General features: G+C 72.6%; 51 protein-coding genes and 5 tRNA genes (2 of these 56 cut by a window edge). 20 read left to right on the top strand and 36 right to left on the bottom strand.

The annotated features are described in order from the left end of the window. Nucleotides 1–546, top strand: the final stretch of a protein-coding gene (locus ACGFZL_RS19215; RefSeq protein ID WP_393693107.1) for a cytosine permease. The gene continues 909 nt to the left of window position 1, outside the view; only the last 546 of its 1,455 coding nucleotides appear in the window; the start codon falls outside the window, past its left edge; its stop codon occupies nt 544–546. Between the two features lie 40 nt (nt 547–586). Here ACGFZL_RS19215 and ACGFZL_RS19220 read toward each other — a convergent pair whose 3' ends face one another. Next, nucleotides 587–1,558, bottom strand: a complete 972-nt coding sequence (locus ACGFZL_RS19220) for an alpha/beta hydrolase (protein WP_393693109.1) — start codon at nt 1,556–1,558, stop codon at nt 587–589. Between the two features lie 74 nt (nt 1,559–1,632). On the opposite strand from ACGFZL_RS19220, the gene ACGFZL_RS19225 reads away from it, so the two are divergent. Further along, entirely contained in the window at nt 1,633–2,286 is a 654-nt protein-coding gene (locus tag ACGFZL_RS19225; protein WP_393693111.1) for a TetR/AcrR family transcriptional regulator, read from the top strand. A 129-nt stretch (nt 2,287–2,415) separates the two neighbouring features. On the opposite strand, the gene ACGFZL_RS19230 is transcribed toward ACGFZL_RS19225, so the two are convergent. The 4 genes from ACGFZL_RS19230 to ACGFZL_RS19245 all read right to left on the bottom strand — a co-directional run bounded on the left by ACGFZL_RS19230 (nt 2,416) and on the right by ACGFZL_RS19245 (nt 8,653). Further along, the gene (locus ACGFZL_RS19230; RefSeq protein WP_393693113.1) at nt 2,416–3,834 is read right to left on the bottom strand and encodes a sugar porter family MFS transporter; all 1,419 of its coding nucleotides are present in this window, start codon (nt 3,832–3,834) and stop codon (nt 2,416–2,418) included. Nucleotides 3,835–4,022: 188 nt separating this feature from the next. Beyond that, nucleotides 4,023–7,580 carry a chromosome segregation protein SMC gene (gene smc, locus ACGFZL_RS19235; protein ID WP_393693115.1) on the bottom strand — a complete coding sequence of 1,186 codons (3,558 nt, stop codon included), beginning with the start codon at nt 7,578–7,580 and terminating at the stop codon, nt 4,023–4,025. A gap of 174 nt (nt 7,581–7,754) precedes the next feature. Next, nucleotides 7,755–7,970, bottom strand: coding sequence for a hypothetical protein (locus ACGFZL_RS19240; protein WP_355175267.1), 216 nt, complete (start codon nt 7,968–7,970; stop codon nt 7,755–7,757). 401 nt (nt 7,971–8,371) lie between these two features. After that, nucleotides 8,372–8,653 (bottom strand): acylphosphatase, encoded by a 282-nt coding sequence (locus tag ACGFZL_RS19245; RefSeq protein WP_355175269.1) that lies wholly within the window; start codon nt 8,651–8,653, stop codon nt 8,372–8,374. Between the two features lie 175 nt (nt 8,654–8,828). Between ACGFZL_RS19245 and ACGFZL_RS19250 the strand changes: the two genes are divergently transcribed. Continuing rightward, on the top strand, nt 8,829–9,995 hold the full coding sequence (locus tag ACGFZL_RS19250) for a CAP domain-containing protein (protein WP_393693118.1): 1,167 nt from the start codon (nt 8,829–8,831) through the stop codon (nt 9,993–9,995). 26 nt (nt 9,996–10,021) lie between these two features. Further along, entirely contained in the window at nt 10,022–10,417 is a 396-nt protein-coding gene (locus ACGFZL_RS19255) for a winged helix-turn-helix transcriptional regulator (RefSeq protein ID WP_393693120.1), read from the top strand. Here the strand turns inward: ACGFZL_RS19255 and ACGFZL_RS19260 are convergent. Beyond that, on the bottom strand, nt 10,414–11,262 hold the full coding sequence (locus tag ACGFZL_RS19260; RefSeq protein WP_393693122.1) for a helix-turn-helix transcriptional regulator: 849 nt from the start codon (nt 11,260–11,262) through the stop codon (nt 10,414–10,416). The genes ACGFZL_RS19255 and ACGFZL_RS19260 overlap by 4 nt on opposite strands. A gap of 174 nt (nt 11,263–11,436) precedes the next feature. On the opposite strand from ACGFZL_RS19260, the gene ACGFZL_RS19265 reads away from it, so the two are divergent. Next, nucleotides 11,437–12,216, top strand: coding sequence for an NAD(P)H-dependent oxidoreductase (locus ACGFZL_RS19265; protein WP_393693124.1), 780 nt, complete (start codon nt 11,437–11,439; stop codon nt 12,214–12,216). Between the two features lie 25 nt (nt 12,217–12,241). On the opposite strand, the gene mutM is transcribed toward ACGFZL_RS19265, so the two are convergent. The 9 genes from mutM to ACGFZL_RS19310 all read right to left on the bottom strand — a co-directional run bounded on the left by mutM (nt 12,242) and on the right by ACGFZL_RS19310 (nt 21,281). Continuing rightward, entirely contained in the window at nt 12,242–13,105 is an 864-nt protein-coding gene (gene mutM / locus ACGFZL_RS19270) for a bifunctional DNA-formamidopyrimidine glycosylase/DNA-(apurinic or apyrimidinic site) lyase (protein WP_393693126.1), read from the bottom strand. A gap of 80 nt (nt 13,106–13,185) precedes the next feature. Beyond that, nucleotides 13,186–13,986, bottom strand: a complete 801-nt coding sequence (rnc, locus tag ACGFZL_RS19275; RefSeq protein ID WP_355175281.1) for a ribonuclease III — start codon at nt 13,984–13,986, stop codon at nt 13,186–13,188. Between the two features lie 19 nt (nt 13,987–14,005). After that, a complete protein-coding gene (rpmF, locus tag ACGFZL_RS19280; RefSeq protein ID WP_003951102.1) occupies nt 14,006–14,179 on the bottom strand; it encodes a 50S ribosomal protein L32 in 174 nt (57 codons plus the stop codon). A gap of 2 nt (nt 14,180–14,181) precedes the next feature. Then, entirely contained in the window at nt 14,182–14,826 is a 645-nt protein-coding gene (locus tag ACGFZL_RS19285) for a YceD family protein (RefSeq protein ID WP_355175359.1), read from the bottom strand. Nucleotides 14,827–14,970: 144 nt separating this feature from the next. Then, nucleotides 14,971–16,116 (bottom strand): ATP synthase F0 subunit B, encoded by a 1,146-nt coding sequence (locus ACGFZL_RS19290; protein WP_393693128.1) that lies wholly within the window; start codon nt 16,114–16,116, stop codon nt 14,971–14,973. A gap of 79 nt (nt 16,117–16,195) precedes the next feature. Then, nucleotides 16,196–16,675: a pantetheine-phosphate adenylyltransferase gene (gene coaD, locus ACGFZL_RS19295; protein WP_355175361.1), complete on the bottom strand. Its 480-nt coding sequence runs from the start codon at nt 16,673–16,675 to the stop codon at nt 16,196–16,198. A 26-nt stretch (nt 16,676–16,701) separates the two neighbouring features. After that, the gene (gene rsmD / locus ACGFZL_RS19300) at nt 16,702–17,289 is read right to left on the bottom strand and encodes a 16S rRNA (guanine(966)-N(2))-methyltransferase RsmD (protein WP_355175285.1); all 588 of its coding nucleotides are present in this window, start codon (nt 17,287–17,289) and stop codon (nt 16,702–16,704) included. A 52-nt stretch (nt 17,290–17,341) separates the two neighbouring features. Then, complete coding sequence (recG, locus tag ACGFZL_RS19305) at nt 17,342–19,549, bottom strand: ATP-dependent DNA helicase RecG (RefSeq protein WP_393693130.1); 2,208 nt, start codon at nt 19,547–19,549, stop codon at nt 17,342–17,344. 58 nt (nt 19,550–19,607) lie between these two features. Continuing rightward, entirely contained in the window at nt 19,608–21,281 is a 1,674-nt protein-coding gene (locus ACGFZL_RS19310; protein ID WP_393693132.1) for a DAK2 domain-containing protein, read from the bottom strand. A gap of 222 nt (nt 21,282–21,503) precedes the next feature. Here ACGFZL_RS19310 and rpmB point away from each other — a divergent pair, with 222 nt between their 5' ends. Beyond that, nucleotides 21,504–21,689, top strand: a complete 186-nt coding sequence (rpmB, locus tag ACGFZL_RS19315; RefSeq protein ID WP_003993230.1) for a 50S ribosomal protein L28 — start codon at nt 21,504–21,506, stop codon at nt 21,687–21,689. A 100-nt stretch (nt 21,690–21,789) separates the two neighbouring features. Here the strand turns inward: rpmB and thiD are convergent, their stop codons facing one another. Further along, on the bottom strand, nt 21,790–22,587 hold the full coding sequence (gene thiD / locus ACGFZL_RS19320) for a bifunctional hydroxymethylpyrimidine kinase/phosphomethylpyrimidine kinase (RefSeq protein ID WP_393693134.1): 798 nt from the start codon (nt 22,585–22,587) through the stop codon (nt 21,790–21,792). Next, nucleotides 22,584–23,552: a thiamine-phosphate kinase gene (locus tag ACGFZL_RS19325; protein WP_355175293.1), complete on the bottom strand. Its 969-nt coding sequence runs from the start codon at nt 23,550–23,552 to the stop codon at nt 22,584–22,586. The genes thiD and ACGFZL_RS19325 overlap by 4 nt, the downstream gene beginning before the upstream one ends. Before the next feature lie 166 nt (nt 23,553–23,718). Between ACGFZL_RS19325 and ACGFZL_RS19330 the strand changes: the two genes are divergently transcribed. Beyond that, complete coding sequence (locus ACGFZL_RS19330) at nt 23,719–23,952, top strand: Lrp/AsnC family transcriptional regulator (protein ID WP_003973433.1); 234 nt, start codon at nt 23,719–23,721, stop codon at nt 23,950–23,952. Nucleotides 23,953–24,090: 138 nt separating this feature from the next. Here ACGFZL_RS19330 and ACGFZL_RS19335 read toward each other — a convergent pair whose 3' ends face one another. The 3 genes from ACGFZL_RS19335 to ACGFZL_RS19345 form a co-directional block, all read right to left on the bottom strand. After that, complete coding sequence (locus tag ACGFZL_RS19335) at nt 24,091–25,248, bottom strand: D-alanine--D-alanine ligase family protein (protein ID WP_393693136.1); 1,158 nt, start codon at nt 25,246–25,248, stop codon at nt 24,091–24,093. A gap of 91 nt (nt 25,249–25,339) precedes the next feature. Further along, nucleotides 25,340–26,350, bottom strand: coding sequence for an NAD(P)H-dependent glycerol-3-phosphate dehydrogenase (locus ACGFZL_RS19340; protein ID WP_393693138.1), 1,011 nt, complete (start codon nt 26,348–26,350; stop codon nt 25,340–25,342). Then, a complete protein-coding gene (locus ACGFZL_RS19345; RefSeq protein WP_393693140.1) occupies nt 26,347–27,141 on the bottom strand; it encodes a lysophospholipid acyltransferase family protein in 795 nt (264 codons plus the stop codon). The genes ACGFZL_RS19340 and ACGFZL_RS19345 overlap by 4 nt, the downstream gene beginning before the upstream one ends. Nucleotides 27,142–27,284: 143 nt before the next feature. On the opposite strand from ACGFZL_RS19345, the gene cofC reads away from it, so the two are divergent. Next, the gene (gene cofC, locus ACGFZL_RS19350; protein WP_393693142.1) at nt 27,285–27,923 is read left to right on the top strand and encodes a 2-phospho-L-lactate guanylyltransferase; all 639 of its coding nucleotides are present in this window, start codon (nt 27,285–27,287) and stop codon (nt 27,921–27,923) included. A 9-nt stretch (nt 27,924–27,932) separates the two neighbouring features. After that, the gene (locus ACGFZL_RS19355) at nt 27,933–28,136 is read left to right on the top strand and encodes a hypothetical protein (RefSeq protein WP_355175303.1); all 204 of its coding nucleotides are present in this window, start codon (nt 27,933–27,935) and stop codon (nt 28,134–28,136) included. Between the two features lie 69 nt (nt 28,137–28,205). Here ACGFZL_RS19355 and ACGFZL_RS19360 read toward each other — a convergent pair whose 3' ends face one another. The 4 genes from ACGFZL_RS19360 to leuC all read right to left on the bottom strand — a co-directional run bounded on the left by ACGFZL_RS19360 (nt 28,206) and on the right by leuC (nt 31,546). After that, nucleotides 28,206–28,871 carry an HU family DNA-binding protein gene (locus ACGFZL_RS19360; RefSeq protein WP_393693144.1) on the bottom strand — a complete coding sequence of 222 codons (666 nt, stop codon included), beginning with the start codon at nt 28,869–28,871 and terminating at the stop codon, nt 28,206–28,208. Nucleotides 28,872–29,008: 137 nt separating this feature from the next. Beyond that, the gene (locus ACGFZL_RS19365; protein ID WP_355175307.1) at nt 29,009–29,239 is read right to left on the bottom strand and encodes a hypothetical protein; all 231 of its coding nucleotides are present in this window, start codon (nt 29,237–29,239) and stop codon (nt 29,009–29,011) included. 276 nt (nt 29,240–29,515) lie between these two features. Next, nucleotides 29,516–30,109 carry a 3-isopropylmalate dehydratase small subunit gene (leuD, locus tag ACGFZL_RS19370; protein ID WP_393693147.1) on the bottom strand — a complete coding sequence of 198 codons (594 nt, stop codon included), beginning with the start codon at nt 30,107–30,109 and terminating at the stop codon, nt 29,516–29,518. Between the two features lie 6 nt (nt 30,110–30,115). Continuing rightward, complete coding sequence (gene leuC / locus ACGFZL_RS19375) at nt 30,116–31,546, bottom strand: 3-isopropylmalate dehydratase large subunit (protein WP_355175311.1); 1,431 nt, start codon at nt 31,544–31,546, stop codon at nt 30,116–30,118. Nucleotides 31,547–31,673: 127 nt separating this feature from the next. Between leuC and ndgR the strand changes: the two genes are divergently transcribed. Beyond that, entirely contained in the window at nt 31,674–32,390 is a 717-nt protein-coding gene (gene ndgR, locus ACGFZL_RS19380; RefSeq protein ID WP_355175313.1) for an IclR family transcriptional regulator NdgR, read from the top strand. Nucleotides 32,391–32,517: 127 nt separating this feature from the next. On the opposite strand, the gene ACGFZL_RS19385 is transcribed toward ndgR, so the two are convergent. The 9 genes from ACGFZL_RS19385 to ACGFZL_RS19425 all read right to left on the bottom strand — a co-directional run bounded on the left by ACGFZL_RS19385 (nt 32,518) and on the right by ACGFZL_RS19425 (nt 36,461). Continuing rightward, nucleotides 32,518–32,590, bottom strand: a tRNA-Glu gene (locus ACGFZL_RS19385). A gap of 28 nt (nt 32,591–32,618) precedes the next feature. After that, nucleotides 32,619–32,690, bottom strand: a tRNA-Gln gene (locus ACGFZL_RS19390). Between the two features lie 20 nt (nt 32,691–32,710). After that, nucleotides 32,711–32,783, bottom strand: a tRNA-Glu gene (locus tag ACGFZL_RS19395). A 29-nt stretch (nt 32,784–32,812) separates the two neighbouring features. Then, nucleotides 32,813–32,885, bottom strand: a tRNA-Glu gene (locus tag ACGFZL_RS19400). Nucleotides 32,886–32,906: 21 nt separating this feature from the next. Beyond that, nucleotides 32,907–32,978: transfer RNA gene (locus ACGFZL_RS19405), tRNA-Gln, on the bottom strand. Between the two features lie 92 nt (nt 32,979–33,070). Further along, nucleotides 33,071–33,802 carry an HAD family hydrolase gene (locus ACGFZL_RS19410; RefSeq protein WP_355175315.1) on the bottom strand — a complete coding sequence of 244 codons (732 nt, stop codon included), beginning with the start codon at nt 33,800–33,802 and terminating at the stop codon, nt 33,071–33,073. 97 nt (nt 33,803–33,899) lie between these two features. Beyond that, entirely contained in the window at nt 33,900–35,378 is a 1,479-nt protein-coding gene (gene gltX, locus ACGFZL_RS19415; RefSeq protein WP_393693150.1) for a glutamate--tRNA ligase, read from the bottom strand. After that, nucleotides 35,371–36,156: a fumarylacetoacetate hydrolase family protein gene (locus ACGFZL_RS19420; protein WP_393693152.1), complete on the bottom strand. Its 786-nt coding sequence runs from the start codon at nt 36,154–36,156 to the stop codon at nt 35,371–35,373. The genes gltX and ACGFZL_RS19420 overlap by 8 nt, the downstream gene beginning before the upstream one ends. A gap of 119 nt (nt 36,157–36,275) precedes the next feature. After that, a complete protein-coding gene (locus ACGFZL_RS19425) occupies nt 36,276–36,461 on the bottom strand; it encodes a hypothetical protein (RefSeq protein WP_355175321.1) in 186 nt (61 codons plus the stop codon). 508 nt (nt 36,462–36,969) lie between these two features. On the opposite strand from ACGFZL_RS19425, the gene ACGFZL_RS19430 reads away from it, so the two are divergent. The 8 genes from ACGFZL_RS19430 to ACGFZL_RS19465 all read left to right on the top strand — a co-directional run bounded on the left by ACGFZL_RS19430 (nt 36,970) and on the right by ACGFZL_RS19465 (nt 47,606). Further along, nucleotides 36,970–40,833, top strand: a complete 3,864-nt coding sequence (locus ACGFZL_RS19430; RefSeq protein ID WP_393693154.1) for a nitrate- and nitrite sensing domain-containing protein — start codon at nt 36,970–36,972, stop codon at nt 40,831–40,833. A gap of 9 nt (nt 40,834–40,842) precedes the next feature. Then, entirely contained in the window at nt 40,843–41,256 is a 414-nt protein-coding gene (locus tag ACGFZL_RS19435) for a roadblock/LC7 domain-containing protein (RefSeq protein ID WP_005479910.1), read from the top strand. Nucleotides 41,257–41,367: 111 nt separating this feature from the next. Further along, nucleotides 41,368–41,766: a DUF742 domain-containing protein gene (locus ACGFZL_RS19440; protein ID WP_355175325.1), complete on the top strand. Its 399-nt coding sequence runs from the start codon at nt 41,368–41,370 to the stop codon at nt 41,764–41,766. Next, entirely contained in the window at nt 41,747–42,322 is a 576-nt protein-coding gene (locus ACGFZL_RS19445; RefSeq protein ID WP_355175327.1) for an ATP/GTP-binding protein, read from the top strand. The genes ACGFZL_RS19440 and ACGFZL_RS19445 overlap by 20 nt, the downstream gene beginning before the upstream one ends. A 406-nt stretch (nt 42,323–42,728) precedes the next feature. Continuing rightward, nucleotides 42,729–45,944 (top strand): nitrate- and nitrite sensing domain-containing protein, encoded by a 3,216-nt coding sequence (locus ACGFZL_RS19450; RefSeq protein WP_393693157.1) that lies wholly within the window; start codon nt 42,729–42,731, stop codon nt 45,942–45,944. A gap of 10 nt (nt 45,945–45,954) precedes the next feature. Continuing rightward, nucleotides 45,955–46,368 (top strand): roadblock/LC7 domain-containing protein, encoded by a 414-nt coding sequence (locus ACGFZL_RS19455; RefSeq protein WP_037625176.1) that lies wholly within the window; start codon nt 45,955–45,957, stop codon nt 46,366–46,368. A gap of 94 nt (nt 46,369–46,462) precedes the next feature. Beyond that, nucleotides 46,463–47,035, top strand: a complete 573-nt coding sequence (locus tag ACGFZL_RS19460; RefSeq protein WP_393693159.1) for a DUF742 domain-containing protein — start codon at nt 46,463–46,465, stop codon at nt 47,033–47,035. After that, nucleotides 47,016–47,606, top strand: a complete 591-nt coding sequence (locus ACGFZL_RS19465; RefSeq protein WP_393693161.1) for an ATP/GTP-binding protein — start codon at nt 47,016–47,018, stop codon at nt 47,604–47,606. The genes ACGFZL_RS19460 and ACGFZL_RS19465 overlap by 20 nt, the downstream gene beginning before the upstream one ends. A 66-nt stretch (nt 47,607–47,672) precedes the next feature. On the opposite strand, the gene ACGFZL_RS19470 is transcribed toward ACGFZL_RS19465, so the two are convergent. The 3 genes from ACGFZL_RS19470 to ACGFZL_RS19480 all read right to left on the bottom strand — a co-directional run bounded on the left by ACGFZL_RS19470 (nt 47,673) and on the right by ACGFZL_RS19480 (nt 52,004). After that, nucleotides 47,673–47,873 (bottom strand): acyl-CoA carboxylase epsilon subunit, encoded by a 201-nt coding sequence (locus ACGFZL_RS19470; RefSeq protein ID WP_355175335.1) that lies wholly within the window; start codon nt 47,871–47,873, stop codon nt 47,673–47,675. A 23-nt stretch (nt 47,874–47,896) separates the two neighbouring features. Further along, nucleotides 47,897–49,480, bottom strand: a complete 1,584-nt coding sequence (locus tag ACGFZL_RS19475; protein WP_393693163.1) for an acyl-CoA carboxylase subunit beta — start codon at nt 49,478–49,480, stop codon at nt 47,897–47,899. 154 nt (nt 49,481–49,634) lie between these two features. Further along, nucleotides 49,635–52,004 (bottom strand): polysaccharide lyase 8 family protein, encoded by a 2,370-nt coding sequence (locus tag ACGFZL_RS19480; RefSeq protein WP_393693165.1) that lies wholly within the window; start codon nt 52,002–52,004, stop codon nt 49,635–49,637. 172 nt (nt 52,005–52,176) lie between these two features. On the opposite strand from ACGFZL_RS19480, the gene ACGFZL_RS19485 reads away from it, so the two are divergent. Next, the gene (locus tag ACGFZL_RS19485) at nt 52,177–52,731 is read left to right on the top strand and encodes a YceI family protein (RefSeq protein ID WP_393693167.1); all 555 of its coding nucleotides are present in this window, start codon (nt 52,177–52,179) and stop codon (nt 52,729–52,731) included. A 749-nt stretch (nt 52,732–53,480) separates the two neighbouring features. Next, nucleotides 53,481–56,384, top strand: partial view of an RHS repeat-associated core domain-containing protein gene (locus tag ACGFZL_RS19490; protein WP_393693348.1) — the 5' portion only. The gene runs 6 nt beyond the window's last position; the window shows 2,904 of its 2,910 coding nt (coding positions 1–2,904); the start codon lies at nt 53,481–53,483; its stop codon lies off the right edge, out of view.

Consider the following 56,384-nt stretch of genomic DNA (forward strand, 5'->3'; position numbering starts at 1 on the left):
ATGCTGCTGATCAACTCCATGTCGATGTACTCGGCCGGCTTCACCGCGCAGACCCTCGGCTTCCGGGTCCCGCGGCACTGGGCGGTGTCGGTGAACGCCGTCATCTCGCTGGCCTTCGGCGGGGTGCTGATGCTGGTGGCGACGAGCTTCATGGGCTCCTTCATCGCCTTCCTCTCCCTGCTCGCGGTCGCCTTCTCGGCGTGGGTCGGCGTCTTCGGCGCGGACCTGCTGCGCGGCCGGGAGTACGACGGCGCGGCGCTGGCCGACACCGGGCGCGGCAGCGCGTACTGGTATCGGGGCGGCTTCTCCCCCGCCGCGGTGGCCGCGTGGGCGGTGGGACTGGTCGCGGGGCTGCTCTTCACCACGTCGGACTGGTTCACCGGGCCGCTCGCCGCGAACAACGTCGTCGGCGAGTACGGGCTCGGCTGGGTCGCCACGGTGGTCGTCTCGGGCCTGCTGTACCTCGCCCTGCCCAAGCCGACGGCGCCGGGCGCGGCGGGTCGGGCCGCCCGCCCGGCCGCACGGCGGGAGACGACGGCGCCCTGACGCCGGGCGGCCGGGGCGGGGCGGCCCGAGATCGAGTCCTCTACGCGAGAGCCGGGCGCAGGAACGCGAGGATCTCCGCCCTGGCGGCCCCGGCCTGCGGTTCCAGGCCCGGCAGGGTGAGGAAGGCGTGCGGTGCCCCCGGGTACTCGCTGAGCCGCGCGAAGGTCCCGGCCGCACGCAAGCGCTCGGCGTAGCGGCGGCCGTGGTCGGCGAGCGCGTCCCGGGTGGGCACCACCACGAGCGCCGGGGCGAGCCCGCCCAGGTCGTCCGCGTAGAGCGGCGAGACCGCGCGGGCGTCGGCCCCCGGCGGGACGGCGAGTTGCCGCACGAACCGCAGCAGCGGCAGGGCCGGGGTCGGATGGTGGGCGTACTCGGCGACCGACGGATGGTCGAGCATCGTCTCCGTCACGTCGACCGCGGGGTTGACCAGCACCTGCGCCCTCAGCTCCAGGCCCGCCTCCCTGGCCCGCAGGGCCGTCAGCGCGCTGATCAGCGCCCCGCAGCTCTCCCCGAAGACGGCCACGCGCCCCGGGTCGACGCCCCACCGCTCCGCGTGGTCCACGACGTGCCGGAGCACCTCCCAGCCGTCGTCGGCGGCGTCGGCGAGCGGGCTGTCGGGGGCGAGGAGCCGGTGTTCGACGGAGACGACGAGGGCGGGGAGACGGGCCGCGAGGTGGCTGGTGGTCCAGTCGCACTGCACGGCCGTGCCCACGAATCCCCCGCCGTGGACGTGCACCACGAGGGGCAGGCCGTCCCGGTCGCCTCCCGCGGAGGCCGGCCGGTGGACACGGACCGGCAGGTCGCGGCCGGGCAGCGCGATCCGCTGCCATGCGACGGTGGCGCCGGCGTCCGGCTCTCCGAGAACCGTGCGGGCCTCCGCGGAGGCCCGGAAGCGGTTCTCCGCGTCACGGTAGCGGCGCAGTTCCTCGGCCGTGAGCACCGAGTAGTCCGGCTCCGGCGGTCGCGTGGCGAACGGGGTCGCGCTGGTGGCTGCGTTCCTGGTCTCGTCCATGCGCCCATTGATGCACGCACCGCGTGCAACGTCAAGCGCATGAGCTACGGTGGGATCCGGACGAGAGGGGCGAGATGACCGGCCGACGGCGGTGGACGACCGAGGAGATCCTGGACACCGCGGCGGAGCTGCTGCGCACGAGCGACGCCGAGTCGTTCAGCCTGCGCAAGCTCGCCGCCGCGCTCGGGACCGACTCCTCCAGCCTCTACCGGCACTTCCGCAACAAGACCGAGCTGCTGCGCGCGGTCGCCGACCGGATCCTGCTGGGCGCCACGGACGGCTACCGGCCCGGGGGCGACTGGAAGCAGCGCGTCACCGCCCTGGCCCTGCGGGTGCGGGACGCCTTCGGCGAGCAGCACCAGCTCGCCGCGGTGTGGGGGCGGTACGGGTCGGGTGGCACCGGGTCCCGGCTGCTCATGGAGGAGCTGCTGCAGGCCCTGCGCGCCTCCGGACTGCCCGACGAGGAGATCCCGGCGCGCTACCACCGCATCGTGATCCTCATCGTCGCGCTGATCGCCTCCGACGCCGGGGTCGGCACCGTCACCCCGGCCGAGTACGAGCAGGGCATGGAGCAGTTCCGCGTCGCGGTGCTCGGCGCCGACCCGGAGCGCTTCCCGGCCCTGGCGCACTTCGCCCGCGACATCCGCCCCCTCGGCGCGGACCGCGGCGCCGCCTTCGAGGAGATCCTCGCCGCCCATCTCGACCGGATCGAGGCCGACCTCCCCTGACCAGCCCTGACACACCACCGCCCCGTCCGGGCAGTGGCCGGACGGGGCGGTGGCGGGGTGGAGGGGAGGGGAGGGGCAGCGGGGGGGGGATGGCTCCTCCCCTCGGCACGAGGGGCCGGGAGGGGGCGGTCAGCCCATCTCCTCCAGGGCCTTGCCCTTCGTCTCCTTCACGAACCGAAGGACGAAGGGGATGGAGAGCGCCGCGAACACCGTGTAGATCACGTACGTCAGCGACAGGTTCCAGTCGGCCAGCGACGGGAAGCTCGCGGTGATGGCCCAGTTGGCGATCCACTGCGCGGAGGCGGCGACGCCGAGCGCGGCGGCGCGGAGCCGGTTGGGGAACATCTCGCCGAGCATGACCCAGACGACCACGCCCCACGACAGCGCGAAGAAGAGCACGAAGACGTGGGCGGCGATCAGCGCGATCCAGCCCTGCGTCTCCGGCAGCTTGCCGCCGACCAGGTCGTAGGAGAAGGCCCACGCCTCCAGCGCGAGGCCGATCACCATGCCGACCGAGCCGATGATCGCGAGCGGCTTGCGGCCGATGCGGTCCACGAAGATCATCGCGATCACGGTGCCGATGATGTTGATGATCGACGTCGTGAAGGAGTACAGGAAGGAGTCCGACGGGTCGACGCCGACCGACTGCCACAGCGTCGAGGAGTAGTAGAACGCGACGTTGATGCCGACGAACTGCTGGAAGACCGAGAGGCCGATGCCGATCCAGACGATCGGCTTGAAGAAGAAGCCGCCGCCGAGCAGGTCCTTGAAGGCGGACTTGTGCTCGCTGCGCATGGCCGTCTCGATCTCGGTGACGCGCGCGTCCAGGTCGACGCTCTTGCCCTCGACCTCCTCGAGGATCGCGCGGGCGCGGTCGCGCTTGCCGACCGAGATGAGGAAGCGCGGCGACTCGGGGATGGCAAGGGACAGCAGGCCGTAGAGGACGGCCGGGACGACCATCACGCCGAGCATGACCTGCCAGGCCTCCAGGCCCATGATCTTGCCGCGCTGGTCGCCGCCGGCGGCGTTCAGCAGGCCCCAGTTGACCAGCTGCGACACCGCGATGCCGACGACGATCGCGGCCTGCTGGAAGGAGCCGAGCCGGCCGCGGTAGGCGGGCGGGGCGACCTCGGCTATGTAGGCCGGGCCGATCACCGAGGCCATGCCGATGGCGAAGCCGCCGACGATGCGCCAGAAGGCCAGGTCCCACAGCGCGAAGGGCAGCGCGGAGCCGACGGCGCTGATGGTGAAGAGCACGGCGGCGATCTGCATGCAGCGGATGCGGCCGATGCGGTCGGCGATCCGGCCCGCGGTCGCGGCACCGATGGCGCAGCCGATCAGCGCGACGGCGATGACCTGGGCCAGCGCGGCGGAGCCGATGTCGTAGCGGCCCCGGATGGCCTCGACGGCGCCGTTGATGACGGAGCTGTCGTAGCCGAAGAGGAAACCGCCCATCGCCGCCGCGGCGGCGATGAAGATGACGTGCCCGAGATGATCGGGATGAGCCGTCCTGGCTCCGGAACTGGGTGCCTGCGCTGTGCTGGCCACGTGTACTCCTCGGGCTTCCGGCAACGCTGCCGGGTGGTTCGCCCTTCGGGTGCCACTGGTAGGTAGGTACTCGAAGGTAAAAGCAACGTTGCCGAGACTATGCCTTCAAGTAACGAAGTCAATAGGCGCAGAGATGTGACTTAGCAGACGCTTAGCCGGACTCTTGTGTTCACAACTTGAAGCGATCTCTAGCGCAGGCGCTGACTGATCACCTTCGACACCCCGTCGCCCTGCATCGACACTCCGTAGAGCGCGTCGGCGACCTCCATGGTCCGCTTCTGGTGGGTGATCACGATCAGCTGCGATGCCTCCTGCAGCTCCTGCATGATCCGGATCAGCCGCTGGAGGTTGGTGTCGTCCAGCGCCGCCTCCACTTCGTCCATCACATAGAACGGGCTGGGTCGCGCCTTGAAGATCGACACCAGCAGCGCCACCGCGGTCAGCGACCGCTCCCCGCCGGAGAGCAGCGAGAGCCGCTTGACCTTCTTGCCGGGCGGGCGGGCCTCGACGTCGAGGCCGGTGGTGAGCATGTTGTCGGGATCGGTGAGCACCAGGCGGCCCTCGCCGCCCGGGAACAGCCGGCTGAAGACGCCCTCGAACTCGCGAGCGGTGTCCCGGTATGCCTCGGTGAAGACCTGCTCGACCCGCTCGTCGACCTCCTTGACGACCTGGAGCAGGTCGGCGCGGGTCTTCTTCAGGTCCTCCAGCTGCTCGCCGAGGAACTGGTGCCGCTCCTCGAGGGCCGCGAACTCCTCCAGGGCGAGCGGGTTGACCTTGCCGAGCTGCTGGTAGGCGCGTTCCGCCGCCTTCAGCCGCTTCTCCTGCTCGGCGCGCGCGAAGGGCCGGGGCCGGTTGCGCGGGTGCTCGGGGTCCTCGGGCAGCTCCTCGCCCTCGGCGGGCGGGGACGGCGGCACCGGCTGGTGGGGGCCGTACTCGTCGGCGAGGCCCGCCGGTTCGACGCCCAGCTCCTCAAGGGCCTTCGTCTCCAGCTGCTCGATCCGCAGCCGCTTCTCCGCGCCGAGCACCTCGCCCCGGTGCACGGAGTCCGTCAGCTTGTCCAGCTCGGCCTTGAGGTCGCGCCCCGCGGTGCGGGCGGCGGTCAGCTCCTGCTCGCGGCGGGCCTTGGCGGCCTCGGCGGCGGTGCGCTCCTCGCCGGCCCGGACCAGGGAGACCTCGACGTGCGCGAGCAGTTGCCGGGCGCCGGAGGCGACCGCCCCGGCGACGGCGGCCTCGCGGCGCAGCCGGGCCCGGCGCTGCTCGGCACGCGCGCGTGCCTCGCGTTCCGCGCGGGCGGCGCGGTCCAGGGAGTCGGCCCGGCCGGCCAGGCCCTTGACCCGCTCCTCGTGCGTACGGACCTGGAGACGGGCCTCCATCTCGGTCTGCCGGGCGTTGGCCCCGTCGGCGGCGAGCCGGTCGCGGGCGCCGGTGTCGGGCTCTTCCTCGACCGGCAGCTCCTCGGCGACGGCGAGCCGCTCGGCCAGCTCCTCCACATCCATGAGGGCCTGGTCCAGCGCCTCCTGGGCCCGCCCGGCCGCCGCGGCGGACCGCTCGGCCTCCCCGGCGGCGCCCCTGGCCTGCCCGGCGAGCCGGCCGAGCTGCTGGGCGACGGACGACTTCTCCCGGTCGGCGGCCCGGCGCCGCTCCCCCAGCTCCTCCACCAGCGCCGCGCCCGCCGTGCGCCGCCCGCCCGCCGCCTCCTGCGCCGAGGCCAGCTCCGCGCACCGCACCTCCAGCTCGGCCAGCTCTGCGGCGGCCAGGTCCACGGCGGCCTGCACCTCGATGAGGCTGGGCGCCCCGGCCGACCCGCCCACCGCGAGGTGCGCGCCGAGCAGGTCGCCGTCGGCGGTCACGGCGGTCAGCGCGGGGCGGGCGTAGATGAGCGCCTCGGCGTCCTCCAGGGTGCCGACGACGACGATCCCGCGCAGCAGCCTCCGCACGGCGGGCATCAGCTCGGCGGGCCCGCGCACCAGGTCGGCGGCGTACGGCGCCCCCTCGGGGTGTGGTTCGTGCGGGGCGTCGGCCGGGTCCTCGGCGCCGGCCAGGAGCAGGGCGGCGCGGCCGGCGTCCTGCTTGCGCAGCAGGCGCAGGGCGTCGGCGGCGGCGCCCGGCGAGGTCATCGCGAGGGCGTCGGCACCCGCGCCGAAGGCGGCGGCGAGCGGCACCTCGTAGCCGGGGGTCACCGTGAGCAGCCCTGCGGCGGGGCCCATCAGGCCGGCCAGGTCGCCGGCCTCCAGGAGGGTGCCGGTGCCGTCCTTGCGGCGCAGCCCGGTGGCGAGGGCGTCGTGGCGGGCCCGGGTGGCGGCGCGCTCGCGCTCGGCGGCGGTGGCCGCGTCGCGGGCGGCGGCGAGCGCGGCCTCGGCCTCGGCCAGGCGCCGGCGGGCGTCCTCGTGGCCCTCGGCGAGGTCGCGGTCGTCGGCGTCAAGGCCGTCGACCTCGGCCTGGAGCGTCTCGTACTCCTCCTGCGCGGCGGCGGCCCGTTCCCGGGACTCGTCGCGGGCGGCGGCCAGGCGCTCGATCTCGGCCTGGGCCGAGGCGGCGCGCGAGCGGGCGGCGCCGACCTGCCCGCTGAGCCGGGCGAGCCCCTCGCGGCGGTCCGCGATGGCCCGGGCGGCGTCCTTCAGGCGCCGCTCCTCCATGGCCAGCTCGCGCTCCAGGTCGGCGCGGTGCGCGGCGGTGTCCTCCAGGGCGCGCTGGGCGGCCTCCAGGGCGGCCTCGAGTTCGGCCTCCTGCTCGCGGACGCGGGCGGCCTCGCGCTCCAGGTCCTCGGGGTCGCGGCCCCGGCGCTCCTCGGGGGGCGCGTCGGTGGCGCTGGTCACGCGGGCGTCGGCCAGTGAGACGGTGCCGCGCACCCGCTCGGCCAGCTGGGACAGCTCGTACCAGGTCTGCTGGGCGCGCTGGAGGCGCGGGCTGAGCCGACGCACCTCGTCCTCCAGGTCCGCCTCGCGGCGCACGGCGCGGCCCAGCTCCGCCTCGGCGGCGTCCATGCGCTCCTTGAGGGCGGCCTCGTCGGCGATCTCCGCCTGGAGGGCCTCGCGCAGCCGGACCAGGTCGTCGGCGAGCAGGCGCAGCCGGGCGTCGCGCAGGTCGGCCTGGATGACGGCGGCCCGGCGGGCTACGGCGGCCTGCCGGCCGAGCGGCTTGAGCTGGCGGCGCAGCTCGTCGGTGAGGTCCTGCACGCGCGCGAGGTTGGCCTGCATCGCGTCCAGCTTCCGCAGCGCCTTCTCCTTGCGCTTGCGGTGCTTGAGGACGCCGGCGGCCTCCTCGATGAACGCGCGGCGGCCGGTGGGGTCGGCGTGCAGGACGGAGTCGAGCCGGCCCTGGCCGACGATGACGTGCATCTCGCGGCCGATGCCGGAGTCGGAGAGCAGCTCCTGGATGTCGAGGAGGCGGCAGGTGTCGCCGTTGATCTGGTACTCGCTGCCGCCGTTGCGGAACATGATCCGCGTGATGGTGACCTCGGCGTACTCGATGGGCAGCGCCCCGTCGGAGTTGTCGATGGTCAGCGACACCTCGGCCCGGCCAAGGGGCGGTCGCCCGGTGGTGCCGGCGAAGATGACGTCCTCCATCTTGCCGCCGCGCAGCGACTTGGCGCCCTGCTCGCCCATGACCCAGCTGAGCGCGTCCACCACATTGGACTTGCCCGAGCCGTTCGGGCCGACCACGCAGGTGATGCCGGGCTCGAACCGGAGCGTGGTGGCCGAGGCGAACGACTTGAAACCGCGGAGGGTCAGGGCCTTCAGGTGCACGCCGCCGGACTCTACCTCTCGCCGCTGTCTCACTCCATGAACCGGTGAACCAGCGCGGTTTCGCCGGTGAACGCGGTGGGCATCTCAGACGATGGAGCGGGGGGAAGGAAGAGGGGGAAAGAAGGAAGGGACGCCGAAGCGTCCCTTGCAACTCTGAGAACTGAGCGGTTGGGGTCAGGTGAGCGCAGGCTCCGCCTGGTGTGCGTCAACGCTGCTCTGCATGCTCTCCATGAGCCTCTCGTGAGACGCGGCAGCCGCCAGCGCGTCGTTCTCCGCCTGGATCCGTCCGAGCTCGGATTCCAGGTCCTGTACGCGCTGCTGGAGCCGTCGCATCTCGGCGAGGAGTCGCGGGTCGGAGCCGCCGACGTAACCGAGAAGCGCCTTTGCCATGATGGATGGTCCTCCACAATGAGTGACCGACCGAAGCGGTGTGGGTCGTGAGGGATGATGCACCCGCGATGCCTGGCACGCCTGTGTTCTGACTGCCGTTCTTGAGTTCTGGCTGCCGTTCAACCATGCCAAACAGCGAAGGTGCGCGGGGCTTTCAGCGTCTCACCAAAAAGTTTGACGGTCAACACGATCACACCCCGTACGGGCGGCGGCCCGGGCGCGCGCGGCCGGTGAACGGCGGCGCGACGGCTCCCGCGGGCCCCGCGGGGGTTCGGCGATCATTCTGGGTGCGGAGCCTGCCACGACCCGGCGTTCTTGGCAACCACCTGCTCGTTCTCCGTCAGGACCGGTCCCGCACCGTCCCTCCGCGCGGGCGCCGGGCGCGGTCGGGCGCTCACGGATCAGCGGATGGCGAAGCTCTCGTAGCCGCCGCGCGGTGTGTCCCAGATCTCGGTGACGCCGTCCACCCGCCCGGGCGTGTCGTCGCCGTGCAGCCAGGCGAGCAGCTCCTCGCAGCGCCCCTTCGGGCCCTCGGCGACCACCTGGACCCGGCCGTCGGACAAATTGAGAGCAAAGCCACTCAGTCCACCCAGCTCCAGCGCCCTGGCCCGCGTGAACCAGCGGAAACCCACGCCCTGGACCTGTCCGCGCACCCAGGCGACCAGCCTTGCATCCTCGCTCATGGGTGCCAGCTAACCAGTCGATGTCTCTCGGGACACATCCTCCCCAGGCGCCATGCGGTACCGTCCCGACCCAATGCAGCTCATATGAAACTCACTCGATCGTGTGGGTTCGCGTGGATTGCGCATGGATCAGCACGGATCAGCACCGTGGATCAGCAGCAGGGAAGGCCAGCTCATGGGACGCCACCGACGCTCCGCCGCCGGCTCGGCCGGTCGGGACCATGCCGCGCCGGCCGCCCCCGAGGCGGACGCCGCCGCGCCCACCCCGGGCATCGCGCCCTACCTGAACCCCGAGGCGTACGCCGAGGCCCGGGCCCGCAGCGACGCCTACCTGTTCGCCTCCGACGACACGGCCGGCGACGGACCGCCCGAGGCCGGCCGGACGGTGCCCTTCCCCAGCAGCGGCTTCACTCCGGACGAGGGCCCGCAGCGCGCGTCGACGCACCGCCGCCGCAGGCGTGGGGGCCGCCCGGTCCGCGCCGGCCTGCTCGGCGTCTCCGCAGCGGTCGCGCTCGGCACGGTCGCGGTGGCCACCGGGGCGATGCCGGGCCTGGACAACTACCGGCTGGGCGGCACCGGCAAGAGCGACGACCACGTGCGGTCGGCGGACGCCGCGACGAACACCCCGGTCGAGTTGGGCGGCACCTCCGGCAACGCCGAGACACCCGTGGACCCCGGCGCCGGCCACCCGGCCGCACCCTCGGCCCCCGACTCCCCCGCGGCCACCACCCCCGGCGAGCCGTCGGCCTCCCCCACCCCCTCCGCCCCGACGACGAAGCCGCCGGCCACGACGCCGTCCGCGGACCAGCCGTCGGCCGAGCGGTCGGCCGAGCGGCCGTCGAAGAAGGCGCGGTCTCCACAGGAACGCACCAGCGAGCCCGAGGCCACGGCGACCCCCACCCCCTCGCGCCCGGCCGCACCGCCCGCGCCCGCCGCCACCACCGCCCCCGCCGGCATCTCGGAGCAGGCCGCCGCCGAGGCGCAGGTGGTCAAGCTGGTCAACGACGAGCGGGCGCAGGCCGGCTGCCGTCCGGTGGCCGCGAACAGCGCCCTGCGGGACCTGGCCGAGGACTTCAGCGACGCCATGGCCGCCCAGGGCTTCTTCGACCACACCGACCCCAGCGGCGCCACCCCCTGGGACCGGGCCGACGCGGCCGGGATCAGCGGCCTGGGCGGCGAGAACATAGCCCGCGGCCAGGCCGACGCCCAGGCCGTGATGGCCGCCTGGATGGACAGCCCCGGCCACCGCGCCAACATCCTGAACTGCGACTTCACCACCCTGGGCGTCGGCGTCCACTTCGGCACCGGCGGCCCGTGGTGGACCCAGGACTTCGGCTACTGACGGCTGCGGCCCCGTACCCTGGTCGCATGTCGACGATCCCGCAGGAGCGCACGGAGGAGCAGGACCTCCCCTACGACGTGTTCTCGCGGGCCTGCCCCTCGCGCGGCACCCTGGAGCACGTCACCGGCCGCTGGGGCGCGCTGACCCTCGGGGCCCTGTCCGACGGGCCGTTCCGGTTCAACGAGCTGCGGCGGCGGGTCGACGGGGTCAGCGAGAAGATGCTCTCCCAGACCCTGCACGCGCTGGAGCGCGACGGCCTGGTGCACCGCGAGGCCCAGCCCACCAACCCGCCCCGCGTCGACTACGAACTCACCGCCCTCGGCCGCGCGGTCGCCGTGCGGCTGACCGCGCTCATCGACTGCCTGGAGGAGCGCATGGACGAGGTGCTGGCCTCCCGCGAGCGGTACGACGCGCGCGGTTAGCGCGAGCGGGGATCGAGCGCGGGACGGGGCGCGGCGTCACCCTCCGTGCCCAGGCTCGCGAGCAGGCGCAGCCCGTCCTCGGTGGGGGTGCCGGGGGCGGCGGACAGCACCAGCAGTTCCGTGCCCGCCGGGTCCGGCAGCGAGAAGTTCTCCTGGTGCAGTTCCAGGAGCCCGACCAGCGGGTGCCGGTACGCCTTGCGCCCGTGGGTGCGGGCGCACACGTCCGCGCGGGCCCAGAGCCGGCGGAAGCGCTCGCTGCCCATCGCCAGTTCGCCGATGAGCGAGGCCAGGCGGGGGTCGTCGGGGTACTTGCCGGTGGCCAGGCGCAGGTGGCCGACGGCGTCGAGCGTGCAGGAGTCCCAGTCCGCGTAGAGGCCGCGCTCGGCCTCCGCCAGGAAGATGTGCCGGGCGGTGTTCAGGCCCGGCATCGGCCGGCCGAAGAGCAGCTCGGCGAGGCGGTTCCCGGCGAGCACGTCGAGGCGGTGGTTCATGATCAGCGCGGGTGCGTCGGAGATGAGGCCCAGGGTGCGCAGCAGCTCCGGCCGGAGCCGCCCGCTCGGTGCCTTGGCGCGGCGGCGGGGCTGCCGGGCCAGCCGGTCGAGGTGCTCGCGCTCGGTGTCGTCCAGGCCGAGGACGCGGGCGAGCGCGCCGAGGACCTGCTCGGAGGGCTGGGTCGCGCGGCCCTGCTCCAGGCGCACGTAGTAGTCGACGCTGACGCCGGACAGGTGCGCGACCTCTTCGCGGCGCAGCCCCGCGACCCGGCGCCGGCTGTCGGTGGGTATGCCGACGGCTCCCGGGTCGACCCGGGAACGTCGCGTGCGCAGGAATCCCGCGAGATCGTCCATGCCGCCAGTATGGCCACGCCGCCGGCCGCGCCGGGGCCGGTGAAGGTGGCCCTGCCGATACCAGGAAGTCCCGACCGACGGAAGCGGCGCCCCTGAACGGCGGGCGCCACGGCGTCCAGGATCGATGGCATCCGGTCCGAAGGAGGATCCGGCGGACGATCCGAAGGAGTTCCCATGAAGACGCTCATCGTCTACGCCCACCCCGAGCCGCAGTCGCTCAACGGCTCGCTGAAGGACCTCGCCGTGTCGACGCTGGAGGCCGCCGGGCACGAGGTGCGCGTGAGCGATCTGTACGCGATGAACTGGAAGGCCGTCGTGGACGCGGCGGACTACGGCCCCGAGGCGTCGAGTCCGCTGAAGGTCGCGCTGGACTCGGGCCACGCCTTCCGGGCGGGCACGCTCACCGCGGACGTCATGGCCGAGCAGGAGAAGCTGCTGTGGGCCGACACGATCGTCTTCCAGTTCCCGCTGTGGTGGTACACGATGCCCGCGATCCTCAAGGGCTGGGTGGACCGGGTGTTCACCTACCGATTCGCGTACGGCGTCGGCGAGCACAGCGAGACCAAGTACGGCGAGCGCTACGGCGAAGGCACCCTGGCGGGCAGGCGGGCCCTGCTGTCGGTGACCGTCGGCGGCCCGGAGCCGCACTACGGGCCGCGCGGGATCAACGGGCCCATCGACGACCTGCTGTTCCCCTTCCAGCACGGCATCCTCTACTACCCGGGCATCGAGGTGCTGCCGCCGTTCGTGCTCTACGGCACCGACCGGATCACCGCCGAGGAGTACCCGGACGTCGCCAAGGCGTGGGAACAGCGCCTGCTCACCCTGGAGTCGACCGAGCCGATCGCGTTCCGGCGGCAGAACTTCGGCGACTACGAGCTTCCCTCGCTGCAACTCAAGGAGGGGCTGGAGCCCGCGGGCCGCACCGGGTTCGGGCTGCACGTGCGCGGGTGACCCCCCGCGCGTCACCCCGGCCGGGTCACCCCGCCGGCAGGCGCGGCGGACGCTGGCACTTGGGGCAGTAGTAGCTGGAGCGGTTCATCCACGGGCGGCGGCGCATCGGCGTGCCGCAGCGGCGGCAGGGCAGGCCCTCGCGGCCGTAGGCGTCCAGGGAGCGGTCGAAGTAGCCGGACTCGCCGTTGACGTTGACGTAGAGGCTGTCGAAGCTGGTGCCGCCGACGGAGAGGGCCGCGTTCATCACGTCGCGGACGTGCCCGAGCAGCGCGGTGGTGGCGGGGCGGGTCAGCGTGGCCGTGGGGCGCTCGTAGTGCAGGCGGGCGCGCCACAGGGCCTCGTCGGCGTAGATGTTGCCGACGCCGCTGATCAGCGACTGGTCGAGCAGGGCCCGCTTGATCGTGGTGCGCCGGCGGCGCAGCGCCAGGTGGAAGGCGGCGTCGTCGAAGAGCGGGTCGAGCGGGTCGCGGGCGATGTGCGCGATGACGTCGGGCAGGCCGTCGGGGCCGGTGGGGTGCAGGGAGAGGCCGCCGAAGGTGCGCTGGTCGACGAAGCGCAGCTCGGTGCCGAGGGCGTCGGCGAAGCGGACCCGGACGCGCAGGTGCTTCTCGGCCGGGGCCTCGTGCGGCTGGACGAGGAGCTGGCCGCTCATGCCGAGGTGGGCGAGGACCGCCTGGTCGGTGTCGTCCAGGGGCAGCCACAGGTACTTGCCGCGGCGGCTGGGCACGCCGACCCGGTGGCCCTCGAGGCGCTGGGCGAAGTCAGGGCCGCCGGCGATGTGGCGGCGTACCGCGCGGGGGTGCAGCACCTCGGCGTCGGCGACGGTCCGGTGGGCGACCCAGCGCTCCAGACCGCGCCGGACGACCTCGACCTCGGGCAACTCGGGCATGGCTCCCCCTGTCAGGAAAAGGCCGAGCGCCCGCCCCGGTACGGGGCGGGCGCTCGGACCGTGTGCTGCTGTACTGCGGATCAGGCGGAGGCCGACGGGGCGTCGGTGCTCTCCTCGGCGGCCTCGGCCTCGTTCTCGAGGGTCGCCGTCTTGGCGCGCTCGTCCGCCGCGGCCCGGATGGCCCGCCAGGCGGACTCCGCGGCCTGCTGCTCCGCCTCCTTCTTGCTGCGGCCGGTGCCGGTGCCGTACGAGACGCCTCCGACGCGGGCGGCAGCGGTGAAGGTCTTCTCGTGGTCCGGGCCGGTCTCCGTGACCAGGTACTCGGGCACGCCGAGCCCCTCGGTCGCGGTCAGCTCCTGGAGGGAGGTCTTCCAGTCGAGGCCGGCCCCGAGGTTGGAGGACTTCTCGATCAACGGGTCGAACAGGCGGTGCACCAGCTCGCCCGCCGAGTCGAGGCCCTGGTCGAGATAGACCGCGCCGATCACGGCCTCCAGGGTGTCGGCGAGGATGGACGCCTTGTCCCGGCCGCCCGTGCCCTCTTCACCGCGGCCGAGCCGGATGAAGGAGCCGAGGTCGAGCCCGCGGCCCACCTCCGCCAGCGCGCGCGAGTTGACCACCGCGGCCCGCAACTTGGCCAGCTGGCCTTCGGGCAGGTCGGGGTGGATGCGGTACAGCGTGTCCGTGACGACGAGGCCGAGGACGGAGTCACCGAGGAACTCCAGCCGCTCGTTCGTCGGCAGGCCGCCGTTCTCGTACGCGTAGGAACGGTGGGTCAGCGCACGCACCAGAAGGGCGGACTCGACCTGGTAGCCGAGCCGCCCTTCCAGAAGCGTGTGGGACGAGGCCGTGTGCTCCGCTGAATGCTTCTTGGGCGTGGACACAGTGCCTCTCACCGGCCGCTCAGACCTCGAGGACCTGGCGCTTGTTGTAGGTGCCGCAAGACGGGCACGCGATGTGCTGCTGCTTGGGCTCGTGGCAGCGCTCGCACGCAACCAGGGTGGGGACCGCAGCCTTCCACTGCGACCGGCGGTGGCGCGTGTTGCTGCGCGACATCTTCCGCTTCGGAACAGCCACGGCTACTTCTCCTGCTTCTCGTCGACGCCCGCTTCCGCTTCGGCGCCGCTCATCTCGTCCTTCTCGCCGTCTCCGAGTGAACCGGCGAGTCCCTGCAGTGCCGCCCAACGGATGTCGACGGCGTCGTGGTGGTGGTCCGGGTCGTCCGCCAGGCGTGCTCCGCATTCGGAACACAGGCCCGGGCAGTCCTCCCGGCACACCGGCTGCATCGGCAGTGCGAGCACCACCGCATCGCGCAGCACGGGTTCGAGGCCGATCAGTCCGTCCTCGACGAAGAGCCTGTCCTCGTCTTCCTCGGCGTCGTCGGCCGGTTCCGCGCTGGGGCGGCCCCGGTCGTCGGCGTCAGGGTACGAGAACAACTCCTGGAAGTCCGCTTCGAGCTCCTGCTCCAGCGGCTCCAGACACCTTACGCACTCCCCCGCGGCCCGCGCACGGGCGGTCCCTGTGACGAGCACCCCTTCCATCACCGACTCGAGGCGCAGGTCCAGTTCCACCGGGGCGCCGAGCGGCACACCGATGACGCCCTGGATCCCGAGGTCCCGGGGAGCGTCGACCGTGCGGGTCAGGCGCCGGAGCGCACCCGGCCGACGTCCCAGCTCGTGTGTGTCGAACACGAGAGGGTCGCGGTGGTCGAGGCGCGCGTTCAGAGCCGTTCCTGCTTTCGGTCTTCGTGGCTTGGGGGGTGCCGCCCCGGGGCTTCCCGGGCAGCGTCGATCGCGGACGTACGCGCGACCGAACAGCCAGGATACTGGACCATCCGCTTTCGGCCCAATCCGGCCCCGAGGGCCGTCCTACAGGCCCCGGCCCTGCTCGTACGCGCGCAGCTGCTCGGCGCTGATCATGCCGGTGTCGAAGAGGCTGGTCTCGTCCAGCGCCTGCGGCTGGTGCTGCGGCTGCTGCGGAAGCACCGGGGGCTGCTCCGGGGGCGCCGGGTAGCCCTGCTGGGGGTCGTAGGCCGGGTCGTAGCCCGGCTGCTGGGCGGCCTCGTAGCCGCCGTAGGCGTACGGGTCGGTCTGCTGGTAGCCGTAGCCGCCCTGGCCGTCGTCGTAGCCCTGCGGGTAACCGGCGTACGGGTCGGGCTGCTGCTGGTAGGCGGCGTAGGCCGGCTGCGGGGCCTCGGGCGCGGCGGGCGGGGCCGGCTCGGGCTGCGGCTCGGCGTAACCGGGGCGTTCGCCGTACTGCGGGGCCGTCTGCGGAGCCGTCTGCTGGGCCGGGTCGTCGGCGAGGGCGGCGAGGCCGGCGAGGTAGTCGGCGTCGCTGGAGTGCTGGACGGTGCTGAGGTCGTCGGCGAGGGCGCCGAGGTCGTCGCTGGCGATCCGGCCGTGCAGCTTCTGCCGGCCCCGGCCGACCGCCTCCAGGGTCTTGGCGAGCACCGCCTCGAAGGCGCCGAGCTTGGCGTCCACGTAGGCGTCGGCGTTGTGCACCAGGGTGGCGGGGTCCTGGCTGCGCTCGGGGGCGTCCTCGTCCTCGTAGCCGTTCTCGTCGAGTCCCGGCCCTGTGCCGAGGAGCTTCTCGCGGCCCCGGCCGACGGAGCCGAGCGTCTTGGTGAGGACGACCTCGAAGTTGGCCAGCTTGGAGTCGACGTAGTCGTCGGCCTCGGCGCGGACCTCCTCGGCCTCCTGGCGGGCCCCGGTGAGGATCCGGTCGGCCTCGGCCTGGGAGCGGCGGGCGACCTCGGTGTCGGAGATGAGCGTGCCGCGCTCGGCGTGCGCGCCCTCGATGATCCGGTCCGCCTCCTGCCGCGCCTGCGCGACGAGCTGGTCCCGGTCGCCGATCAACTCCTGGGCCTGGGCGAGGGAACCGGGCAGCTCGGCGCGCAGGTCCTCGAGGAGCGAGAGCAGTTCGGCGCGGTTGACCACGCACGAGGCCGACATGGGCATGGCGCGGGCGCCGGAGACCGTCCGGACGATCTCGTCGAGCTTGTTCTGCACGTCCACCGTGTGCTCGCCACTCTCTACAGCTGTATTGGAGACGGACGGCACGACTGTACGGCCCCAGGGTGGCACGGGGTGGCGGTCAGCCCAGCTTCAGGCGCTCGGTGAGGGCGTTCAGGACCACCGGCGGCACCAGGTGGGAGACATCGCCGCCCCAGGTGGCGACCTCCTTGACCAGGGACGACGACAGGAAGCTGTAGGTGGGGTTGGTGGGCATGAAGAGGGTCTCCACGCCGGAGAGGCCGTTGTTCATCTGGGCCATCTGCAGCTCGTAGTCGAAGTCGCTGACCGCGCGCAGGCCCTTGACGATGGCGGGGATCTCGCGCTGCTTGCAGAAGTCGACCAGGAGGCCGTGGAAGGACTCCACCCGTACGTTGCCGTACTCGGCGGTGACCTGCTGGATCAGGTTGATCCGGTCCTCGATCGCGAACAGGCCCTTCTTGGCCTCGTTGATCATCGCGACGACGTAGACCTCGTCGTAGAGGCTGGAGGCGCGGGCGATGATGTCGAGGTGTCCGTTGGTGATCGGGTCGAACGACCCGGGACAGACGGCTCGGCGCACTTGTGATCCCTCGCTCTCCGGTCCGGTCATCGTGCGTCTTCGCACGTAGCGGCGGCGTGACCGTACCAAAACGTTCCCTCGCCGTAGCGACGGGACTTCAACGCGGTGAAGCCGTCCGGCCAGCCGAAGACGCCGCCCCTGGTGCTGCGCTCCACGGTGACCAGGGCCTCGGGCGCGAGCCAGCCCCCGGCGCGGAGTGTGAGCAGGATCTCCCGAAGATCGTCGTCGGTGACGGCGTACGGGGGGTCCAGGAAGACCAGGTCGTACGGCTGTGCCGGGGCCGGCGTGCGGACGACCTGCTCGGCCTTGCCGGCCCGGACCTCGGCGCCGGGCAGGGCGAGGGCGCGGGCGTTGTCCCGGACCGTGCGGGCGGCCCGGGCGTCGGCCTCCACGAGCAGCACGTGGCCGGCGCCCCGGGAGAGCGCCTCCAGGCCGACGGCGCCGGAGCCGGCGTAGAGGTCGAGGACGCGTTCGCCGTCCAGCGGGCCGCCGAGGAGGGACTGCCAGGTGGAGAAGAGGCCCTCGCGCGCGCGGTCGGAGGTGGGGCGGGTTCCGGTGCCGGGCGGGACGGTCAGGCGACGTCCGCCGGCCTTGCCGGCGATCACGCGGGTCATCTGGGGGTCCTCGAAAGGGTGGGTACGGGGGCGGGTGACGGCCCCCAGTCTCTCAGCCCTTCTCCAAATACTGCTCCCTCTCCTCGTCCAGGAGGGCGTCCAGCGCCGTGCGCAGGGCGGGGAGGGCCGCCAGCTCGGGGTCGGCGGCCACCACCGCCGTCGCCTCCTCGCGGGCCTCCGCGATGATGTCCTCGTCCTCGATGACCGCCAGGACGCGCAGTGAGGTGCGGGCGCCGGACTGGGCCTGGCCGAGGACGTCGCCCTCGCGGCGCTGCTCCAGGTCGACGCGGGACAGCTCGAAGCCGTCCAGGGTGGCCGCCACGGCGTCGAGCCGGCCGCGCGCCGGGCTCGCCTCCGGCATCTCGGTGATCAGCAGGCACAGTCCGGCGGCGGAGCCGCGGCCGACCCGGCCGCGCAGCTGGTGCAGCTGGGAGACGCCGAAGCGGTCGGCGTCCATGATGACCATCGCGGTGGCGTTCGGGACGTTGACGCCGACCTCGATGACGGTGGTGGCGACCAGCACGTCCGTCTCGCCGGCGGCGAAGCGGCGCATCACGGCGTCCTTGTCGTCGGGGTGCATGCGGCCGTGCAGCACCTCGACGCGCAGCCCCTGCAGGGGGCCCTTGGCCAGGTGGTCGGCCACGTCGAGGACGGCCAGCGGGGGGCGCTTCTCCGCGTCGTCCTCAGCCGACTTCTTCGTGGCGTCCTCGTCGTCGCCGATGCGCGGGCACACCACGTACGCCTGGTGGCCGTTCTCCACCTCCTCGCGCACCCGCTCCCAGGCGCGGGCGAGGAAGTGCGGCTTGTCGGCGGCCGGGACGACATGGCTGGCGATCGGCGAGCGGCCGGCCGGCAACTGGTCGAGGACGGAGGTCTCCAGGTCGCCGAAGACGGTCATGGCGACGGTGCGCGGGATGGGCGTGGCGGTCATGACCAGCAGGTGCGGCGGCTGCTTGCCCTTGCCGCGCAGGGCGTCGCGCTGCTCGACGCCGAAGCGGTGCTGCTCGTCCACGACGACCAGGCCGAGGTCGTGGAACTGCACCTTGTCCTCGATCAGCGCGTGCGTGCCGATGACCAGGCCGGCCTCGCCGGTGGCCAGGTCGAGCAGGGCCCGGCGGCGGGCGGCGGTGCCCATCGAGCCGGTGAGCAGCACCACCTTGGTGGCGTGTTCGGCGCCGCCGAGCATGCCGCCCTCGGCCAGCTCGCCCATCATCTCGGTCACCGACCGGTGGTGCTGCTGGGCCAGCACCTCGGTGGGCGCGAGCATCGCGGCCTGCCCCCCGGCGTCGACCACGGCGAGCATGGCGCGCAGGGCCACCAGCGTCTTGCCGCTGCCCACCTCGCCCTGGAGCAGGCGGTGCATGGGGTGGTCGGTGGCGAGGTCGGTGAAGATCTCGCGGGAGACGCGCTGCTGGCCCTCGGTGAGGGTGAAGGGGAGGCGGGCGTCGAAGGCGGTGAGGAGGCCGTCGGGCAGGGGGCTGCGCGGGATCGCGGGGACCTGGGTCTCGGCGTGGCGGCGGCGGGCCAGGGCGACTTGGAGGACGAACGCCTCGTCCCACTTCAGGCGGGCGCGGGCGTCGGCGATGTCCGCCTTGGTGTGCGGTCGGTGGATCTTGAGGAGGGCTTCGGGGAGGGGGACCAGGCCGCGCCCTTCGCGCAGCGACTCCGGCAGCGGGTCGAGGGCCTCCTGGGCGCTGGGCAGCACCGTCTGGACGGCCTTGGCGATCTTCCAGGACTCCAGCTTGGCGGTGGCCGGGTAGAGCGGGATGAGGGCGCCCGCCCAGCTCTCCACGGCCTCGGCGCCCTCCTCGTCGTCCGCCGAGGCGCGCAGCAACTCGTAGGCCGGGTGGGCCAGTTGGAGGCGGCGGTTGAAGAGGGAGACCTTGCCGGCGAACATCGCGCGGGTGCCGGGCAGGAGTTCCTTGTGCGGCTTGTGCACGCCGTTGCCGAAGAAGACCAGCTGGAGCCGGCCGCTGCCGTCGGTGATGGTCACCTCCAGGCGCTGGCCCTTGCCGCGCGGCGCCCTGGCGGAGGCGAAGCTGTGCAGGCGGGCGTCGGCGACCTGGGCGACCACCGTCACGTGCTCGTCCATGGGCAGGTCGGCGAGGTGGGTGAGCTGGCCGCGCTCCTCGTATCTGCGCGGGTAGTGGTGGAGCAGGTCGCCGACGGTGTCCAGGCCGAGGTGCTCGGCCATCACCTTGGCGGTGGCGGGGCCGAGCACCTTCTTCAGGGGTTCTCGCAGTGCGGGCACGAGGTCCATTGCACACCACGGCACCGACAGGGGCGCACCGGAGCGCCCGCCGTGCCGGAGACCCCGACTACTCGACGCCGATCAGCAGCAGCGCGTCCGGCATGCCGCCGTGGTGGACGACCGTGTCCACGGCGAGGTAGGACGCGCGCACCCGGGAGGCCAGGTGCTCGGCGACGCTGTCGGGGGTGCGGTCGCCGAGGACGAGGGTGACGAGTTCGCCGCCGGCCGCCAGCATCCGGTCCAGGACCGCGCCCGCCGCGGCGGTGACGTCCGTGCCGATCACCGCCACGTCGCCGTCGATCAGGCCGAGCACGTCGCCGGCCTGGCAGATGCCGGCCGTCGTCCAGGAGCGGTGCTCGGCGACGGTGACCTCGGCGTACCGGGTCGCCCCGGCCGCGGAGGTCATCGCCACCACGTCCTCGTCGAAGCGCCGCTCGGGCGCGTGCACGGCCAGCGCGGCGATGCCCTGCGTCGCGGAGCGGGTCGGGATCAGCGCGACCCGGACGCCCTCGGCGCGGGCCTGCTCGGCCGCCGCGGCGGCGGTGTGCCGCAACTCGGCGTCGTTCGGCAGCAGCACCACCTCGCGCGCGTGGGCCCGGCGCACCGCCTCCACCAGCTCCCCGCTCGCCGGCGGCTCCCCCGGCCTGGCCAGCACGGTCGTCGCGCCGGCGGCGGCGCACAGCCCGGCCAGGCCCTCGCCGGGCACCACCGCGACGACGGCCCGCTCCAGGCGCTCCCGGTGCGGACGCCCGGCCCCTGCGGTGTGCGCGTCGCCCTGCCCGAAGTGCGTGATCCGGATCCGGTACGGCCGCCCCGCCTCGACGCCCGCCTCCACGGCGGCGCCCGCGTCGTCCACGTGCACGTGCACGTTCCACAGCCCGTCGCCGCCGACCACCACGAGGGAGTCCCCGAGCGCGTCGAGCCGGCCCCGCAGCCGGGCCACGGCCGCGTCCTCGGCCTCCAGGAGGTAGATCACCTCGAAGGCGGGCCCGCCGGCCTCCTCGTCCTCCGCCGCGTCGGGCGGGCAGGCGGCCGAGTGCGCGGCTGCCTGGTCCCTCGCCTCGGGCTGCCCGCCCGTGAACGCCTCCACCAGCGCCGCCAGCACCGTCACCAGGCCCCGGCCGCCGGCGTCGACGACCCCGGCCCGCTCCAGGGCGGGGAGCTGCCCGGGGGTGGCGGCCAGCGCGGTGCGGGCCCCGGTGTGGGCGGCCCTGGCCACCGCGCCGCAGTCGCCCTCGGTGCCGTCCGCGGCGTCGGCGGCGGCCTGGGCGACGGTCAGGATCGTGCCCTCGACCGGGTGCGCGACGGCCTGCCGGGCGGAGTCGGCCGCGCGGCGCAGCGCCAGCCTGAGCCCGGGGCCGTCAACGCGGGCGGGCTCCTCGCGGGTCGTCTCGCCGGCCGCCTCGCGGGCCGTGAGGACCTGCGCCATGCCGCGAAGCAGCTGGGCGAGGATCGTGCCGGAGTTGCCGCGCGCCCCGATCAGGGCGCCGTGCGCCATCGCGCCGACGGCGTCCGTGAGCGACGGCTCACCGCCGGTGTCGTAGGCCGCGAACACCGCCTCCACCGCCGCGGCGGCCGACTCCATGGTCAGGTACAGGTTGGTTCCGGTGTCCCCGTCCGCGACCGGGTAGACGTTGATCGCGTCGATCTCCTCACGCGCCCGCCCCAGCGCGGCGAGCGCCAGAGTGCACCAGGTGCGCACCGCCAGAGCGTCGAAGAACCTCTGCGGCACCTGCGCCACCTGCGCCTCCTTCGTTCCGGACGTGGCAGGCAGCGTAGACCGCGGGGGGATGCCTCCCGGACTCGGGCCGCTGAGCCGCCATGGTAGTTTCGTTGTACGGGAGCAGCCGTTGTATGCTGCTCCGGTTGCCCGATCCCGTTCGGGCTACTCCCCCTGGCACCGCCACTCATCCCGGCATGCCGGGATCAACCGTAAGTGCATCTGAAGTCTTTGGAGTGACCCGTGGCTGCCAACTGCGACGTCTGCGGCAAGGGGCCGGGCTTCGGCAACAACATCTCGCACTCGCACCGCCGTACGTCCCGTCGCTGGAACCCGAACATCCAGCGCGTGCGTACCGTGGTCGGCGGGACGCCGAAGCGCGTGAACGCCTGCACCTCGTGCATCAAGGCCGGCAAGGTCTCGCGCTGACGCGTCCGCTGAACGCGCGGCCACTGCCTGGTTCGCCGCACCGAGCCGGTCCACCTCTGGTGGGCCGGCTCTTTGCTGTGCCCGCTGAACGCCCCGCCTCTCAGGCCGGCCCCTGACGCAGCGCCCACCCGTGATCCACCGGCCCGATGCCCCCGCCGAGCGCGAAGCCGGCCGCGATGGCGCCGGTGACGTACTCCTTGGCCGCGGTCACCGCCGCCGGCACGGTGAGCCCCTTGGCCAGCCCGCAGGCCACTGCCGAGGCGAGGGTGCAGCCGGTGCCGTGGGTGTGCCGGTTGTCCAGGCGCGGGGCGCGCAGCCAGTGCTCCTCGGCGCCGTCGGTGAGCAGGTCCACGGCGTCACCGGACAGATGCCCGCCCTTGATCAGCACCCAGCGCGGCCCGTACCCGAGGACCGCCTCCGCGGCCCGGCGCAGATCGCCGTCCGACTCCACCCGTACGCCGGTGAGCTGCGTCACCTCGTCGAGGTTCGGGGTGGCCACGGTGGCCAGCGGCAGCAGCGCGCCGCGCACCGAGTCCAGCGCGGAGGCGGCAAGGAGCGGGTCGCCGTGCTTGGAGACGCCGACCGGGTCCACGACGGCGGGCGCGTCGGTGTCCTTCAGCAGCTCGGCGACCGTCTCGACCAGCTCGGCCGAGGCGAGCATGCCGGTCTTCACCGCCCGGACGCCGATGTCGTCCACCACGCTGCGGTACTGCGCCCGCACCGCCTCGGCCGGCAGCTCCCAGGCGCCCTGCACGCCGAGGGAGTTCTGCGCGGTCACCGCGGTGACCACGCTCATGCCGTGCACGCCGAGCGCGAGCATCGTCTTCAGGTCGGCCTGGATCCCGGCGCCGCCGCCGGAGTCGGAGCCGGCCACGGTCAGCACGTTGGGCAGGCTCACGCCTCCACCTCCCCGCCGAAGTGGTCCCAGCCGCCCTGGCTGGTCCAGGGCGCGCCGTCCACCGTCACCTGGGGCAGCGCCGAGGGGTTGAGGACCTCGCCGATGACCTTCCAGCGGGCCGGCAGCTTCACGTCGGGCGGGAAGGTCGCCACGATCGCGTGGTCCTCGCCGCCGGTGAGCACCCACTGCATCGGGTCGACGCCGACGGCCTGCCCGATGTCGTTCATCTGCGACGGGATGTCGATCTGCCCGGAGCGCACGTCGATGCGCACCTTGCTGGCCTCCGCGATGTGCCCGAGGTCGGCGATCAGCCCGTCGCTCACGTCGCACATGGCGGTGGCGCCGAGGCCGGCCGCCGCCGGGCCCGCGTGGTAGGGCGGCTCGGGCCTGCGGTGGGCCTCGACGAAGGCGCGCGGGGAGCGGAAGCCGCGGGAGAGCACCGCGAAGCCGGCCGCGGACCAGCCGAGCCAGCCGGTCACCGCGACCAGGTCGCCCGGCTGGGCGCCGGCCCGGGTGACGGGCTCCTGGTTGCGCAGGTCGCCGAGGGCGGTGATGGACACGGTGATGGTGTCGCCGCGCACCACGTCGCCGCCGACCACCGAGGCGCCGGCCACCTGGCACTCGTCGCGCAGGCCGTCCATCAGCTCCACCGGCCAGGTGACCGGGAGTTCGGCGGGCACGACCAGGCCGAGCAGCAGCGCGGTGGGCACCGCGCCCATGGCGGCGATGTCGGCGAGGTTCTGCGCGGCGGCCTTGCGGCCGACGTCGTACGCGGTGGACCAGTCGCGGCGGAAGTGCCGGCCCTCCACGAGGACGTCGGTGCTGGCCACGACCCTGCGGTCCGGCGCGGCGACCACCGCGGCGTCGTCGCCCGGGCCGACCCGGACCGCCGGGGTGGTGGTGAGCCGGGAGGTGAGCTCCCTGATGAGCCCGAACTCCCCCAGCTCACCAACAGTGCCCTTCATCGCGCTACTCCCCTTCTGACCCGGTCCGTGCCCGGTCGCGCGTCGTCCTGCCGCTCGTTACCGTCGACATGACCCACGTCCCGCAGGTCTCCCCGCGAAGCGCGGCGACGCGATACCGTGGCGTTCCTTTTCCCCACATGATCCTCGTGGCCGCCCTGGAGGTTCCGTGGTACAGGCGTACATCCTGATCCAGACGGAGGTCGGCAAGGCGTCGACCGTCGCCGAGACGATCAGCAAGCTCCCTGGAGTGATCCAGGCGGAGGACGTGACGGGTCCGTACGACGTCATCGTGCGCGCCCAGTCCGACACCGTGGACGAACTCGGCCGCATGGTGGTCGCCAAGGTCCAGCAGGTGGACGGCATCACCCGCACCCTGACCTGCCCGGTCGTCCATCTCTAACCCCCAACCCCCACGTCAGCAGACGACGGCGCGTCGGCGGCGGTTCCCGGCCCGGGAAACCCGCTGATCATACTGCGCCGTGGACAGCAGGAAGGCGATCCCCTCGGGGATCGCCTCCGTGCACCTCACGTGGCCGCGTCAGCGCAGCCCGGTCGGGCGGCGCAGTGCCGCCTGCACCAGGCGGTCCACCAGCTCCGCGTAGCCGATGCCGCTCGCCTGCCACATCTGCGGGTACATGGAGATCGGCGTGAAGCCGGGCATGGTGTTGATCTCGTTGATGACGAACTCCCCGTCCTCGGTGAGGAAGAAGTCCGCGCGCACCAGGCCCTCGCAGGAGGCCGCGTCGAAGGCGGCCACCGCGAGCCGCTGCACCTCGGCGGTCTCCTCGGGGGTCAGCGGAGCGGGCACCACACCGGGGGTGGAGTCGATGTACTTGGCCTCGAAGTCGTAGTACGCGTGCGCCGAGGGCGGCGGGATCTCGGCCGGTACGGAGGCCCGGGGGCCCTCCTCGAACTCCAGCACCCCGCACTCGATCTCGCGGCCCACCAGGGCGGCCTCGACCAGGAACTTGGGGTCGTGGCGGCGGGCCTCCTCGATGGCCTCGTCCAGGCCCGCGAGGCCGTCGACCTTGGTGATGCCGATGGAGGAGCCGGCGCGGGCCGGCTTCACGAAGAGCGGCCAGCCGTGCTCGCCGGCGAAGTCCACGATCCGCTTGCGGGCGGCCTGCCGGTCCTGCTCCCACTCGCGGGGCCGGATCACCTCGTACGGGCCGACCTTGAGCCCGTAGGACGTGAACACCCGCTTCATGTACTCCTTGTCCTGGCCGACCGCCGAGGCGAGCACGCCCGCGCCCACGTAGGGCACGCCGGACAGCTCCAGGAGGCCCTGCAGGGTGCCGTCCTCGCCGTACGGGCCGTGCAGGACGGGGAAGACGACGTCGACCTCGCCGAGCGCCTTGGGCACGGAGCCGGGTTCGCTGTAGACGACCTCGCGGCTGGCCGGGTCGACGGAGAGCACGACGGCGCCCTCGGCGGACTCGGCGACCTCCTCGACGGCCGGCGTGCGGCGCTCGGTGATCGCCATCCGCTCGGGGGCGTCGGCGGTGAGCACCCACCGGCCCTCCCGGGTGATGCCGATCGGCAGGACCTCGTACTTGGTCCGGTCGATGGCGCCGAGCACGGCGCCGGCGGTGACCGTGGAGATCCCGTGTTCGGAGCTGCGCCCGCCGAAGACGACGGCCACCCGCGGCTTGCGCGGCGGCTGCTCGGGGCTCTGGGGGAGGTTCTCGGTGCTCATATCGCGATGAGCGTACCCGCACCCCAGGCCGGGAGACAGCGTCGGCGGGGCCGCGTGGCGCGGCCGTCGCTCCTCGTGGCCCGGGCCTCGCTCAGCGTCGTTCGGGCTTGGCGCTGCGCGACATCAGCTCCTTGAGCGCGACCACCGGGGGCTTGCCCTGGTGCACGATGCCGACGACGGTCTCGGTGATCGGCATGTCGACGCCGTGCCGGTGGGCCAGATCCAGCACCGACTCGCACGACTTGACGCCCTCGGCGGTCTGCCGGGTGACCGCGATGGTCTCCTGGAGGGTCATGCCCTTGCCGAGGTTGGTGCCGAAGGTGTGGTTGCGCGACAGCGGGGAGGAGCAGGTCGCGACCAGGTCGCCGAGGCCGGCCAGGCCGGAGAAGGTCAGCGGGTCGGCGCCGAGGGCGACGCCGAGCCGGGTGGTCTCGGCGAGGCCGCGGGTGATCAGCGAGCCCTTGGCGTTGTCGCCGAGGCCCATGCCGTCCGCGATGCCGACGGCCAGGCCGATCACGTTCTTGACGGCGCCGCCCAGTTCGCAGCCGACCACGTCGGTGTTGGTGTACGGGCGGAAGTACGGCGTGTGGCAGGCGGTCTGCAGGCGCCGGGCGACCGCCTCGTCCGGGCAGGCGACCACGGCGGCGGCCGGCATCCTGGCGGCGATCTCGCGGGCCAGGTTGGGGCCGGTGACCACGGCGACGCGCTCGGCGCCGACCCCGGAGACGTCGGTGATGACCTCGCTCATCCGCATCGCGGAGCCCAGTTCGACGCCCTTCATCAGCGAGACCAGGACGGTGTCCGGGGCCAGCAGGGGCGTCCAGTCGGCGAGTCCGGCGCGCAGGGTCTGGGAGGGGACGGCCAGGACGGTGAAGTCGGCGTCCCGCGCGGCCTCGGCGGCGTCGGCGGTGGCCCGCAGGTTGGCCGGCAGGTCGATGCCGGGCAGGTAGTCCGGGTTGGTGCGGGTGGAGTTGACGGCGTCGGCGAGTTCGGCGCGGCGCCCCCACAGGGTGACGTCGCAGCCGGCGTCGGCGAGGACGGCGCCGAAGGCGGTGCCCCAGGATCCGGTGCCGAAGACGGCCGCCTTGACGGGCTTGCTCACGTGCCCTGCCCTTCCGCCTGCTTGCCCTGCGTCCGGGCCCGCGCGGCCGCCTGGGCCTGCGCCTGGGTGCGGCGGCGCTGCTCGACGCGCTCGCGGCGGGGGTCGTAGGGGGCGTCGGGGGCCTTCTCGCCGCGGATCTCCTCCAGCTGGCGGGTGACGGCCCGCATGATCACGTCCGTGGCGTCCTTGAGCACGTCGGCGGTCATCTCCCGGCCGTAGAAGGCCGACAGGTCGACCGGCGGCCCGGCCAGCACGTGGTGCGTCTTGCGGGGCAGCAGGCGCGGCTTCTTGGCGTACGGCGGCAGCAGTTCGTTGCAGCCCCACTGGGCGACCGGGATCACCGGGCACCGGGTCTGCAGGGCGACGCGGGCAGCGCCGGTCTTGCCGGTCATCGGCCAGCCGTCGGGGTCGCGGGTGAGGGTGCCCTCGGGGTAGAAGGCGACGCACTCGCCGCGGTCCACGGCGTCGATCGCGGCCCGGAAGGCGCTGAGCGCGTCGGTGCTCTCGCGGTAGACGGGGATCTGCCCGGTGCCGCGCATCGCGGCGCCCACGAAACCCTTGCGGAACAGGCCCGCCTTGGCCAGGAATCGCGGCACGCGACCGGTGTTGTACTGGTAGTGCGCGTAGCCGAGGGGGTCGACGTGCGAATTGTGGTTCACGGCGGTGATAAATCCGCCGTCGGCCGGAATGTTCTCCATTCCCCGCCAGTTCCGCTTGATCAGAACCACCAGCGGCGGTTTGCAGATCACCGCGGCCAAGCGGTACCAGAAGCCGATTCTGCGGCGGGGCACGCGAGCACCTTTCCTCCAGGGCCTGGGGCCGGACAAGTGTCGCCCCGGGCCGCCCGTCTGTCGAGAACACCGTACGCCCCGGTGCCGGGGCCGCCGCCTGCGCCGGGGGACAATGGCGGCGTCGAGAGAAGGACGGAACGCCCGTGCAGTGGACCTTGGTCGTGCCCGTGAAGAGCCTCGCGCGGGCCAAGAGCAGGCTGGCGGACACGGCCGACGACGGGGTGCGCCCGGACCTGGCCCTCGCCTTCGCCCTGGACACCGCGGCGGCGGCGCTGGCCTGCCCGGCGGTGGCGGATGTGGCGGTCGTCACGGATGATCCACGGGCCGGCCGGGAGCTGGCCGCGCTGGGAACGCGGGTGGTGGCGGAGGAGCCGGGGGGCGCCCTGAACGCGGCCCTGGCACAGGGCGCCCAGGCCGTGCGGGCGGCCCGCCCGGAGGCCCCCCTGGCCGCCCTCAACGCCGATCTCCCGGCACTGCGCCCGGCGGAATTGGCCCGCGTACTGGCTGCCGCGGCGGCATTTCCGCGCGCATTCCTGGCGGACGCCGCCGGAATCGGCACCACGTTGTTGTCCGCGCGGCCGGGCCGGGAATTGGCGCCCGCGTTCGGCCCGGATTCCCGGGCCCGCCACCGGGCCTCGGGCGCGGCGGAACTGGGGCTCACGGCGGTGGATTCGGTACGCCAGGACGTCGACACCGGCGACGACCTGCGCACCGCCCTGTCCCTCGGCGTCGGCCCCCGCACGGCCGCACTGGCCGCCCGGCTGCTGACCGCCGGGCAGTAGGGTGCGGGTATGCAGGCGACCGCTTACACCTACGACCCCGTGAGCCGCAGCGGGCAGGTGCTGCTCGACGACGGCACGCCGGTGGCCTTCGACGCGGCGGCCTTCGACGCGGGGGGTCTGCGGCTGCTGCGGCCCGGGCAGCGGGTGCGCGTGGAGACGGCCGGTGCGGGCGCGGAGCGCCGGATCACCCTGGTGACGCTGCAGACCTTCTGAGCACGCCGCGGGCCGGACCCCTTACGGGAGTCCGGCCCGGCGTGTGAGTGCCCTCGGCCCGTCCGCCTGCTACTTGCTGCGGGCGGTGGCCTTCTTGGCGGTGGTGGTCTTGCGGGCGGTCGACTTCTTGGCGGGGGCCTTCTTGGCGGTCGCCTTCTTCGCCGGGGCCTTCTTCGCGGCCGTCTTCTTGGCCGCAGCGGAGGCGGTGGTCTTGGCCGCGGTCTTCGTCGCCGAGGTCTTCTTGGCGGTCGCCGTCTTCGCCGGGGCCTTCTTCGCGGCGGCCTTCTTCGTGGTCGCCGCCGTCGTCGTCTTCTTGGCCGCGCCCGCGGTCTTCTTCGCGGCGCCGGTGGCCTTCTTGGCGGCGGCCTTCTTGCCGACGGCCTTGGAGATGGTGGGGGGCGGGCCCGACAGGCTGCCCTTGGGGGCCTTCTTGACCGCGATGTCGTTCTTCGGGAGCTTCTTCGAGCCGCTCACCAGGTCCTTGAAGCCCTGCCCCGCGCGGAAGCGCGGCACGGAGGTCTTCTTGACCCGAACCCGCTCTCCGGTCTGGGGGTTGCGGGCGTAGCGGGCCGGGCGGTCGACCTTCTCGAAGGAACCGAAGCCGGTGACCGAGACCCGGTCGCCCGCGACGACCGCGCGGACCAGGGCGTCCAGGACGGCGTCGACGGCGTCGGCCGCCTGCTGCCGGCCGCCGACCTTGTCGGCAATCGCTTCTACGAGCTGCGCCTTGTTCACGTCTTCCCCTTCGGAGACATCGCCAGAACGAATGTGTTCAAGCTTTTTCGCACGTTAGGCAGTTATAAACCGCAAATCAAACACGAAACGGGCTAATCACCCTTGTGCCGCAACGGACTCGGGCGGTACCGGCCCGTTCAGCCTTCCTCTTCGGGGATTCGCCCCGCGTCGAGGTCGGCGGTGAACCGGTCCAGGCGCCTTGCCGCGCCGGCAAGATCGTGTTTGGCCGCGGCCGTAATGACCAGCAGCTTCCGGGTCAGCGCCATCCGTACGCCCTCCGGGACTTGCAGTGCGCGCACTCTTGTGTGCGCTTCCTTGAGCCGGATCGCGACCGCCGCATAGAGCTCGAGTTGGCCGTCGTGGTCCATGCACAGATTGTGCCATCTGGGGCGAGTTGTCGCCTGCGCAGGGGGCAACTGCCGCCCCGTACGGCCTCGTCGGCCCCGGCGGAGGCCATGGTTCCAGATCCTGTCTGCCCCGGCAATCACTCGTGTAACAGGGGCAGTTGAGGGCCCGGCGGGGTGTGCGGGCCACTGACCGGCGCCGGGAACGGCGATACCCCCGACCGGGGCCGATCGGGGGTATCGCGGGGTCGTGCGGTGGCCGAAACTCGACCGTCCGACGGGCCGGGAGGGCGCCGGGGCTCAGACCGGGAGCGTGCGCGGCTTGAACGCCGGGCGGCGGGCCTCGTAGGCGGCGATGGCGTCCTCCTCGCGGAGGGTGATCGAGATGTCGTCCAGCCCGTTCAGCAGCCGCCAGCGGGAGTTCTCGTCCAGCTCGAAGGCGGCGGTGACGCCCTCGGCGCGCACCTCGCGGGCCTCGAGGTCGACGGTGATCTCGGCGGTCGGGTCGCTCTCGGTCAGCTCCCACAGGCTGTCCACGACCTTCTGGTCGAGGACCACCGTGAGCAGGCCGTTCTTCAGCGAGTTGCCGCGGAAGATGTCGGCGAAGCGGGCGGAGATCACCGCCTTGAAGCCGTAGTTCTGCAGCGCCCACACCGCGTGCTCGCGGGAGGAGCCGGTGCCGAAGTCGGGGCCGGCGACGAGCACCGTGGCGCCCTGGCGCTCGGGCCGGTTGAGGACGAAGGACGGGTCCTTGCGCCAGGCCTCGAACAGCCCGTCCTCGAAGCCGTCCCGGGTGACCTTCTTGAGCCAGTGAGCGGGGATGATCTGGTCGGTGTCGACGTTGCTGCGGCGCAGCGGGACGGCCCGGCCGGTGTGCGTGGTGAAGGCTTCCATGGCTGATCAGACTCCAGCGGGCGTCGGGGCGTCGGCGGCGGCGAGGTCGGCCGGTGAGGCGAGGTGGCCGGTGACCGCCGTGGCGGCCGCGACCTGCGGCGACACCAGGTGGGTCCGGCCGCCCTTGCCCTGCCGCCCCTCGAAGTTGCGGTTGGAGGTGGAGGCGGAGCGCTCGCCGGGGGCCAGCTGGTCGGGGTTCATGCCCAGGCACATCGAGCAGCCGGCGTGCCGCCACTCGGCGCCGGCCTCCTTGAAGACCACGTCGAGCCCCTCGGAGACGGCCTGGAGGCCCACCCGCGCGGAGCCGGGGACGACCAGCATCCGTACGCCGTCGGCGACTTTGCGGCCCTCGACGATCGCGGCGGCGGCGCGCAGGTCCTCGATGCGGCCGTTGGTGCAGGAGCCCACGAAGACGGTGTCGACCTTGATGGAGCGCAGCGGCTGCCCGGCCGCCAACCCCATGTACTCCAGGGCCTTCTCGGCGGCGTACCGGTCCGAGGCGTCCTCGTAGGAGGCGGGGTCGGGGACGGCCGCGGAGAGCGGGGCGCCCTGGCCCGGGTTGGTGCCCCAGGTGACGAACGGCGACAGCGCGGCGGCGTCGATGACCACCTCGGCGTCGAACTCGGCGTCGGCGTCCGTGCGCAGTGTGCGCCAGTACTCCACCGCCGCGTCCCAGTCGGCGCCCTCGGGGGCGTGCGGGCGGTCCTTCAGGTAGGCGAAGGTCGTCTCGTCGGGGGCGATCATGCCCGCGCGGGCGCCGGCCTCGATGGACATGTTGCAGATGGTCATCCGGGCCTCCATCGAGAGCTTCTCGACGGCCTCGCCCCGGTACTCCAGGACGTAGCCCTGGCCGCCGCCGGTGCCGATCTTCGCGATGATCGCCAGGATCAGGTCCTTGGCGGTGACGCCCTCCGGCAGCTCGCCGTCGACCGTGATCGCCATGGTCTTCGGGCGGGTCATCGGCAGCGTCTGGGTGGCCAGCACGTGCTCGACCTGCGAGGTGCCGATGCCGAACGCCAGCGCGCCGAAGGCGCCGTGCGTGGAGGTGTGCGAGTCGCCGCAGACCACGGTGGTGCCGGGCTGGGTCAGGCCCAGCTGCGGGCCGACCACGTGCACGACACCCTGCTCGACGTCGCCCAGCGGGTGCAGCCGGACGCCGAACTCGGCGCAGTTCGCCCGCAGCGTCTCCAGCTGGGCGCGGGAGACCGGGTCCGCGATGGGTTTGTCGATGTCCAGCGTCGGGGTGTTGTGGTCCTCGGTGGCGATGGTCAGGTCCAGCCTGCGCACCCGGCGCCCGCTCTTGCGGAGCCCGTCGAAGGCCTGCGGGCTGGTCACCTCGTGCAGCAGGTGCAGATCGATGAAGAGGAGGTCGGGCTCGCCCTCGGCGCGCCGGACGACGTGGTCGTCCCAGACCTTCTCCGCGAGTGTCCTACCCATCGCTTTACCTCCGGCCCTGGCGCGCGAGCACCCGGCCCAACTAGAGATGACTTCGTGACTCCCAGGGTGGCGTGTTCCACCGGAAATTGAACTTGCGTTTCACAGAGTGAGACGCGAGTATCGTTTCATGGACAACAGTAGCGGCGTCGGCGTTCTGGACAAGGCGGCCCTCGTCCTGAGCGCTCTGGAGTCCGGTCCGGCCACCCTCGCGGGCTTGGTCGCGGCGACCGGACTGGCACGACCCACGGCCCACCGCCTGGCCGTGGCCCTTGAGCACCACCGCATGGTGGCGCGCGACATGCAGGGCCGGTTCATCCTCGGCCCGCGCCTGGCCGAGCTGGCCGCGGCGGCCGGCGAGGACCGCCTGCTCGCCACGGCGGGCCCGGTCCTGACCCACCTGCGGGACGTGACCGGCGAGAGCGCCCAGCTCTACCGGCGCCAGGGCGACATGCGCATCTGCGTGGCCGCCGCCGAGCGGCTCTCGGGCCTCAGGGACACCGTCCCGGTGGGCTCGACGCTGACCATGAAGGCCGGTTCCTCGGCGCAGATCCTGATGGCCTGGGAGGAGCCGGAGCGGCTGCACCGGGGCCTCCAGGGCGCCCGTTTCACGGCGACGGCGCTGTCCGGGGTGCGGCGCCGGGGCTGGGCGCAGTCCATCGGCGAGCGCGAGCCGGGTGTGGCCTCGGTCTCGGCGCCGGTGCGCGGGCCGTCCAACCGCGTGGTGGCCGCCGTCTCGGTCTCAGGGCCCATCGAGCGCCTCAGCCGCCACCCGGGCCGCATGCACGCCCAGGCGATCATCGACGCCGCCGCCCGCCTCTCGGAGGCCCTGCGCCGCACCGGCTGACGGCACCGGAGCAGGACACACGGGAAGGGCCCGCCCCGACGCCGCGGCGGGCCCTTCTCCGTGTCGCCCCGCGGGCGCCGGAACACGGCGAAGACCCCCCACCGAAGTGGAGGGCCTTCGTGTTGCGTACCCCCGACCGGATTCGAACCGGCGCTACCGCCTTGAGAGGGCGGCGTGCTAGGCCGCTACACAACGGGGGCGTGGAGCCTGCGTTTCCGCAGGTCCGAGCTGGTCTACCTGGACTCGAACCAAGACTAACTGAACCAGAATCAGTCGTGCTGCCAATTACACCATAGACCAATGTGGTTTAGACCAGTCAGTACCCCCGACCGGATTCGAACCGGCGCTACCGCCTTGAGAGGGCGGCGTGCTAGGCCGCTACACAACGGGGGCCCTAGCGATCCCGACTGGATCAGGATCCGTACCCCCGACCGGATTCGAACCGGCGCTACTGCCTTGAGAGGGCAGCGTGCTAGGCCGCTACACAACGGGGGCTTTGCAGATGAGCTCTGCGAGCTGGCCTACCTGGACTCGAACCAAGACTAACTGAACCAGAATCAGTCGTGCTGCCAATTACACCATAGGCCATTGGAACGCAAGCCCCTGAGGGGGTCTCGTTCTCACTTCGCGCCCCCGGTTCCCGGCCTTTCGGCCCGCTCTCCGGCGGCGCAGGAAGAACATTACCCGAAGGTGGACGGGGCTCCAAAACGAGTAGGGCCGCCGAGGAGCGCGGGGAGTTCGGCGAGCGAGGCGATGCGGCGCGGCCCGGCGGGCGGGTCGAGGGTGGCGTAGGCGCCGCCCCGGTCGATCCACACCGAGAGCAGCCCGGCCTCGGCGGCCCCGCGCCCGTCGATCTCCGGGTGGTCGCCGACGTAGGCGACCTCGCGCGCGGGGAGGTCCAGGGCGTCGCAGGCGGCCTGGAAGGCGGCCGGCTCGGGTTTGGAGACGCCCAGCTCGGCGGCGCACAGGATGGCCTCGAAGCGGTCGTGCACGCCGAGGACGCGCAGTTTGTGGTCCTGGACGGTGAGGCTGGAGTTGGAGAGCACGGCGTGCCGGTGGCTGCCGGCCAGGGCGTCCAGGACCGGCAGCACGTCCGGGAAGAGCGACCAGGCGGCCTCGTAGTGGGTGAGGTAGCGCCCGAACCAGTCGTCGGCCTCGGCGTCGGTGAGGTCGCGGTCCAGGAACTCCCGGATGCGGTCGCGGCGCTGGGTGACGAAGTCCACCTCGCCGGCCGCGAAGCGCGCCCACTGCCGGTCGGTGATCTCCCGCCAGCGCGCGAGCGCCTCCTCGGGCGACCCGTACCCGGCGAGCAGCCCCTCGGCCACCAGGTGGGCGCGCATGCCCTCGCGGTCGGCGGTGGTGTAGTCGAAGAGGGTGTCGTCGACGTCCCAGACCACGGCGCGGATGCTCATGCGGCGACCGTAACGCGCGGGTGGCGGCCGTGGAACCCGGATACGGCGCAGGGGCGGCACCCGGCGTTCCGGGTGTCGCCCCTCTCCGCATCGCGCGTTACGCCGCGAGCCGCGCCAGGGCCGCGTCGATGCGGGCGAGGGAGGCGTCCTTGCCGAGGACCTCCAGGGACTCGAAGAGCGGGAGGCCGACGGTGCGGCCGGTCACGGCGACGCGGACCGGGGCCTGGGCCTTGCCGAGCTTGAGGCCGTGGGCCTCGCCGGCGGCCAGGACGGCCTCCTTCAGGGACTCCGGGGAGGACCAGTCGGCGGCGGCCAGCTTCTCGCGGGCCGTGGCCAGCAGGGCGTCGCTGCCCTCCTTCATGGCCTTGGTCCAGCTCGCCTCGTCGAAGACCGGCTCCGGCAGGAACAGGAAGTCGACGTTTTCGGTGATCTCGGAGAGGACCCTCAGGCGGGTCTGCGCGTGCGGCGCGATCGCCTGCCACTTGGCCTCGTCGAAGTCCTCCGGCGCCCAGGGCGCGACGGGCGCCGTCAGCCAGGGGCGGCAGCGCTCGGCGAAGTCCTTCGCCTCCAGGAGGCGGATGTGGTCGGCGTTGATCGCCTCGCACTTCTTCAGGTCGAAGCGGGCCGGGTTGGGGTTCACGTCGGAGATCTCGAAGGCCGCGACCAGCTCGGCGACCGAGAAGACGTCCCGGTCGGCGGAGAGCGACCAGCCGAGCAGCGAGAGGTAGTTGAGCAGACCCTCGGGCAGGAAGCCGCGCTCCCGGTAGAGGTTGAGGCTCGACTGGGGGTCGCGCTTGGAGAGCTTCTTGTTGCCCTCGCCCATCACGTACGGCAGGTGCCCGAAGGCCGGCACGGCCTTGGCGAGGCCCAGCTCGATCAGCGCCTTGTACAGGGCGATCTGGCGCGGGGTGGAGGAGAGCAGGTCCTCGCCGCGCAGCACGTGGGTGATCTCCATCGCCGCGTCGTCCACCGGGTTGACCAGCGTGTACAGCGGGGCGCCGTTGGCGCGGACGATGCCGTAGTCCGGGACGTTCTCCGGGGTGAAGGTCAGTTCGCCGCGGACCAGGTCGGTGAAGGTGATCGTCTCGTCGGGCATCCGGAAGCGGACGATGGGGGCGCGGCCCTGGGCGCGGTACTCCTCGACCTGCGCGGCGCTCAGCTCGCGGCAGTGGCCGTCGTAGCCGGACGGCTTGCCGGCGGCGCGGGCGGCCTCGCGGCGGCTGTCCAGCTCCTCCTGGGAGCAGTAGCAGTGGTAGGCGTGGCCGGCCTCCAGGAGCTTGGCCGCGACCTCCTTGTAGAGGTCCATGCGCTGCGACTGGCGGTAGGGCGCGTGCGGGCCGCCGGTCTCGGGGCCCTCGTCCCAGTCGAAGCCCAGCCAGCGCATCGCGTCGAGGAGCTGCTCGTAGGACTCCTCGGAGTCGCGGGCCGCGTCGGTGTCCTCGATGCGGAAGACGAGCGTGCCCTGGTGGTGCCGGGCGAACGCCCAGTTGAACAGGGCGGTGCGGACCAGGCCCACGTGCGGGTTGCCGGTGGGCGAGGGGCAGAAACGGACACGGACGGAGGATGCGCTAGCCACGCTGGACGACCTTGTTGGTGAGAGTGCCGATGCCTTCGATGGTGACGGCGACCTCGTCGCCGACGTTCAGGGGGCCGACCCCGGCCGGGGTGCCGGTGAGGATCACGTCGCCGGGGAGCAGCGTCATGGCCTCGGAGACGTTGGCGACCAGGTCCGCGATGGAGTGGGTCATCTCGCTGGTGCGGCCGAGCTGGCGCTGGCCGCCGTTGACCGTCGCCTGGATGGTCAGGTCGGACGCGGCGGCGAGCGAGAGGCCGGTCTCCACCCAGGGGCCGAGCGGGCAGGAGGAGTCGAAGCCCTTGGCGCGCGCCCACTGCTTCTCGCGGCGCTGCACGTCGCGAGCGGTGACGTCGTTGGCGCAGGTGTAGCCGAAGATCACGTCTTCGGCGCGGTCGCGCGGGACCTCGCGGCACATGCGGCCGATGACCACGGCCAGCTCGGCCTCGTGGTGCAGCTCCTCGCTGAAGGAGGGGTAACGGATCGCGTCGCCGGGGCCGATGACGGAGGTCGACGGCTTGAAGAAGGCGAAGGGGACGTCGGGTGCCTCGTTGCCCAGTTCGCGGGCGTGCTCGGCGTAGTTGCGGCCGAAGGCGACGACCTTGCTGGGGAGCACCGGCGGCAGCAGGCGCACCTTGTTGAGGGGGACCTTGGTGCCGGAGAGCTCGAAGTCCGCGAACGGGATGCCCTTGATGATGTCGAGGACGAGTTCCTCCGGCTGGTCGCCCTCGACCGCGCCGAAGGCGACGTTCCCGTCGATGGAGAACCTGGCGATGCGCACGGGTGGTGTGGCCCCTTGACTGAGCTGGCTGAAGTCGGACGCTCCAGGCTAGCGCCCCGGGGCCCGTCCGGCGGTGTCGGCCGGACGGGCCCCGGGGCTCGTGCGTGAGGTGCTCGCGGCTACTGGGCCGTGGCGGCGACCGGGAGGTCCATCAGGATCGTGCGCCGCGGGTTGGCGGTCTGGGCGGGCAGCTCGGCGGCGTGCTCCGGCAGCTCCGGGATGTGCAGCTCGTCGGCGCCGGCCAGGTGGGCCAGCGTGGTGCGGTCCGGGTTGGCGATCTTGTGGAACAGCATCGTCGTCTTCACGGGAGTACGAACCCTTGTCGTTGTCGGTTCTGTCGTCTTTGTAAAGCGTCAGGCTAGACACGCGATTCCCCGCCGACCGGGCCCACTCCCGCGATCTCCGTGTGAGTTTGCTCACCTGACCAGGGGCAAACCGGTCAATTCCGGCCAGCAATCCACTCCGGCGAAACCGACATAGCCGTACCTAGGCCCGCATTCCGCTCCTGATCATGGCGACTGGGACACTCCCCCGGGGTCGGCGAATCGCAGGCTTATGCCCCTTTTACTCGTGATCATCTTCCACGTCTGGTGACCCGCTCCTCACGTGCTGTCACGTAGGTCACGGCGTGGCCCACGGGCCTTGTTGGAGATCCGGCACTGTGCTGGAATCTCACGGACCAAGGCGTGACGGGGAAACGAGCGCCGGTCACTCACGACCACCACGGGGGCGAATTCAGGGCGCTCCCATGACGCCGACACCGTGCCCTGCCGCTCACGCGGACGGGTGCCTGGTCCAGAGGTTGCGACGCTAGTGCAGGGACGTTTCAAGAGGGATGGCAGCGCTTCGGCGGAGCCGGAGCCGCAAGGCGGGACTGGCCCGAGGTCAGGCAGCTCCTCGCCCCAGCACGCCCAGGCCGCGGGCCAGACCCCGTCCGGCGACGGCGGCGACCGCGCCGGGCGTCCCGGAGCGGGTGCCGGCGCGCCCGGCGCCGAGGAGCCGCCGGCCCCGAAGCCCGCGAAGGGCTCCCCCGGGCCGGGCCCGCGCATAGCCCTGCGCAACTGGCGGATCTCCACCCGCCTGATCTCCCTGCTGGCGCTGCCCGTGGTCGCGGCGACCTCGCTGGGCGCCATCCGCATCAACCAGTCGCTCGACGACATCCAGCAGCTCGACAACATGAAGCTGCTGACCGAGATGACGAAGCAGGCCACCGAGCTGGCCGCCGCGCTCCAGGAGGAGCGCGACAAGTCCGCGGGACCGCTGGCGCACAAGTCCAAGACCAGCGCGATCGCCATCAAGGGCGACCGGGACCGCACGGACCGGGCCCGGAAGAACTTCCTGGACAGCTCCGAGGCCATCGACGCCGCCAGCAAGGAAGGCAACCTGGTCGGCGTCCGCGACAGCCTCGTCGGCCTCGCCGGCGACCTCAACGGCCTGGAGAAGATCCGGGCCGGCGCCTACCAGGCCGAGGACAACTCGACCCAGACGGTCGAGGCGTACCACCGCCTGATCACCCACCTGCTCGACCTCTCCCAGGACATGGCGGAGGCGACCAGCAACCCCGACATGATCCAGCGCACCCGCGCGCTGGCGGCGTTCTCCTCGGCCAAGGAGTACGCCTCCATCCAGCGTGCGGTCATCGCGGCGGCGCTGCCCGCGAACACCACCTCGCCGGGCCGCCTCTCGGACAACGACCGGCTGTACGCGCAGTCCGCCCTGCAGAGCCAGACCTCCGAGACCCGCAGCTTCAGCAGCATCTACGGCGACGGGGCCGAGGACCTGCTCAAGCCGATCTCCGAGGGCAACCCGACGATCGAGGCGTCCGACAAGTACGCGGCGCGGGCCATCGACAGCGCGGACGGTCTGTCCGAGGTGGGGAAGCGGTCCTACCAGGACTGGCTGGACGACTCCTCCACCAAGATCCAGCAGATGAAGAACATCGAGCTGACGCTCCTTGAGGACATGGAGCAGAAGGCCCGCGAGCTGCGCTCCGAGTCCGAGCAGGAAGCCATCATCTCCGGTGTGCTGATCCTGCTGGTGCTCGGCGTCTCGCTGGTCGGCGCGTTCGTCGTCGCCCGGTCCATGATCCGCTCGCTGCGGCGCCTGGAGGAGACGGCCACCAAGGTCGCCCAGGATCGGCTGCCCGAGCTGGTCAAGCAGCTCTCCGAGACCGACCCGCAGGACGTCGACACCTCCGTGGAGTCGGTCGGTGTGCACTCCCGGGACGAGATCGGCCGGGTGGCCGCGGCCTTCGACGACGTGCACCGCGAGGCGGTCCGCCTCGCCGCCGAGCAGGCCCTGCTCCGCGGCAACGTCAACGCGATGTTCACCAACCTCTCGCGCCGCTCCCAGGGCCTGATCCAGCGCCAGCTCTCGCTCATCTCCGAACTGGAGTCCCGCGAGGCCGACCCGGACCAGCTGTCCTCGCTGTTCAAGCTCGACCACCTCGCCACCCGCATGCGCCGCAACGGCGAGAACCTCCTCGTCCTCGCCGGTGAGGAGCCCGGCCGGCGCTGGACCCGCCCGGTCCCGCTGGTCGACGTGCTCCGCGCCGCCGCCTCCGAGGTGGAGCAGTACGAGCGCATCGAGCTGGCCTCGGTGCCGACCACCGAGGTGGCCGGCCGGGTCGTCAACGACCTCGTGCACCTGCTCGCCGAGCTGCTGGAGAACGCGACCTCCTTCTCCTCGCCGCAGACCAAGGTCAAGGTCACCGGTCACGCGCTGCCCGACGGGCGGGTGCTGATCGAGATCCACGACACCGGCATCGGCCTCTCCCCCGAGGACCTCGCGGCGATCAACGAGCGGCTCGCCTCGCCGCCCACCGTGGACGTGTCGGTCTCCCGGCGCATGGGCCTGTTCGTGGTCGGCCGCCTCTCGCAGCGCCACGGCATCCGCATCCAGCTCCGCCCGTCGGACTCCGGCGGCACGACCGCGCTGGTCATGCTGCCGGTCGACGTGGCCCAGGGCGGCCGCAAGCCGCAGCCCAAGCCCGGCCAGCCGGCCGTCGGCACCGGCGGTCCGGCCGCCGCGCAGGCGGCGGCGGCCCGGCGGGGCGGCAACGGCGGCCAGAACGGCGGCGCCCTCACCGGCGGTCCGCTCGGCGGCGGCGCCTTCGGCGCGGGCGGCGGTCAGGGCGGTGGCCTGCTCGGCGCCGGCCAGGGTCCGCGCCCCGCGCTGCCCGGCCGGGAGGCCGGCGGTCGCCCGGACGCCCCCGGCGCCCCGCGCGGCCCCCAGTCGCCCGGCGCCCCCACCCGGCAGGACCGCCCGGCCCCGGCCGGCGCCCCGCAGGGCCTCCAGGCCGCGGGCATGAACGCCCCGCAGGGGCGGACGCGCGGTCAGGCTCAGGGCCAGGCACCGGGCCAGGACGCCTTCGGCGGCGGCCGGACCCCGGCGCCCCCGCAGCGCGGCCGGCAGGACGGCGCCGGCGGCAACACCGCACCGGGTGGCCGGCGTCCGCAGCTGCCGCCGCGCGGCGGTGCCCGGGCCGAGCTGCCCGGCGGCGGCCGACCGGCCCCGCAGCCCACGCAGGCGCAGCAGCCGCGGGTGCCGAGCTGGAGCGACGAGAACGCGCAGCCCTCGGTGGGGCGCGCCTCGCTGGACGGCCCGCGCGGGCACGAGGAGCCCGGCGGCTTCGCCCCGCGGGGCGACGAGCGCCACGGTCCGGGCTCGACGTCCGAGCTGCCGGTGGTCCCGCGGCTCGGCGAGCCCCAGGGTCCCGCGGCCACCTCGGAGTTCCCCCGTCCGGACTTCGGCGCCCCGGCCCTCGGCCAGGACGCCGCGCAGGGCCCGGGCCGGTACGCCCCGCAGCAGGGCAACGGATCCTTCGTCCGCTCCGACGTCTTCGGACAGGCGGGCCAGGCAGGAGCACCGGGCCAGCAGGGCCGGCAGCCGCAGCAGAACGGTCAGCAGGGTCAGCCCGGCCGGCCCGGCGGGCCCGCGCACTTCGGCGGCGCCCCGGGCCACCCCGGCCTGCCCGGCCGCCAGGACCCGTCCGCCACCGGCCAGTTCGAGCGCCCCCAGCCGGCCCCGGCCTCCCAGCCGGGACCGCAGTACCACGGCCACAGCAACGGCAACGGCTTCGCCGTCCCGCAGCAGCGCCCGGCGCACCAGGAGCCGGCCCAGGCCCAGCGCCCGGACGACAACTGGGCGCTGCCCCCGGCCACCGGCCCCGGTGACGGACGCACGCCGCTGTACGACACGCTGGAGACGAACTGGTTCCACGGCGAGCGCCGGGACCGCCTGCGCGCCGAGGCCCAGGCACCGGCGCCCGCCCAGCCGCGATCGGACCAGCCGCGACCGGACCAGCCGCAGGCGGACCACGGCTCCCCGGCGCGCCGGACCCCGGCGCCCCAGACCCCGGCGGCCCCCGAGCCGCCCGCCGGCTCCGGCTGGCGCAGCTCGCCCAACGACGACCTCGTACGGCAGGCGGAGCGGGTCCGCCAGCCGGCCGCGGGCGGCATCACCACCTCCGGCCTGCCGCGCCGGGTCCCCCGGGCCAACCTGGTCCCGGGCACGGCCCAGCAGCAGGAGCACCAGAGCGGTCCGCAGGTCTCGCGCGCGCCCGACGACGTGCGCGGCCGGCTGACCAATCTCCGTCGGGGAATCGCACAGGGCCGTCAGGCCGGTACCAACCAGACCGGCAGCTACCCGCGGCCCACTCACCAGCAGGAGCGTTAGTTGAGCCCGATGAGCCAGGCGGCACAGAACCTCAACTGGTTGATCACGAACTTCGTGGACAACACCCCGGGGGTGTCCCACACCGTCGTCGTGTCCGCGGACGGCCTTCTCCTGGCGATGTCGGAGGGGTTCCCGCGCGACCGCGCCGACCAGCTCGCGGCGGTCGCCTCGGGGCTGACCTCGCTGACCGCGGGCGCCTCACGCATCTTCGAGGGCGGCGACGTGGCGCAGACGGTGGTGGAGATGGAGCGCGGCTTCCTCTTCCTCATGTCCGTCTCCGACGGCTCGTCGCTGGCCGTGCTCGCCCACCCCGAGTGCGACATCGGCCTGGTGGGCTACGAGATGGCGCTCCTCGTCGACCGCGCGGGCGCGGTGCTCACGCCCGACCTGCGCGCCGAACTGCAAGGAAGTCTGCTCCACTGATCGGCCCCGGCACCACCCGTCTCACCAGATCACCGTCCGGCCGCCACAAGACCCCCACCGGCCACACACGACGGCACTTCTGACCGACCTGCTGTCCCGCCCGGAGGACCCATGACCCCGCCCACCGCCTCATCCGATCCGTACGCGGAGCCGTACGAGGACGAGGGCGACCAGCCGCTGGTACGTCCGTACGCGATGACCGGCGGCCGGACCCGGCCGCGCTACCAGCTCGCCATCGAGGCGCTGATCAGCACGACGGCCGACCCGGCCGCGCTGATGGGGCTGCTCCCCGAGCACCAGCGCATCTGCCACCTGTGCCGCGAGGTGAAGTCGGTGGCGGAGGTCTCCGCCCTGCTCGCCATGCCGCTGGGCGTGGCCCGGATCCTGGTCGCGGACCTCGCCGAGGCCGGGCTCGTCGCGGTGCACCAGCCGGGCGGCGACGAGAACAACGGCGGTGCACCGGACGTGACACTGCTCGAAAGGGTGCTCAGTGGACTTCGCAAGCTCTGACGGAGGTCGGGCGACCACCTCCGCGAAGATCGTGGTGGCGGGCGGCTTCGGCGTGGGCAAGACCACGTTCGTCGGCGCCGTCTCCGAGATCAACCCGCTGCGCACCGAGGCCGTGATGACCTCGGCCAGCGCCGGGATCGACGACCTCACGCACACCGGGGACAAGACGACCACCACGGTCGCCATGGACTTCGGCCGCATCACCCTGGACCAGGACCTGATCCTCTACCTGTTCGGCACGCCCGGGCAGGACCGCTTCTGGTTCATGTGGGACGACCTGGTGCGCGGCGCCATCGGCGCGGTCGTGCTCTGCGACACCCGCCGGCTCGCGGACTGCTTCCCGGCGGTGGACTACTTCGAGAACAGCGGGCTGCCGTTCGTCGTGGCGCTCAACGGCTTCGACGGCCAGCAGCCCTACTCCCCCGACGAGGTGCGCGAGGCGCTCCAGATCGGCCCGGACACCCCGATCATCACCACCGACGCCCGGCACCGCGCGGACGCCAAGAGCGCCCTGATCACCCTGGTCGAGCACGCCCTGATGGCCCGGCTGCGCTGAACGCCCTGGTGGATCAAGGTCAAGTCGACAGGGTCGTACGGCAGTTGTCGTAACCCCCGCGGCAGCCGGCTGTGTCCTTGGACACGGTCGGCTCCGCTGTTCATAACGTTTCTGCACAAGGAATCCAGCGGTACCGCCACGCGTCGCTGTCGGCCGGTGCCGCTGCGCGCACGAGGGGCCCGCCTTTTGCCGCCGCTCGCGCCGTTTGACCGTTTTATCTCACCCTTACACGTGTCCGCTCCGCCGCGTCCCACTGTTTGGAAGAGCGCAGGCAGCCGTGCTGGAATGCCAGAACTGCCCGATGGTCGAAGACGTACTCACCAGTAGGACGTATGCGACGGCGAACCGGGCTCTGAGACACAGCGGCACGCGTCGAGGTGCCGTCCGCCGAGAGGTTGTTGGTCGAGTGAGGCGAAGCAAGAACAGTCCCGAGCCATCGGCCCGGGGCAACTTCACCCCGCCGCCGCGCGCAGCGGCGGCGCCCGCCCCCGCGCCCGCCGAGGAAGCCCCGGCCCCCGCCCCTTCGGGCGGCCGTCTCTCCCCGCGCAACTGGCGGGTGCCCACCCGGCTCAACGCCATTCTGCTCATCCCGGTCCTCGTCGGCCTCGTCATGGGCGGCTTCCAGGTGAAGAGCTCGGTCGACACCTGGCAGGACGCCGAGGACGCCGAGAGCACCGCGCGCCTGGTGCGCGCCTCGCTCGGCTATGCCAACGCCCTCTACACCGAGCGCGACGTCTCCGCCGCCCCGCTGCTGAGCGGCAAGGGCCAGAAGGACTCCGGCGTCGTGCAGGCCCGCCAGGCCACCGACAAGGCCGCCGACGCCTTCGACGCCGCCGCCGCGCAGATGCCGGCCAAGGACGGCCTGGAGCGCCGGCTCAAGCAGTTCCGCCAGGTCGAGCCCAAGCTCCAGACGCTGCGCGTGGCCGCCTACACCTCCAAGCTCAAGGGCGTGGAGACCGAGGAGGGCTACACCGGCGTCGCCCACCCGCTGATGGAGTTCGCCAACGAGCTGGGTCTCGGCACCGGCAACGTGACCTCCTACGGCCGCACCGTCTACGCGATCTCGCTGATGAAGTCGGCGCTCTCGCTGGAACGTTCCATCGGCATGCACATGCTGGTCAAGCCGGGCCCGGAGCCCGGCCACCTGGCCAGCCAGCGCGTCGCCCTGTCCTCGTACGCCTACCTGGAGGGCATCGCCACCCAGGAGTACCTCGGCGGCGGCACCGCGGGGGACGCGCGCACGCTGCAGGACGCGCAGGAGAAGATGCGCGACGACGGCGCCGCGGCGGCCAAGGAGGCCGCGGGCAAGGACCCGGACTACGTGCCGCCGCCCTCGAACCCGACCACGATGGTCACGGAGCTGGCCCAGCTGGACTCCACGGACCCGAGCGCGCGCGCCGCGCTGGCCCGGCAGGGCATCACGCCGGAGAACTGGTGGGCGGTCAACACCCTCAAGTTCGACGCGTACCAGGGCATCGAGACGGACATGGCCGACCGGGCCGTGGACGAGGCCGCCGGCATCGCCGACGACGCCGAGCAGGACGCCTACATCACCGGTGCCGCGGTGGTCCTCGCGCTGCTCGCCGCCTTCGTGCTGGCCGGCATGGTGGCCCGCCAGATGAGCCGCTCCATGCGCCAGCTGCGCAACGCCGCCTTCGGCATCGCCGAGCAGCGGCTGCCGATGCTGGTCGACCAGCTCTCGCGCACCGACCCGGGCCGGGTCGACACCAAGGTGGCGCCGATCCCGATCGCCTCCACCGACGAGATCGGCGAGGTCGCCCGCGCCTTCGACCAGGTACACCGCGAGGCCGTCCGGCTCGCCGCCGAGCAGGCGCTGCTGCGGGGCAACATCAACGCGATCTTCACCAACCTCTCGCGCCGCAACCAGTCGCTGATCGAGGGCCAGCTGAGCCTGATCACCGACCTGGAGAACAACGAGGCCGACCCGGACCAGCTGGAGAACCTCTTCCGCCTGGACCACCTGGCCACCCGCATGCGCCGCAACGGCGAGAACCTGCTGGTCCTCGCCGGCGAGGAGCCAGGGCGCCGCTGGGACCAGCCGGTCCCGCTGGTGGACGTGCTGCGCGCCGCCTCCTCCGAGGTGGAGCAGTACGAGCGCATCGAGCTGTCCGGCGTCCCCGAGGCCGAGATCCACGGCCGCGCGGTGACCGACCTCGTGCACCTGCTGGCCGAGCTCCTCGAGAACGCCACCACCTTCTCCTCCCCGCAGACCAAGGTCCGCGTCACCGCGACCCGGCTGCCCGACGGCCGTGTGATGGTCGAGATCCACGACAAGGGCATCGGCCTGACCGCCGAGGACTTCGCGGACATCAACCACAAGCTGGCCAACCCGCCGACCGTGGACGCCGCGATCTCGCAGCGCATGGGCCTGTTCGTGGTCGGCCGGCTGTCCGACCGGCACGGCATCCGCGTGCAGCTGCGCCCCTCGGGCGAGCAGGCGGGCACCACCTCGCTGGTCATGCTGCCGGACGCGATCACCCACGGCGGTGGCGGCGAGCAGCAGGCGCAGCGCGACGAGTTCACCGTCTCGCAGATCATCCCGGAGCAGGAGTTCCGGGGCGAGAACTTCGCCCAGGTCGGCCAGCCGATGCGCACCGCCGCCGAACTGGGCTTCGACGACAGCCGCTACACCCCCGAGGTCCCCGACGACATCCGCGACCTCGACCCGGTGGGCCGCTCGCTGATGCGCGAGGAGCGCCGCGCGGCCCTGGAGTCCCAGGCGCAGCCCGAGCAGCACGCCCCGGCCCCCGACGGCACCGAGGTGCCCGGCTACGAGGACCCGTTCAGCGGGCAGCAGCCGGCCTACGGGCAGGTCGGCGGCTATCCGGAGCAGCCGGCCACGGGCTACGACCAGCAGCAGCCGTACGCCGACCACCAGCAGCAGGCGTACCAGGACCCGCAGCAGCAGGCGTACGACGGGCAGTACTACGCGCCGAACGGCGGCGGCTACCCGGAACCGGCGTACGCGGAGCCGGGCCACAACGCCCAGCAGCAGGCCGATGCCGGTGTTCAGGACGGCTACGCGCCCTTCGAGCAGCGGCGTCACCAGGACGACTGGCCCCAGCAGGACGGCTACCACAACGGCTACCCGGGCCAGTACGCTGCCCAGGCCCCCGAAGCGGAATCCCCGCAGGCCGCTGACGTGCCCGCGCCGGACCCCGTAGGCTTCGGGCACGGACTGACCGACGCCGGTCTCCCCCGCCGCGGAGCCACCGCGAGCGGCCCGGCCGAGGCGGCGGCCGGCCGGCAGGCCCCGGCGGCCACGCCGGCCGCGCCGGCGACGGGCGGCGACGAGAGCTGGCGGTCGGCCAACGACGAGCGCTGGCAGCAGGCTTCGGCGCTGCGCAAGCCGAAGGCGGGCGGGGTGACCTCCTCCGGACTGCCGCGGCGGGTGCCCAGGGCCAACCTGGTCGAGGGCGCCGCCGAGACCACCCCCCAGGGGGGCCCACAGGTCTCCCGTGCCCCGGAGGACGTCCGGGGCCGGCTGAGCAACCTGCGGCGCGGCGTGCAGCAGGGCCGCAACGCAGGCAGTGAATCGAACGGCCAGGACACAAGGAACGAACACCGTGGTCCTGACAGCACCTACAACCAGGAGCGTTAGTGTGAGCCCGATGAGCCAGGCGGCACAGAACCTGAACTGGTTGATCACCAACTTCGTGGACAACACCCCGGGGGTGTCCCACACGGTGGTGGTCTCCGCCGACGGACTCCTTCTGGCGATGTCGGAGGGCTTCCCCCGCGACCGCGCCGACCAGCTCGCGGCCGTCGCCTCGGGACTAACCTCGCTGACCGCCGGTGCCTCGCGCATCTTCGAGGGCGGCCACGTGAACCAGACGGTTGTGGAGATGGAGCGGGGATTCCTGTTCCTCATGTCCATCTCCGACGGCTCGTCGCTCGCGGTTCTCGCCCACCCGGAGGCGGACATCGGCCTCATCGGGTACGAGATGGCCCTCCTGGTGGACCGCGCGGGCACCGTCCTGACCCCGGACTTGCGGGCCGAGCTCCAGGGGAGCCTTCTCAACTAGAGGACAGACGGTGCGTTTTGGCGTCCTTAAGCCGTAAAGTTTCGGGACGCGGCTCCACAGGGATGGATGCCAGGCACAGTCGGAGGAGGAAGAAGTGGCAACACCCCCAGGCGGTCCGTCGTCGGGCAACTGGTCGTACGGCCCCGGTCAGGGCCAGAACGACGGCTCGGGACACCGGTATGGCTACCCCTCCGTACCCCACCACCGGCAGCCGTACCAGCCGCAGGGCCCCGGCCCTTCGCCGTACGACCAGCCGCAGGCCCCGCGCATCCAGCCCGTGCAGCCGCAGCGCCGCACCCCCGAGGCGGCGCCCGCCGGGGCGTCGAACAACCCCCTGGTGCGTCCGTACGCCATGACGGGCGGCCGCACCAGGCCCCGCTACCAGCTCGCCATCGAGGCGCTGGTGCACACGACCGCGCAGCCGCACCAGATGCAGGGCCAGTTGCCCGAGCATCAGCGGATCTGCAACCTCTGCCGGGAGATCAAGTCGGTGGCCGAGATCTCGGCCCTGCTCTCGATCCCCCTCGGCGTGGCCAGGATCCTCGTCGCCGACTTGGCGGAGGCGGGACTGGTCGCGATCCATCAGCCCGGCGGCGACGAGAACGCCGGCGGCCAGCCAGACGTGACACTGCTCGAAAGGGTGCTCAGTGGACTTCGCAAGCTCTAGCGGAGGGCCGGTTACTCCCAGTCGTTCCACCACTTCCGCGAAGATCGTGGTGGCCGGCGGCTTCGGCGTGGGCAAGACCACGTTCGTCGGCGCCGTCTCGGAGATCAACCCACTGCGCACCGAGGCCGTGATGACGTCCGCGTCGGCGGGCATCGACGACCTCACCCACACCGGGGACAAGACGACCACCACGGTCGCCATGGACTTCGGCCGCATCACCCTCGACCAGGACCTGATCCTGTACCTGTTCGGCACCCCGGGCCAGGACCGCTTCTGGTTCATGTGGGACGACCTGGTGCGCGGCGCCATCGGCGCGATCGTCCTGGTCGACACCCGGCGGCTCGCCGACTGCTTCCCGGCCGTCGACTACTTCGAGAACAGCGGCCTGCCGTTCGTCATCGCCCTGAACGGCTTCGACGGCAACCAGCCGTACAACCCTGACGAGGTCCGCGAGGCACTGCAGATCGGCCCGGACACCCCGATCATCACCACCGACGCCCGGCATCGCGCGGACGCGAAGTCGGCGCTGATCACGCTGGTCGAGCACGCGCTGATGGCGCGGCTGCGGTAGGACCGGCCCACGGACGACAGGAGCCCCGCACCGTTCGGTGCGGGGCTCCGCTGTGTTCTGCGTGCCTCAGCGCCAGCTGTGCGGGGCGCGGAAGCCGGGCTCGCGCTCCAGGCGCCGCCAGCCGGCCCGGACGCGCCCGGTGGCGGCCGGGGCGATCTCGGCGGGGCGGGCGGCGGCGCGGGCCAGCAGGAGGGCGGTGATGGCCGCGACCTCCTCGGGGCCCGCGTGCCCCTTCTCGACGCGGATGTCGATGTCGGGTGTGCTCATGGCGGGGGTCTCCCTGGAAGAGGTCACTGGGGCGGGTTGCCGTGCTTGCGGGAGGGCAGGTCGGCGTGCTTGCTGTGCAGCATCGCCAGCGAGCCGATGAGGACCTCGCGGGTCTCGGCGGGGTCGATCACGTCGTCCACCAGGCCGCGCTCGGCGGCGTAGTAGGGGTGCATCAGCTCGGCCTTGTACTCCTTGACCATGCGGGTCCGCATGGCCTCGGGGTCCTCGGCCTCGGCGATCTGCCGGCGGAAGATGACGCCCGCCGCGCCCTCGGCGCCCATCACGGCGATCTCGTTGGTCGGCCAGGCGTAGGTGAGGTCGGCGCCGATGGACTGGGAGTCCATGACGATGTAGGCGCCGCCGTACGCCTTGCGCAGGATCAGCGAGATGCGCGGCACGGTGGCGTTGCAGTAGGCGTAGAGCAGCTTGGCGCCGTGGCGGATGATGCCGCCGTGTTCCTGGTCGACGCCGGGCAGGAAGCCGGGGACGTCCAGGAGGGTGACGATCGGGATGTTGAAGGCGTCGCACATCTGCACGAAGCGGGCGGCCTTCTCGCTGGCCTCGATGTCGAGGACGCCGGCCAGGGCCTGCGGCTGGTTGGCGATGATGCCGACGACCTGGCCGTCCAGGCGGGCGAGCGCGCAGATGATGTTGCGGGCCCAGCGCTCGTGGACCTCCAGGTACTCGCCGTGGTCGACGATCTCCTCGATGACCTCGGTCATGTCGTAGGGGCGGTTGCCGTCGGCGGGGACCAGGTCCAAAAGGACGTCCGAGCGGCGGCCGGCCGGGTCGTCGCTCTCCTGGCGCGGGGGGTTCTCCCGGTTGTTCTGCGGGAGCAGGCAGAGGAGGTAGCGGACCTCGGCGAGGCAGGTCTCCTCGTCGTCGTAGGCGAAGTGGCAGACGCCGGAGGTCTCGGCGTGCACGTCGGCGCCGCCCAGGCCGTTCTGGGTGATCTCCTCGCCGGTGACGGCCTTGACGACGTCGGGTCCGGTGATGAACATCTGCGAGGTCTCGCGGACCATGAACACGAAGTCGGTGAGGGCGGGGCTGTAGGCCGCGCCGCCCGCGCACGGGCCGAGCATCACCGAGATCTGCGGGATGACGCCGGAGGCCCTGGTGTTGCGCTGGAAGATGCCGCCGTAGCCGGCCAGCGCGGAGACGCCCTCCTGGATGCGGGCGCCGGCGCCGTCGTTGAGGGAGACCAGCGGCGCGCCGGCCGCGATGGCCATGTCCATGATCTTGTGGATCTTCGTGGCGTGGGCCTCGCCCAGCGCGCCGCCGAAGATGCGGAAGTCGTGGGCGTAGACGAAGACCGTGCGGCCCTCCACCGTGCCCCAGCCGGTGATGACACCGTCGGTGTACGGCTTCTTCGCCTCCAGGCCGAACCCGGTGGCCCGGTGCCGGCGCAGCTGCTCGACCTCGTGGAAGGAGCCCGCGTCCAGCAGCAGCTCGATGCGCTCGCGGGCGGTCAGCTTGCCCTTGGCGTGCTGCGCCGCGGTGGCCTTCTCGCCCGGTCCGGCCAGGGCCTGCGCACGGATCCCGTGCAGTTCGGCCACTCGCCCGCGCGCGTCCGTCGGCTCACCCGGCGCCTCATCCAAAACGGTCATGTAGCGACTCTACGAAGCCCGCCGAGGAAAGCGAGCCGTCGACTCCGTACAGTCTCCGACCCGTTTTCCTGGTAGCCCTATACAGAACCCTCCCCTGATGCAGCCGTTTCGACTGCTCAGGGGGGCCGTGGCTTGTAGGGGTCACACAAAGGCGTCAGGTGAGAGCCACCTCACATTCGTGGCCTGCGGATACCACCCCTGGAGTGACGCGCAGGCGCAACCGGCGGCCGGTGGCGAGCACCTCGACGCCCTCGGCGGCCCGCAGGACCCGGCGCACCGGGTGGTCCCAGACGATCTCCAGCGGCTGTCCGGTGCGCGGCGGCTCGCTCACCCAGAGGGTAGCGGTACGCCCCCGGCGGCGGACCAGCACGCTCGCTCCCGCCGTCGCGGTGAGCGGTCCCGCGGTGCCGGCCTGCCAGAAGTTCGCGGCGGTGAGGCCGAGCGCGGGGACGGTGACGGCCTGGCGGCGGGCGTCGTTGGCGAGGACGGTCAGCCAGTGCCGGTCGGCGGCGCGCTCGGCGACGGCTCGGCGGGAGGCGCCGGGCATGACGGTGTACGCGTACCCGGCGTCCGTGGGGTCGGTGCCGTGGTCCAGCCAGAGGGTCTGCCAGCGGCGGGTGCGGCGCTCGGTGGTGGAGGTGGTGTTGATGTCGGACCAGGCGCCGGTGCGGTCCTCGCGGAGGGTGCGCGGTTCGGTGTCGCCGGTGAGCCAGCCCCCGTGGCCCGCGAGGTGGGTCCAGCCGCGGCCCCGGGTGAGGGTCTGGGTTCCTGCCTCGCCGAGGTTGCGGTTGTCGACGACGGTCTCGACGGGGACCCCGTCCGTGCAGGTGATCCCGGCGCCCATGCAGACCACCGCGTCGTCCAGGAAGAACCAGGACTTGCGGGCCTGGAGGGTGGATTCGAGCCCTTTGAGATGCTGGCCGACGGCGGCGTACGTGCCGTCGCTGACGCCGCCGACCCAGCGCACGTCGGGCTTGGGGGCGCCCCACTCGCCGCCGGCGCGGTCGGGCAGGCGCTTGGTGGAGACGGTGGTGCCGGGCAGGCGGTACCAGTCGACGGTGGGCCAGAACCAGTCGGTGTACTGGTCGGAGGGGGCGCCGTTCGGCCACCAGGAGAGCAGGCCGGCGCCGGTGTGCCAGCCGCGCGGGTTCTCGCCGTTGCCGCACTCGTAGTGGGCGATGCGGTCGCCGGCCATGGCGAGGGAGGCGGTGAAGGCGGGACGCCGGTGCACGGCGCGGTCCATGGCGGCGAAGAGGCGGTGCCCGACGGGTTCGGGGGCGGCGGGGGTGCCGGGGGCGTCGGCGATGGCGTGCAGGCGGGCGAGGTCGGCGGTGCCGAACTGGGGTGCCGTGAGGATGGGGCTGACGGTGTCCCGCTCGACCCAGCCCTTGATCATGGCGTGCCAGCGGGTGCGCTCGGCCTCGCTCGCGCCGCCCGCGAGGACGGCGACGGCCGCGATGAGCTGCTGTCCGTGGAAGTGGTCGCTGCGCATGACGTGCTGGTCGTCGCTGAGCAGGTAACCCCGGCTGATGGCGCGGCCGTTGACGGCGTCCATGACGAGGCCGTCGTGGATGAGCGGGGCGTAGGCGTGCTCGACGCTGTCCAGGATGACCTGCCGGCCCGGGTCGGTGACCTCCCACTCCGACCCGGAGAGCAGGGTGAACAGCCGGCCGAGGCCGTCCAGCATGACCTGGCCGTACGTGCCCGAGTAGGCGATCCAGGTGTGCTGGACGAAGGAGCCGTCGGCGTAGAGGCCGTCGCCCTGGGTGACGTACGGGAAGACCGGCGTCAGCGCGTCGCGGGCCAGGGCGATCTTCTCCGGGTTCCGGCCCAGCACCCCGCGCATCGCGACCGAACGGCACAGGTCGACGCGGTTGGCGCCGGTGGAGGTGCCGGAGTAGTCGGCGAGGGCGGAGTCGGGCACGAAGTGGTCGACGGCGGCGCAGGCGGCGGCGACGCGGTCGGCGCCGAGGTGGTCGTACAGGGCGGCGGTGAGGTCGGTGAGCAGGCGGGGGCTGCCGATCTGCCATTCCCACCAGTTGCCGTACGGGGTCGTGCCGGGGTGGTAGACGGTGGCGGAGAGGTGGTCGAGGCCGCGCAGGATGTCGGCGAGGAGGGCGGGGTCGGCGGTGGACCCGGTGCCCTGCTGCACGTACGCCTGGGCCATCACCCACAGCCGTCCGTAGCTGAAGGTGACGCCGGCCGGCGGGTCGAAGGGGTGGCCGGGCCAGAGGGAGGTGGCGGCCGGCGCCATCGACGCCCGGAACTCCCGGGCCTGGGCGCCGGTGGCGGCGAGGCGGGTGGCGTAGGGCTCGGCGGCGGGGTCGTAGCCGGTGCCGAGGGCGAGGTCGAGCCAGCGGAGGCGGAGGGTGTCGTAGGGGTCTTCGGCGGCGTGCGCCGGGGTGCCGGTGAGTGGGGGGAGGGTGGCGGCGAGGGCGGCCGTCAGCAGGACGGAGCGGCGGGTGGGGCGGTGCGGGGGGAGGTACGGGGGCTGCTGCGGTGATCGCTGCGAGGTCATGCCCATGCCGTCTATCACGCCCGCGCGCCGAGGGGAACCGTGCCGGACGCGTCGTCGTGCGGGTGAATGCGGCGGGATCGGCGGGTTCCATTGAAGGAGCGGCGGAATAGCCCTACAGTCGAATCCGTTCGAGTAGTTGAACCTTAAACAGAAACCCACTCGACCGCAGGAGGACGCCATGACCACCACCCCCGACCTCACCGCGCTGACCGGCGACTACACGATCGACCCGGCCCACACCACGATCGGCTTCACCGCGCGCCACGCGATGGTCACCAACGTCAAGGGCAGCTTCAACGACTTCACCGGCGCGCTGCACCTGGACGGCGCCAACCCGGCCCTGTCCACCGCCACCCTCGACGTGACGATGGACAGCATCGACACGGGCAACGCCGACCGCGACGGGCACCTGCGCAGTGCGGACTTCTTCAAGATCGAGGAGTTCCCGACGATGACCTTCCGCTCCACGAAGGTCGAGTCGGCCGGCGGCGAGGACTACCGCGTCACCGGCGACCTCACCATCCTCGGCACCACCAAGCCGCTCACCATCGACCTGGAGTTCAACGGCGCCGCCAAGGACCCCTTCGGCTACGAGCGCGTCGGCTTCGAGGGCAAGGCCGAGATCAAGCGCTCGGAGTGGGGCCTGACGTGGAACGCGGCGCTGGAGACGGGCGGGGTGCTGGTCTCCGACAAGATCAAGCTGACGTTCGACATCTCGGCGGTCAAGAGCTGAGTCCTTCCCGGACGCCCGGTCGCCCGGCCTCGTCTCCAGGGCCGGGCGAAGGGATTCGAACATCTGGCCATCTTGGCGGGTGCGGTTCGCTCACGAGTCATGAGCCAAGTACCTTTTGTCGCCCGTTTCGTACAGCCTTGTCCGCGAAGAGGCGTGGCTGATTCCGCGACGGATGCCGGCCGGCTTTGAGGGTATGGCCGCGCCGGCATGTGTGGATTCTGTGTCAACGTGTGCGAGCCCAGTGGCTACTGGGGCTGCTGGGATCGTCTTCCTGTGGGGGGAAGTTGATGTCTTCACGTGCCTTCGGCACGCCTTGTCGGCGTGCCCGCACGACCGCACGGCACACGTTGACCGCGACGGCCGTGGTGCTGGCGCTGGGGGTGGCGGCGCTTCCTGCGACCGCGGCCGACGGCCCGGGGACGGCCTCGGGTTCCGTCTGGGGCAAGCAGGACCGGAAGCTGGAGCGGCCGCAGGTGCGGTCGGGGGTGAACCGCGCGCCTGCCACCGAGGCGTCGGCCGTGCCGTCGGGAGAGCGGGCGGCCTGGCTGCGCGCGGAGCGGGACCGCACGGACCGGGCGCGGGATGCCGCCGGTGCCGCGGCGCTCGCCCGCAAGCAGAACGGGACCGCCTCGTCGGCAGCCGCCGAGCCGCAGGCCGCGGTGGCATCGACGTATGTGCCGAAGGGGCAGGGCGACGTCCCCTGGCACCGGATCGCCGACACGCGGATCACCGACTCGCTGGTGGCCCGGGTGGACTACTCGACGGGCAACCTGATGCTCGCCGGCACCGACTTCGACATCGCCGGGGTGGGCCAGAAGCTCCAGCTGGCGCGGACCTACAACTCGCTGGACGCGCCGTCCGGGGCGATGTCCCAGCGGGCCTGGTTCACCTACGAGCGGCGCCTGGACACCTCGTCCGCCTCGGAGGTCGTCTGGTACGACTCCACCGGCGCGGCGGCGTCGTTCACCAAGAAGAGCGACGGCACCTACACCACCCCGGACGGTTACTCCCGCGACCTGGCCAAGAACGGCGACGGCACCTACACGCTGACCGACCGCAAGTCCGGCACCAAGGACACCTACACCTCCGCCGGCACGCTGACGAAGGTCACCGACCGCAACGGCGGGGTGATCAGCGTCGACTCGCACGGCGCGGGCGCCGGGTTCAAGATCACCGAGACCCGGTCCGGGCGCTGGGTCGACGTCACCAACGACGGCGGCGGCTGGTGGCACGCCACCGACCACACCGGACGCCGGGTCTCCTACGAACTGGACGACCAGGACCGCCTGCACACGGTCACCGACACCGACCTGTCCACCGTCACCTACGGCTACGACTCCTCGGGCCGGATCACCTCGATCTCCACCCAGGAGCACCGGGTCACGCACTTCACCTACGACAGCGCGAACCGGGTCACCTCCATGGTCCGCGCCGCCACCGTGTACGGCACCACCGGTCCCACCTGGACCTACGCCTACACCGCGGGCTCCGCCACCGCGGCCGGCACCACCACGGTCACCGATCCCGAGGGCGACGCCACCAAGTACGAGCACAACGCCGGCGCCGAGGTCACCAAGGTCACCGACCCGCTCGGCCATTCCCGCACCACCACCTACCAGGCCCACCAGGCCACCACCGCGGTGGACGCCATGGGGTCGGGCTCCACGCCGGGCAACACCACCACCTACGGCTGGGACGCACGGAACAACCCGATCTCCCAGAAGCTGCCCACCGGCGCCACCGCCCAGCTGACCGGCTGGCTGACCAAGGCGGGCATGGACGTGCCCGGCACGTACGCCAGCCCGGAGGACAGCAAGACCGACTACACCTACGACGCGGTCGGCAACACGACGTCCGTCGCCGTGACCGGCACCGGCGGGGGCACCGTCTCCACCGACTACAACCCGGACTCCCCCACCTGCGGCGGGTTCAAGGGCCAGAAGTGCTCGGTCACCGACGCCCGGGGCAAGAAGACGTCGTTCACCTACGACGCCAAGGGCAACCTGATCACGATCGCCCCGCCCGCCCCGCAGGGCAGGACCACGATCACGTACGACTACGCGGGCCGCCCCGATGTCGTCAAGGACGGCCGCGGCATCCAGACCGTCTACGTCTACGACGACCGCGACCGCGTCACCAAGGTCTCCTCGACCAACGACACCGTCCAGTACGCCTACGACGACGACGGCAACCAGACCTGGCGCAAGGACGCCACCGGCGAGACGTACTACGAGTACGACACTCTCTCCCGCGAGATCTTCCGCTCCATCCAGGACGACTCGGAGGCCACCCTGGCCTACACCGCGGCCGGTGACCTGGACACCTACACCGACCCGATGGGCACCAGCGACTACACCTACGACGCCGCCGGACGTCTCACCGCTCTGAAGGACCCCGCCGGGCGCACCACCACCTACAGCTACAACAGCAACGACAAGCGCACCCAGACGACCTACCCCGGCAACACGGTGCACAAGGTCACCCTCGACAAGGACGGCAAGCCGACCGCCGTCAAGGCCACCAACGGCAGCACCACGCTCATCGACCTCGGCTACACCTACACCACGGCCGCGGGCAAGCCCGGCACGAAGATCAACACCCGCACCGACAACGCCACCGGCGCCAAGGCCGCGTACACCTACGACAGCGCCTCCCGCCTCTCCTACGCCAAGGAGACCAACTCCGGCGGCACGCGCACCGCGTCCTGGCTCTACTGCTTCGACAAGGCGGGCAACCTCACCCACCTGGACACCAGCGCGGCCACCTGCCCCGCGACACCGACCTACGGCTACGACGACGCCTCCGAGCTGACCTCCAGGTCCGGGTCCACCAGCGGCTGGTCCTACGACAAAGCCGGCAACGAGACCGCCGCCGCACCCGTCGGCGCGGACGCCCGCACCGGTGAGTCCTGGACGGACTACAACCAGCTCGCCGGCATCACCGCGGGCGGCACCACCTACCAGGGCAAGCACGCCGGAACGACCAACGACGAGCGCACCAAGCTCGGCGACACCTGGTTCCACCACACCCAGCTCGGCCTCGCCTCCACCACCAGCGGAGCGGTCGACACCGGCTTCGTCCGCGAGCCCGAGGGCACCCTCAACTCCATGACCCGGAGCGGGAAGAGCTACTACTACCTCACCGACGCCACCGGCAACGTCCTCGGCCTGGTCGACAGCGCGGGCACCCGCACCCACACCTACGCCTACGCTCCGACCGGCACGGCCCGCACCGCTCCCACCGAGTCGGTGTCCCAGCCGTACCGCTACTCCGGCGCCTACAGCGACCCCACCGGCCTCTACAAGATGGGCGCCCGCTACTACGACCCCGCCCTGGGCCGCTTCACCCAGCCCGACCCGTCGGGCCAGGAGAAGAACCTCTACCTGTACGCCGAAGGCGATCCCGTCAACCGCTCCGACCCCTCGGGGCTCTTCAGCTTCTCCGACCTGGGCATCGACACCCTCATCGGCGCCGTGGGCGGTGCCGTGACCGGGTGCGTCGGCGGGGCCGTCACCGCTGGGATCGTCGGATCGGCGGCCGGTCCGGGAGGCACGACGGTCGGCGCGCTCGGCGGCTGTGCCATCGGGGCGGCCGGGGGTTCAGCTGCCGGTGTGGCCGGGGGAGCCGTCACGTCCACGTTGACCCAGACACTC

This window comes from Streptomyces sp. NPDC048182, from assembly GCF_043202555.1.
GTDB lineage: Bacteria > Actinomycetota > Actinomycetes > Streptomycetales > Streptomycetaceae > Streptomyces.

Coding starts and splice junctions, on each gene's coding strand:
- ACGFZL_RS19220 (WP_393693109.1), bottom strand. CDS start 1,558: ATGGACGAGACCAGGAACGCAGCCACCAGCGCGACCCCGTTCGCCACG.
- leuD (WP_393693147.1), bottom strand. CDS start 30,109: ATGGAAGCCTTCACCACGCACACCGGCCGGGCCGTCCCGCTGCGCCGC.
- ACGFZL_RS19245 (WP_355175269.1), bottom strand. CDS start 8,653: ATGAGCGAGGATGCAAGGCTGGTCGCCTGGGTGCGCGGACAGGTCCAG.
- ACGFZL_RS19250 (WP_393693118.1), top strand. CDS start 8,829: ATGGGACGCCACCGACGCTCCGCCGCCGGCTCGGCCGGTCGGGACCAT.
- ACGFZL_RS19485 (WP_393693167.1), top strand. CDS start 52,177: ATGACCACCACCCCCGACCTCACCGCGCTGACCGGCGACTACACGATC.
- ACGFZL_RS19470 (WP_355175335.1), bottom strand. CDS start 47,873: ATGAGCACACCCGACATCGACATCCGCGTCGAGAAGGGGCACGCGGGC.
- ACGFZL_RS19355 (WP_355175303.1), top strand. CDS start 27,933: ATGCAGGCGACCGCTTACACCTACGACCCCGTGAGCCGCAGCGGGCAG.
- ACGFZL_RS19240 (WP_355175267.1), bottom strand. CDS start 7,970: ATGGCAAAGGCGCTTCTCGGTTACGTCGGCGGCTCCGACCCGCGACTC.
- recG (WP_393693130.1), bottom strand. CDS start 19,549: ATGGACCTCGTGCCCGCACTGCGAGAACCCCTGAAGAAGGTGCTCGGC.
- ACGFZL_RS19260 (WP_393693122.1), bottom strand. CDS start 11,262: ATGGACGATCTCGCGGGATTCCTGCGCACGCGACGTTCCCGGGTCGAC.
- ACGFZL_RS19325 (WP_355175293.1), bottom strand. CDS start 23,552: ATGAAGGGCACTGTTGGTGAGCTGGGGGAGTTCGGGCTCATCAGGGAG.
- leuC (WP_355175311.1), bottom strand. CDS start 31,546: ATGGGTAGGACACTCGCGGAGAAGGTCTGGGACGACCACGTCGTCCGG.
- ACGFZL_RS19435 (WP_005479910.1), top strand. CDS start 40,843: ATGAGCCAGGCGGCACAGAACCTCAACTGGTTGATCACGAACTTCGTG.
- ACGFZL_RS19410 (WP_355175315.1), bottom strand. CDS start 33,802: ATGAGCATCCGCGCCGTGGTCTGGGACGTCGACGACACCCTCTTCGAC.
- mutM (WP_393693126.1), bottom strand. CDS start 13,105: ATGCCCGAGTTGCCCGAGGTCGAGGTCGTCCGGCGCGGTCTGGAGCGC.
- ACGFZL_RS19480 (WP_393693165.1), bottom strand. CDS start 52,004: ATGGGCATGACCTCGCAGCGATCACCGCAGCAGCCCCCGTACCTCCCC.
- ndgR (WP_355175313.1), top strand. CDS start 31,674: ATGGACAACAGTAGCGGCGTCGGCGTTCTGGACAAGGCGGCCCTCGTC.
- ACGFZL_RS19440 (WP_355175325.1), top strand. CDS start 41,368: ATGACCCCGCCCACCGCCTCATCCGATCCGTACGCGGAGCCGTACGAG.
- ACGFZL_RS19455 (WP_037625176.1), top strand. CDS start 45,955: ATGAGCCAGGCGGCACAGAACCTGAACTGGTTGATCACCAACTTCGTG.
- ACGFZL_RS19255 (WP_393693120.1), top strand. CDS start 10,022: ATGTCGACGATCCCGCAGGAGCGCACGGAGGAGCAGGACCTCCCCTAC.
- ACGFZL_RS19335 (WP_393693136.1), bottom strand. CDS start 25,248: ATGAGCACCGAGAACCTCCCCCAGAGCCCCGAGCAGCCGCCGCGCAAG.
- ACGFZL_RS19365 (WP_355175307.1), bottom strand. CDS start 29,239: ATGGACCACGACGGCCAACTCGAGCTCTATGCGGCGGTCGCGATCCGG.
- ACGFZL_RS19265 (WP_393693124.1), top strand. CDS start 11,437: ATGAAGACGCTCATCGTCTACGCCCACCCCGAGCCGCAGTCGCTCAAC.
- rsmD (WP_355175285.1), bottom strand. CDS start 17,289: ATGACCCGCGTGATCGCCGGCAAGGCCGGCGGACGTCGCCTGACCGTC.
- ACGFZL_RS19475 (WP_393693163.1), bottom strand. CDS start 49,480: ATGACCGTTTTGGATGAGGCGCCGGGTGAGCCGACGGACGCGCGCGGG.
- ACGFZL_RS19225 (WP_393693111.1), top strand. CDS start 1,633: ATGACCGGCCGACGGCGGTGGACGACCGAGGAGATCCTGGACACCGCG.